A 55,888-nucleotide genomic window follows, 5' to 3' on the forward strand; every position below is an offset into this window, starting at 1 on the left:
GGGATGTGCCCGCCGCGGATACCAGCTACAGGTACGACCAGCACCGATATGCCGGATTTGACATCTATACGGCAAACCTATCCTGGCAAAAAGAACAACGCGACATCGACAGCTACGTCATTGCGCAGATCACCATCAATGCATCCACGATCAAAACGGCCAGAGGCGTCACGATCGGGGACACACAGAATGCGCTGATCAACGCCTATGGCCAAGGCACTCCGGATGACAGCGATGGCCAGCACTGGCGCTATTATCAGGCCAGGAACAAGCGCCTCTCTTTTCAGCTCGAACATGGAAGAATCATCCACATCATGATGACCCTCGACACGGACAGCTGAAGACAGCGCTAGGCAAAGCGCCACCAACGCCATTTCGGGCGTCAGGCGGCCGCCTCCGGTGCTCGCTGGAACAGAAACGCAGCCAAACGCGCTTATTGCCGAGGAACACTGGTCTACCCGGCCTTTCTTGTTGGCAGATCCAGACTCGGCGGCGGGCCGATGCGCGCCGAGCCTGTCAGGCTGCTTGGCTACGCCTTGCGAGCACGGTGCAGAAAGTATCCCGCTCCAAGCAAGGCGATCAGTCCGATCAGGGCACCAACCTGGCCATTGTTGCGCCGCGCCTGGAGCGCCTGCTCAGGCGTAAGGACCACGTCATCGCCCAAGCGCAGACCCCAGATGGATCGCTTGCCGTCCGCATCGTCGAAAGTGACGTGAACCGGCGACCTCACCTTGAGACGCCCCCACACCGCATCGATGCCAGGCAGCACACTGGAGTACTCGAATGCATCGCCGGCGGGCGCAAGCGTGAAGTTCACGCTTTGAAGCCGTCCCTTTCTCTGCGTTGCGTCGACCTTTTCGACGGTCCCATCGGCTTCAGCCAAATGGGTCGGCACCGCCGAAGGCCTGCTGAAAAACGTGACGGCGCTGGCGACCGTGACGCCAAGGCAAAGCAACGCGATGATGATGAAGCGGATCTTGTGTGACTGCATCTCGATACCAGAGCAAGAAGGAAACGTCGCGATCCAGCGACGGCGCACATTCTTTCGTGACAAGGCATGGGAATCAATCGATGGATCGCCATTCTCCCCTGCGCCTCAATGACATCCTGGGCTTCCGGCCTGCATGCTCAAGCGCTTCGACCCAATGAGGCGTCGCGTCAACCGTTGCTGAGCGAAGTCTGCAACCGCGGCACGCGACGGGCGGAAGATGAGCAGCGCCAATGCGTCGCGGGGAAACGACATGAAGCAGCAGTGCAATCCACACGTGGCCACCGTCATCGCGCGTGTCCAGACGAACTCGGAAAGCAAACGCAGTAGCGCGACCTGACTCACGACCATCATCGACACGGGCACACCGCGGAGAGACGGTCGATCGATACCGGCAGGATGGGCTGCGCTTCAGGGCGCGCTGGCTGCGCTGCCTGAACAGGATTTGGCTCTGCGCGATTGATGACATTGCGTGGCAGCGATCGCCCTCGCCTTCATCTTCCACGGTCCACGGCAAATACCCACGGGAAAGCTTGAACGCAGCGACAGGCCCCGAGCTTCGTCATATAACACGTCAAGGGCGCTGTGCTCGTCACCGGCTCCTTGAGCACAGACATGCGCGATACCGTCTGCTCGAACTCCTGCAAGGCACGTCAGCGCTCACGTGCCACCATGCTGACGCGCAGAGGCGAGCATGACGCTGCAGCAGCACGGCGCATCACACGTCACTTCAGTGCTGCATTGAAGACCGTGCGTTCGAACTGTGCCTAACAGGTCAGCAGGAACGCGCAAACGAACGTCGTAGTGGCCGGTCTCGCCGCGCGTGAGGGAGTGCGCTACTCGCATGGAAGTGTCCAAGCGAGTGTCCAAGCTCGGGAAAAAGAAAAACGCCCACAAATCGTTGATTTGCGGGCGTTTCTTTGACACTGGCGGAGTGAGAGGGACACAATTCAGAGTCCTCTAACCCATTGATGCCAATCGTCTTTTCCCACCTGGACACCCGCAAATAGTGCCCAAGGGATGGTCCTGCCCTGGGGATCGTAGCCGAGGCAGCACGCAATGTGGATCCCCTGCGGCCCATTCCGCTCGCTGTGCGACGACCGATGCGCGGCCGCCCACGGAGCGAGATGAGGAGCGCACTCTCAGCAGCAGGACGCCTGGCGATTGCTGATCGTTGGCTGTCCATTGACTCCTTCTAGGTGTCTTCAGACATGAGAAAGCCAACTTTGCAGCGCCTATTTATATTTGTGAAATAGCTCTGAAATTTGCACTTGCGGGTTTGCAACTTGGTGTTTGGATGAAAGCTCCTTCCACAGGCTCCAAGGAGCATCCATGCAGTCCGAACTCACGCTTCAAATCGCCAGCCGTCTCGTCAGCGGCCTTCTTTGCCAAGAGCGGCACTGCCGCTTGCCGGATCGTGTCGACGACATCCGGCACGCCCTGGAGGTGGCCACGGAAATGCTGCGCCAATACCGCGGCGGCTCCTCTGCGCCGCCGGCGCAGGACTACGTCCCACCCACGCCGGCCCCGACGCTGCCACCACCAGCGTCCTCCTCCCCACCTCAAGCGCCGCGCCAGCAAGAGATCCGCACCCGGGAGGCGGTCGTGGTGCGCGATATCCCGTCCGTCGAAGAGTGGCGCAAGAACCGCCGACGCAAAGCGGCTCCCGACCCGGTGGCAAACAGGAAGAAGCCGACGCTCCACTGATCCGCCATCGCCGCCCCAACAACAAAGTGCCCCGCAAGCGGGGCACCGTTGTTTCAGTGGAGGCGGGGGCGCGGTGGTCGGGGGCCACTCGGTTCAAGGTCCAGGGTCGGCAGGTCGTCGAGCGCAGCCGGTTGAGCCTCCTGGACGCCAAAGACCAGCGGTCGGTCGAGCTCGAGCGGATAGCGCCCGAGCATCTCCTGGCTCCAGGCCTCCAGGAGGCGGCCACTCTCTGCCGCCTCCTTTTCGCAAAAGGCCTGTTGCTCCGGGGTGACCCGGGCCCGCGCTTCCGCCAGCTCGGCCGTCCGCTTTTCCAGCGTGCTCAAGCGCCACGCCCGCCGCTGCTTCCAATCCTGCTCCGTCCATGACGTGCCAGGCTGCGGATTGTTGACGGTGAAGTCCTCCCAAGACCGCTCCGCCAGATGGCGGAGCCTGGAGGCGCGTTGCTCCGCCTGCAGGCGTCGGCCGAACCTGGTCAAGTCGGCCTTGAAACGGCGTAACCGCCGTGACAACTCCAGCAGGTCTGAGCGGAACCGGGCGTGCTCGGCGAACGCCGCGGCGCGCTCGGCCGCCCAGGCCAAGAGCTGGCGGGTGGCGTGGAGCGCACGCGCCACTGCCTCGTGGCGCAGTGCTCCCCACTCCTGGCTCAGCTCCGCGACGAGCGTCGGGATGGATACCGGCTCCGGGCGTGGCGTCCCGGGAGCGGTCTCCTCCAGCAACCCCAGGCGTTGGGCGATGGCTCCCATGTTGCGAGAGACCTCGATGTGCCCTGCCCCGCGGCCCAGCGACAGAGGCAGCATGGCCGGAGGACGGCGGAGTTCACGTTGGGCCTGTTCGTGGCTGTGGCCATCGGGCACTTCCACCGCTCGCCCCTCGTTTTCGAAGACGGCGATGAGCTTCTGGAAGGTCTCCTCATTCGCCTCTTCGATTCGGCAGTTCGCTTCCACGCGCTCGGACGCTTGGCCCCGTCGGGCCATGGCGGTCGCGTTCTTTCCGACATGCTTGGTCGGCTCCCGCGAGAGCACGGCAGCGGCGACCAGGTCGCCGCGGGCCATGGCCTCACCGGCCTGCGCCTCAAGGCTTCGGTGATCCACCTGGATTCCTAGGTCAGCCGCCTTGAGGTAGGCATTGACGGTCGTGGCGATCAGTTCGCGGACCCAATGCACCTCCGCCCGGCCAGAAGGCCCACCGTCCAGCTCCTTGGTCTTGTCCGTGAAACCGTCCGGCCCCATGCGCCGCGTCGTGGCCAGAACATGGACGTGCCAGTTCAAGCCGTCTTTGCTGCCTGGGCTGTGGATGCTGGCTTGGGCCGCGAACCCGTAGCGACTGACCAGCGCACGGGTGACCTCCATGGCCAACGCGGATCGCTGTGCCTCGTCGAGTTCGTGCGGCAACGCGAATTCGAACTCCCTGGCGATCGTGGCGTCCTTGCGCCGCTCGGCCGCCTCCACCGCCGGCCAGAGCTCGGCGGGGACCAGGGCCCAGTCGGGCGCGTCCTCCGGGGCGACGCAGCGGGTTTCGACCACGCCGTCCCGGCGGCGGTAGTCGTGGCGCTGCCCGGTCTTCTCGTCCTCGAGAAGCAGACCAGCGCGGTAGGCGGCCGCCGCGATGGACGAATGTCCTTTGGCGCGGCTGAATGTTTTTACGTTGGCGTGGTAGATGGCCATGAGGTGTTGCTCCGAAGCAGTGGGGTTGCTTCGTTTATGCCTTGGCTTTTGATTTGCGCAAGCGCCGCCGGCGCTTGGGGTTCAAGGGGCGAAGCCCTTTGCGCACGTGTCACGCAGTGACACCTAGGTGCGCTCTTGCTTCTTTCTTTTAAGCCTTGCTTTTCAGATCTCTTCGATCTTGAGGCAGGCCAAATTTCCAAGCTTGCCAGAACTTGACGCGAGCCATTTCTTTGATTGACTCGTAAGCATCTACAGGAGAAAAGGCATGACCGAGCCAACCCACTACCATCGAAGAATCCAGAGAGCCACTGAACGGCTGGCTCAGTTTCAAGCGCGAGAACTTTTGGCGGCCCAGCGCCGTGAATCAAAGGCCAAGGAAGCAGCGAAGCGGGAAGAAGTGCAGAGGCGCGAGCGCTTAGCTGACTTGGTTTTCTTAGCAGGAGCAGATGCGCTAGAAGATGCCGAACTGGTCGGCCCACTTCTCCTCTATCAGAAAAAGCGGCAGGATTCATCTGTCATTGCAAGTGCGAATAGCCTCGGACTCGCATACTTGGAACGTCACCAGTCAGCCCAACGCTCCCAACGCTCCCAACGCACGTCGTCGTCATCATCGCCGAGCACCATCGTATAGATAGAATCAAGCTTAACCTCAAGGAGCTATGCATGATCACGAGAGAGTCAGCACTCCATCAGCTGCAAGCTTATGTTGCACGTGCCGAATTTGAGCGAAACTTCCACAACCAGAGTGCTACTGAAAAATGCTTACTCTTAGGAGAGGAAGTTGGCGAACTATTCAAAGCGGTGCGAAGAACTTCGGGCCTCGCAGTGGACCCCGCATCGGACAAGAAAGAGGTCGGCAGTGAATTAGCCGACATCCTCAACTACTTATTAGCGATCGCAAATCGTTATCAGATCGATCTCGGCGAGGCTTTCGTGTTAAAGGAAGAAGTCAATCAACGAAGGCAGTGGAAACCCAACCAATAATTGTAATAGCAAGTCTATCCACTTCCGTAGACAAATAAGCCGGGAATTTTGCGACCCGCCTTCAAAGCAGAGGCTCCTTTGGAAAGCGCCATTTAAGGTCATGCCCTCTTGAAAAGACAGCCGAGCTATGCGCATCATCCAGTCAGGGGCTTGATTACCTTATAGCTATAGGCGGCAGGAAGCGCAGGGGGCGCGGAACGCATGGAAACGCTACGCATTGTCTTACTCAGCGGCCCTTTCAAAGTCGGCAAGTCCACGCTAACAGCGGAACTGGTAAAGGAATTTTCTTTTCGCAAGGTCAGTTCAAGCGGCTACCTTCGAACATTGATTCCTGACGTCGACCAGTTGGGCGAGGCGGAGGCCCGCTTGCAACTGCAAGAGAAGGGAGATCAACTCGATGCAGACACCGACTACATGTGGGTAATCGATCCTGTTACCACGTCAGTCATTGAGCAAAACCCTGGCACCCTGAATTGGTTGGTGGACGCCGTCCGGAAGAAGCGGCAGGTTGAGCATTTTCGTGAGCGTTTTGGTTCTGTGGTCACTCACGTTCACCTTACAGCTCCCGAAGCAATCCTCAAGGTGCGGAGCGGTCTCACAAACGAGGCTTACGAGCGAGCCATCAGCCATCCCAACGAGGTCAATGCCAGGACTCTCGGAAAAGTCGCGGACCAGGTTTTCGACACGTCACGGCATACGCCACAGCAGATCGCCGCCCAGGTTGCCAAGGAGGCTCGCCACGATGCATAAACATTACGTAGTCATCATCAGCGGCAAAACCTGCACAGGGAAAACGGGGTTGGCCAACGCATTAGGGGAACGATATGGCTTCAAGGTAGTTCCTACCCGAACTATCCTCAATGGCCAACTTGATCTCTCTAGTCAGGACCATCGACTCTCACTGATAGAGGAAGCACGCTCCTTAGACGAAAAGAGCAACTCTCGATGGATCGTGGATGGCGTGCGACCTCTGTTCCATCAGCTTGGCGAAGATGATCCAGGCATCGTCGTTGATCACGTAAGCACTGCCGAACAAGTCCGTCAGTTCCGAGAGTGCTTCGGCACGAACTTGGTCCATGTGCACCTTTATTCCACTCAAGAAACCCTGCTCAAACGTTATGCGAGCATCGAAACATCGTCCGACGCTCCACCTTATTCTGCTATCGACCACCTATCGGCCGAATCAGTGGACCACCTAAAAAGCGACGCGGACGTGCGCATCTTCACAGACCGCACTGATAGCGAAGACACTCTGGTGCGAGTGGCAGCACACCTACATCTTTTGACGCCTCCCGATCTTCGGTGCGTCGATGTTCTGGTCGGTGGGCAATACGGCAGTGAAGGCAAAGGAAACATCGTTGCCTACCTCGCCAATGAATACGATGTCCTGGTGCGCGTTGGTGGACCAAACGCTGGCCACACCGTTGCAAGCACAGATGGCAAGATTGTCCATCATCAGCTGCCATCTGGCACTCGCTTCTCCAACGCAAAAATTCTTCTGGGACCGGGCATCACTTTGAACGTCGAGGGGCTTCTGGCCGAGATCGCCAAGTCCGGCATCGGCCCGGAACGCCTGTTCATAGACCCGCAGGCAACGATTATCGAACCGGTAGACATCGCCAACGAAGAAGGGGGAGTTAAAGGGACAATCGCCTCGACGGGTAGCGGAAGCGGCGAAGCCAAAGCACGCCGCATTCGCAACCGGGGTAAGACAGGCGAACCCGTTCGTTTGGCTAAAGACATAGAGGATTTGCACCCTTATCTAGGCTCGACCGAAGAGCATCTGGAGTTAGCGTATCGCCAGGGCCACTCTGTGCTTCTGGAGGGCACCCAAGGAAGCGCGCTAAGCCTATATCACGGCGAATACCCTTACGTGACATCGCGTGACACCAACGTCGCCGGATGTCTGGCCGAAGCAGGCATTTCTCCTAGCCGCGTGCGCAAAATTTTGATGGTGGTGCGCACCACTCCCATTCGAGTGGCTGATCCGGACGGCGACAACGGCAACACCTCTGGACACCTTAAGGTCGAAACCACGTTCCGCCACATTGCTGAACGTGCAGGCCTAAATCCAGATGATGTCGAAGCAGCAGAGAAGACATCCACCACCCATCGCAAGCGGCGTGTCGGCTGGTTCGAGTGGAGCCAGTTCCGGCGCGCCTGCAATCTCAATGCGCCCACTGATGTGGTGCTAACCTTTGTAGACTATCTCAGTATAAGCAATCAAAAGGCTCGTCGATTCGAGCAGCTAACTCCCGATACGATCAAGTTCATCGAGGAGTTGGAACGCGTCGCCCAAGCCCCGGTTTCCTTGATAAACACACGCTTCCCGCAGAAGGAAGGTGATTTCAAAGACCTTCGCTCTATCATCGATCGCCGTAATTGGACGGCGCGCTCCCGCTTTAGGTGAAACCGTGCTTTTAGAAAAACTGATTGAGCTATATCCCTACCTCTACCACATGGCAGAAGCTGGCACCTGGCCCAGCATTCAGCAACGTGGGCTGCTCTCCACGACCGCAGCGTTGGATGCCCTCGGTGTAAGTGGAGCGCGGCGCCAGGCCCTGGAGGGCGCGCACCGTCCTACGATGCTTGCTTTGAAGCCGGGCGCTCCAGACGACATTGTGTTGCGCGATCAGCGCCCCATGCCTCCAAGTCGACTGGCCCAGGCTTTGCCTGCGGGCCTTACGACGGAACAATGGTATCGGCTGATCAACAGCAAGGTCTTTTTCTGGGTAAGGGAAGAACGCCTAGGACGGCTGCTTCGCTCCTATGGCGCCGATGAGCATGATGTGCTGCGCGTAGATACGGCCAGCTTGCTCTCGGCCCACTTCGCTCGCACTTGGCTATGCCACATGAACTCGGGCAACACTCTGCCCATCCCGCACTGGCGCGATGAGAGCACATTCAAGCGCATCCCGGACTACCCCGTGAACGGTGTGGGCAGACCAGTGAAGGATGTGGTCGAGTTGGTGGTGGACTACTCAGTGCCCGACATCGCCAGCCATGTGGTGGACGTGACCCGCGTCAAAGGGGATACCCACCTCGGCGTGATATGGCGGGCTGACCGCCACGCCTAAGATCCGCTTGACCATAGTTGACAGCTAGCTCATCAACACCAAGAGATGTGCCAAGCCGCCAGCTTTTCGTGAAGCCCTCAACGCTACATGGCTTAGGTCAGCCTTAAAGCAAGAGTGTGCGTTGGAAAAACAGTAGCTTGGCGGAAGGTCGCTCCGTTCCTTGCCACTTCCAGCGAGTGACTGGCACCTGGACCCACCCCATAGGTGAAGGCGGCAGCCCGACTGACCTCTCAGCACCACTACAACAAAACTGACAGCTACCCCAGAACCACACGAGCTAATCTGGCATAATTCCAAAGCTAACAACCAACTTCCTGAACAAACCAAGTTCAGTTCATCAAATCAATGATGCGTCGAGGTTGCGTTCGCCTGTAATTGTGCTTCCATGAAGCACTCTATCCGCGCGCTTCCAACTCACCATCCGAACAAGATATGCAATCTGTCCCTGCCAACCTTCAGCGTGCCATCTTAGCTGTTCTAGCTGAGGCGAAGGCGTCAAACATCCGCCTCAACCGCACTGCTTTGTTCAAATTTGTTTATTTGCTGGACTGCCTGCACGCGGAAGGCCACAACGGCGATACTGCAAGCGAAGCTCACTGGTATTTTCACAACTATGGCCCATTTTCAGTTGATCTCGCTGAAAGCCTAGATACACTGACCAAAACGGGGCTGATTCAATCCAGTGATGGAAGCCTAAAGGGCAAAGACTTCACGCACTATTGGCTAGGTGAGTATCCCGTTGGCCCAACTTTATCTGATGTTGGACTCGGCGGCAGCCTGGGAACGCGCTTCTCTCAATGGCTCCGAACATTTGCGGGAGACATGAGCAAGCTACTTGATCATGTCTACTTCAACACGTTACCTATGGCGAACGCCACGCCAGGCTCACACCTAGATTTCAGCAACTTAGCCCAAGACGGACCCTCCACACGTCGGCTAGTAACGCACATAAAAGATCAAGGCAAGATCCTCAAGCTTGCTCAGCTCCAAGAAAAAATCAAACAGAGCTTTCTTGGTCGTCATAAACGAGATTTAGTTGAGACGATTCATCGCCCTATCTATGACGAGACGTATCGTGAGGCAATGGCTCTTCTAGGTGACGGCGAGACAATCGACGAACCTATAGCTTTCAAAGCCGCTCTTTAACGGGGATTATAAGCATGGGATGGGGGAACGGAACCGATATCCACGATTTACTTCCAACTTATGATAAAGAGTATCGACCGTCCAAAGATGGCCCTGCGGAAGTAGGCCAGATTGTATGCACGGTCGTTCCGGAGTTTGGGCATCCATTGTCATTGTTCGATGCACGGCGCTCTGATCAAGTCTCACACAACTCAGTTTCAGGTGTTATTCGCACGGTTGACCATAGGGTTGACTACCGCCCTAAGCCAGAACGCCTCCCAGTGTTCAAGATTTCACTAGGGGAATCTGAAGAACTCCTTGCTATCCGCTCAAAAATGCGCCCATGTGTTGTGCTAGCTATTGCCGAAGGAATTCCGGACAAACATTTACCGGCCTCTGAAGCAAATCGCGCGAGGGCAGCGTTTCAATGGAAGTCTTATCTAGTAGCCCCCGCATATTCGGTATCTAGCCAACGAGAGCCTCGCTCAGTAGTCCCGACAATAGCCGCACGCGCCGAATGCTTGATGTATCCGAACCTCATGCTTTTGCCTACTAGCGGCGGATATATTAAGCAGGAGAGTGTCGTCCGATTGGATCGTGCTTTTTGGACAACGCTCTCACCACCGACAGAATTCTGCCAACTTTCTTTAAGTGTCGAGCGAAGAGCTATCCTAGCAAACCAATGGCTTGTAATGCGTGGCGAGGCCCCTGATGAGGCTTATATCGACATGGTAGAAATCCTCCGCGAGGAACTCGCAGAAGCGCATCGCCTGCCATTGTAATGCTCAAAGCAGTGAAATTCCGAATTAGGACTTCAAAATTCCACATCCGCATGTAGCACTACATAACGAACAGGGGATTTGCATGGTTCGTTCTGCCCTAAATTGGCTTCATTGTCTGTCAAGGCTAGCACGATGCCCTTCCCCACCTTTGTCGAGCAGGTGGCTAACTACTCATTGCACCGCTGCCCCCAAATATCCAGCTCTGTTGCTTCCAGGGATTCTGATATTCCATGCCACCTCCATCAATGCTGCAGCAAGCGTCACAAAAAACGGAAGCATGTTTGGCGGAGATATTGGCAATCCTGCGCACTTTCATACCACGCCGGGAAATGCTTACTATCAAGCCGATCAGGAAAAACGCGAATGCATGCTCGCCTTTTCATGGAATGGACCTCAGCAAACTATTCAAAGCACACCATCGCCTAATCCCGGCATCCTTTTTAACGTAATCTCCGGCCCAGGAGGGGGACTGTGGGAATGCAGGCTTTATCCTGGCACCACATCTGGGCTTAGCCTTTTCCACTTCCGAATTGGAAATTCAGGCTACTACCTCTTGAAACCGCTCAACATCGAAATTGTCGCTCCACCATGCTAGAAAGCTAGCAAACGATATCGCAAGTAACAGTGGCGTATGTATGCCTGACGCAGATGCTATTGCTCATGGGCACTCATATCCCCCGTGTCGGCGCTGCCTGCTCCTGAGCTTGCTTCTGACTCATCTCCACCTGCTGTTGCCGCACTTGATCCTGTTTGATGACCTCCGCCTGCTGCAGGCTCTGTTCCGCCGGCTGCTGCGCCGCCTCGCGTCCATCCACCCGGGCATGAAAAAACGGCGACTTGTCGCCAAACGGCGCGTAGACCGCCAGCACGTTCTCGGCCCCGTCCTTGCCTAGCGCACCGGTCACCCGATCCACCCGCTTCACCAGCGGGTCCTCGGCCTGCTGCTTGTAAAGCGCCGCGGCAACGTTCCGGCTCTCCTCCGCGTTCCAGTTCCCCGTTCCACTGACCCAAGAATGGATCGCCTGGTAGGTGGAGTGGTCCGGGTGCGCAGGGTTGTCAGCCAGCAGCGGAACCTGCGCCCCCTTCTCCTGGGCCGGTTCGGCCTCCGGCTCCTTGCTGCGCCCAGGCGCGGTCACCGAGACCGTCGCCAGCGTCGGCACGTGCGCCACCGCCGGCTGGCCCAGTTCGGCCTTGGCCTGGCGCAGCTCCTCGGAAGTGGTCACCGCTACCTGGTGGGCCACGCCGTCCTGGCCGACCTGGTAGTGAACGATCTGGCTGTCGTAGCCGTATTGCCCCTGCTCGTTCGGCTTCAGCTGCTGCATCGTCGGACCGGTGAGTCCTTCGGCCTCCTTGGTCCGCTGGGTGGCGAGCTCCACGGCCTGCAGGTTGTTCTCCTGGGCGTTGAGGTCGACGCCAGCAGCCCGGTAGCGGTGTAAGAGCTCGTTGTGCTCCATCTGCGCCGCCGTGGGCGCCGGGCGAGCCTCAATGGCCGCCAGGGTCTCCTGGGCGCGTTCCAGCGAGGGCTGGCGCATCTGGTTCGTCAGCTCCAGCTCCGCCGCCAGGTTGCCGGTCGCCACCCCATCCTTGCCGAGCCACTGCCCGGCCTCGTTGCGCTGGTAGGTATGGCCATCGTGGCCTTGCACCCGGTCCTGCTGGGCACGGGCACTTTCCACGGCGGCAGGAACCGCTACCCCGTAGTCCTGCCCACGCTGGGCGGCATGGCTCTCCAGGTAGGCCTGGGCGATGGCCTCGCGGCCGTTGGCGATGTTGCCCTCGATCCGCGCCAAGGCTTCTTGGTTCAGGCGCTGGGTCTGCTCTGCGTTCGCAATCTGGGGCTCATAGACGCCCCGGTCGTTGGCGCCGTCCACCCCGGTCTTGACCTGGCGCTCCCACTTCTCCGTGTCTGGATTGCGGTGCCAATTTTGGTTGTCCAGCCCAATCCGATCGCCGGGCTGGGCCGGCAGGTTGAAGGGATCCTGCGGCGGCGGGGCTTTGCCCAGCGCGAACTCGGCGGCCTTGGCATTCGCCATGGCACCCAATTCCTGAGACTTTACGTAGCTGGCGCCGACAGATATTTGGACAGGGGCTTCGCGCGCATCAGCGGCGCGCTCGAACGCGCCCTGGCGCTCCCAATCCCGCCCATTGAACTGCCACTCCACCCCGGCTTTGTCGGTCTGGTGGAAGATGTCGCGGTTCTCTTTGAGGTCGACGGCCTTGTCGAAGGCCTTGCTCATCAAGACAGCATCGCCCACCACCAGGGCCGCAGGCACAAAGCCGCCGCTGCTGCCCAGCGCGGCCGCGGTGGACGCGCCGCCGGCCCAGCCGCCCACGTTGCGCGCAACAGCGTGATTGACCTCCGACTGCGCGGCGGTGAGGTTGCCCTGCTCCATCAGCGTTGCAGCCGTGCGAGCGGTCATCACTGCATCCGCGCCGGTGGCCAGGAGTCCGCCGGCACGCGTAAGGCCGCGGGCGGACGCCTCGCCCATCAACAGCTCCATGGCGACTTCGCCACGCTGTCCGCGCGGCACGCGGAGACTATTTGCGGCCTCTTCTCCCAGTGTATTTTCGACCACAGCCACCCCACCTGGCGACATGGTCAAGCGGCCGTCGTGGTAAGCGTCGGCTATAGCCTGGGATAGGCTATTGCGTTGAAAGTCTAGATCGCCGCCCCTTAGCAGCGACCTTCCAGAACTCTGAAAGTGCTGCAAGGTCGAGACAATGCGACCTTCATTATGCGTCACCGGGCTCCATTGGCGCACATTGGCACTTGCCTTGCCATGTGCGTCTAACTGCGTTTGGTTCTGAAAAGCATAACCGTTTGGGTCACGATAGAACGCTTGCGTGATAGCTCGCGTTTGGTCCATCGTTTCCCCTAGCGCATTGTTGGTCCGCAAGTCGCCATTGATGAGCGCCACCTGCACGGTGTCGCTCAATCGCTGCACCTTAAGGGCTACTCGATCTAGGGCATCCGGATCCCCAAGCAATGCTGCCTGCCCATCTTTCGTGGCAGCCATGCGCTGAAGAACATAGTTCACACCTAAATTATATTCCTTGATGGGACCGCCGGAGTGCGGCGTAACACCGATGGCGTGAGCAAGCGCCTTGTCGTTGGGCAAATTGATCAGATTCGTGGGCCAATCCTTATGGAATCGGCCATTGTCCACAAGCACCTTCAACAAAGGATCGCTCTCAAACGACTTCTGGTCGAGGCCATGGTGCTTTTGGAAGAGGGCGGCCATGATCTAGGATTCGTCCTTGTCAATCGTCGGATCAGAGATCCGACGCGTCAATGAAAGAGATGCCGCTGACTTCTGCGTCTTCAGATATGCCAGCGTTGTGAAGTGCCTCTTTGAACTGTCGATCGCAGAATACCGACGGATTGAACGGCAATCGGAACACGTGCGAATCCCCTAGAACTTCATGCCGGAATGCAAGACTGGCTCCCCCGCCGAAGTAATAGAACTTCCCGCGCACAAACTCCTCATCGACCTCGATCTTCAGTCGCGACGATGCTTCATCCAAGGCATCCAGTTCTCGAACAACGTCGCATAAGAAGCGACGCGCCCCCTTGATACCATTGGCTAGGCGGTAATCCACCTCAACGAAGGCGAAGGCGTTTGGATCGACCGAGCGCATGACATTGTGAAGTCGTTCGGAGACCAACCAATAGCCACCAAACCCTGGCTCCAGATCGCGAGGCTCGGGACCCGCGCTGGGGTCATAAGTCATCTGCGGTTGTTCAAGCAGTGAAGGAAAACCACCTTCTTGCGGACGCAGGATCACGCGGGGCGGCAAATGAAGCCGGCGGAGGTTGTCGAACCTAACCCCACAAGGCGGCCTATTACTCTCCATGTCGGATATGAACATGTAGAAGGCACCTGGCTGGGGCTGATTGGTCATCGTTGTTTCCATGCGTTGCATCCCGTCCACTTGGGTATGGCCTCCCCCTCATCAGGGCCAGAGTCTACCGCCCTGATCGCCAACGTGCGCGGGCAAGTGGGCGAGCGCTCCGCCCCTCTCACCGACGCCTGACGCGCCAAAGGCATCAGCGCTTTGCCGGCTGCCAGCCTGCCCGTGCGGCCTCCTCCGAGCTGCAGAATATGCGCTCGCCATGGCTCAGGTCGATGCTGGTCCGCTCGTAATCCCGCTGCCCAGGAACGTGGTAGATCTTCTTGCCTTGGCGAGAGATGTTGCCCTTGATGCGGCATCCACTGGACACGGGCGGCGTGGCCACTGGAGCCTGGCGGGCCGACTGGTCACGCTTGCTACGCCGATAGTCCGCGGGCATCTGGAAGGACCCTTGCCAGAGGTTCCGCTGGTGCTGGCGCGCGTCGGCTTCGTCCGCGATGAACGCCGTGGCGTATTGGCGATATGCGACCGCCCAACCGGAGCTCACCATCCAGCGGTTAACAGACTGCCCCTGGACGAAGCACTCCGCGACCACCCGGCCATAGCGGTCGGTGTCCTTGGGTTGGCAGCGAACGGTTTTGTCCAGCACGTATCCGTCCAGCGCGGCGGCGGACCGCCGACCACAGGGCCAGGAGCGTCCGTCCCTGGTGGTGCATTGCTGGGTGCTTTCCGGAGCATCGATGCCCCACAGGCGGATGCGCTGCTTCGCCACTGTGAGGGTGTCCCCGTCCGTGACCGTCGCGCGGCCGACCAACTCTGCTGCCACGCCAGGAACCGAAGCAAAAACCAAAAACAGAACCACCAGACCCTTCAACGCCATCAACAACGACTTCCTCTAAGCGCACGCTCGGGTGGCGAGCGCCAGTTCAAACAGGGTCCGACACTTTAGCGGAAGTGGCAAAGGGGCGCCGAGCAACTCGCCAATCCTTCAATCCCGACTTGCGTTCCTGGTGTGGTCGCCGGCGCTTTCTTCAACGACAACGAAGTCGCTCACCAGCCAACCGTATGCGTCGCTCAAGGCATCGGCGATACCTTCTTCGCTCTCGCATTCGACCGTGGCTTCATCCGGCAATGCGGGACGCTTGCCGTCGGTCTCCCAGACAATCCCTCGCACGTGAAACGCCTTCATTCCTGCTCCATGGATGTGCATCTGCCTTGGCAGTCTAGCCTCGGCAGACCGCATAGGTGAAGGGGCGGGCTATGCCCACCCCCTGCTCGCGAGGCTGACGTGTTGGCGGCCACCGATGACCAGGTGGTCGAGGACCCGGATGTCAAGAAGCGCCAGTGCCTGCTTCAGGCGCTCGGTGACTTGGCGGTCGGCTTGGCTGGGCTCCGGGTTGCCGCTCGGGTGGTTGTGGAAGAGGATGACGGCGACGGCGTTGAGCTCCAAGGCGCGCTTGGCGACCACCCGGTTGTGGACTTCGCAGGCGTCGGTCGTGCCAGTGAACAGATGCTCGGTAGCCAGGATATGGTGCTTGGTGTCGAGGAAGACGACACCGAAAACTTCGTGCGGCAGGTGGGCGCAGCGGGCGACCAGGTAGCTGCCGGCCTGCGCGGGGCTGTGGATGTGGCCAAACCGCTGGAGGCGTTGCTCCAGGATGGTGGCTGCTGCGAGCAAGACGCCCTCCTCGTCCATCTGGAGTTGGTATTGGGCCTTCCGGTTTTGGGTGCGCTTCATCGGTTCTTCTCCACCAGCGCGTTGTGCGCCTCGTGGGAACCGGGAGGCGGAGCGTCAGGCCCGACCGCACCCGGGAGTGAGCACCGCTGGCGGCGCGCAGCGGAGGGCCGCAAAAAAGCGCCAGCGTCGAGGAGGAGGCCTGTCCTTGCGGTCGGGACAGCGAAGCTAAGATTTCCCTTCAAGAGGCCCAGCGCTGGTGAGCAGAGCCGATGCACTCACTACAGCTAAGACGTCCGATACTCGCCTACCGCGGGAGGGAGGGAGGGAGGGAACACAGTGGCGTCCTCCTTTGGTTTTGCAAAAATCGCATATCACCAGCACCAAACTGCCTTAATTCTGGCATGCTCCGATGCCATCTAGTGAGAGCACGAGGTAGGGATGTTTTCGAAGATCGCGCCGCGTTCCGTCCGCTATATCAAACTTGGGGAGGGCGGCTCTTGGGAGAAAGATTGCATTGCTCGCGGCCTATTGCGGTTCGGATTTCAGAGTGGGCATCCCGAGACCTTGGCTTGGGCCCATGAGGGGCGCTGGGAGGACCTGAAGGCATCTTGGCGTGAGGGAAGGTCAGCTGGAACTGCAACACGCTTTACAAATGAAACCCGGCGCTTCTTTGAAGCCGGCCCACACGATCTTTGGATTACGTTTGTTGGCGAACGCCTGTATTGGGGCTTCTTAGAAGACGACGCTCCGATACCCGTGGGAACTGACCAAAGCACGGTGCGGCGCGTGCGTGACGGCTGGCAATGCATTGATCGGGATGGAAAGGATCTTCTAAAATCAAACCTTCCCGGCGGCATCACCAACCTCGCGGCTTATCGTGGGACATCTTGCTCGGTAAAGGCGGAAGCTCACGTTGTTCGTCGCATCAATGCCGAGATAAGCGATGAAGTGAAACTGGCAGAGTCGACACGCTCCGCCTTAATCGAAGCACTCGTGCCGCTCATTCGTCGCCTTGGCCCTAAGGACTTTGAGGTGCTAGTCGAACTGATTTTCGGAGCGAGTGGCTGGCGCCGAATTGCAGCCACGGGCGGGACTCGCGAGCTTCTAGATCTCGACCTAGAGTTGCCGTCCACCGGGGAGCGCGCGTTTGTGCAAGTGAAGGCGCAAACCAACCAAGCCGAGTTCGATTCGTATGCTGATAAGCGAGAGGATGGTGTGTTCAGCCGCATGTTTTACGTATTCCATTCCGGCACTATCATCAACGACGACCCAGCTATTACGGTGATAGATGCGGTCAAACTGGCACGCATGACGCTTGATGCTGGACTGACAGACTGGGTTATACGTAAAGCCGAGTAGCACGCGCCAACGGGGCTACCCCCTTCAAGAGGGTCCTACAGGACATCCGCCCCATATCCGTGCCGTCTACATCATATACTTGGCACTGGATCCCACATCCTTTTTATACGTAACTGGACCTCAGGCTCTCGGCTAAAGATCCCCGCGACATTGCCGATATGCCGGTAACAGTGAACAAGTCAGCATCCCGGGGGAATGCCAACTTTTCCTCGCCATGACAACTGTTCGTAGAGCAAGCTATATTTTATTCGAAAACCGTTTTACCTATAACTCCGCTCGCAAGAGCAAGTTGATTTCTCCTACGTCGCAAAAGGACTAGCCCGTGGCAAAAGAGCTCACTGAAAGCAAGATCATGCAAGTCCTCGACTTTGCCTATGATAAGGCAATGACCGGATTGCCAGGCTTCGATTCCGCCATCGAGATGGCTGACAGTTACATGAAGGAAGCAGGCTCGCTCGAGGATAAGGCCAACTCATTGATTCGATGGCAGAACACCAAGGCGGCAACCTCGGGCTTCCTCACCGGCGTTGGAGGACTATTGGTTATGCCGGTGACAATCCCTGCCAATCTTGCCAGCGTCTACTTAATCCAAATTCGCATGATTGTCGCCCTCGCTTATATGGCCGGATACGACGTCCGCGACGATAAAGTAAAGGCTTTGGTGTATACATGCCTCACGGGCAATGCTGCCAAAGAAGTTTTGAAGGATGCCGGGATCCAATTTGGCAAAAAGTTGGCTCAAGCGAGCATCAACCGCATCACTGGCGCCACGCTCACCCGAATCAACCAAGCTATTGGCTTCAGACTCCTCACCAAAGCAGGCACGACCGGCGTGGTCAATTTCAGCAAGATGGTGCCAATCTTGGGCGGCGTGATTGGGGGCGCAGTAGACTTGGCTGCCACCAATATTGTGGGTAACACTGCAGTGAAGATATTCATAGCAAAGCAATAGCCCGCGCACCGATAAATACAACTACAGCACGACACTCACAGGAAGCAATATAAATGAATTTTGATGTTGCAGGCCCATTTGAAATCGCCCGGCACGGAAGTAAAAAGATCATTACCAAGGAGTCAGCCAAGTTACTCAAGCCGCAGCTTGAGGAATGGGAAGAAGGCCTATCGACAGCTTGCGGGTGCTATGTCTTCGGAAAGCGCGCCGGAGGTGGGATCACACCATGGTATGTTGGCCAAGCATGCAAAACGTCGCTTTTAGCCGAGGCTCTCAACCCAACCAACATCACTAACTATAATCACATCTTGGGGGAAGAAGGCGCAGGAATTCCAGTTCTCCTTCTCATTCCCGCACGAACTCCGACAAAAAAGTTCCGCAAAAGGCCTTCCAGCAAACTGAAATCACTATCATTTCTAGAGCGTTGGCTTATCGCGGCTGCTATCCAGAAAAACCCAGAATTGATCAATACCAAGGAGACGCGCTTTCTTCGCGATCTTCACGTCACAGGGGTCTTCAACGCTCAGCAGGGCGAATCGACGAAATCATCAACCGCGCTCAACAAGGCACTTGGTCTCAGGTAGGATTAAGCGAATCGTCACCTCTCGCCTACATTCAGGTTTCCCGACCTCCGAGAACGCAGAAGCCCAGGGAAAGAACCCGGGCAAACTATGCTTCTATAGACTCGCGCGAGCATGACCACCGCCATGGAACTTATACGTCCCGTCCGAACCCTGGTGCTTGCCTCGCTTGTGGCCATCTCGCTTGCGGGATGTGCAGCAGGTCGTCCCGCCGCCAGCCAGCCCATCGAAGGCCCCGTGGGGTTGGGAGAGATTGCGGCGGTCGATGGGCCCAAGGTGCGCCCCGACCGCGTCATCGAAGACAGCCGTTGCCCTGCCGACGTTCAATGCATCCAGGCCGGCCGGCTGGTCGTCAGGGCAACCGTGCTTGGCGGCGGCTGGTCTAAGGAGGTGGACCTCACGCTGGGCGTCCCAGTTCCTGTTGCTGATGGCATGTTGACGCTAGTCGACGCTACGCCCCTGCCCATCAGTGGGGACACCGCCCCGTCCGCCGCTCGCCTCACCTTCAAGTTTCAGGGCGGCCGTTAGGCCCAGGAGATGCCTGGCTCCTTATTGCGCGGCAGTGTCTTGGTAAGCGCCTCGATCCCAAGAGCGATAGCGCCAAGGCACCACATCTTCTAGAAACGTGATGCGGGGACTTGGGAGGTTGCCGAACCCTGCCAGGCTGGCACGCAGCCGCTCGGCTTGAGCTTCAGGGACAAAGAGCCAGGGCCTGACTATCCAGTCCAGCGGCACGCCGCTATCGCGAGCCAGCGCCGCCCTAACTCCAGGCCAATGTTCGTTCCACGATTTCAACCGAGCCAAGAGCGAAGGTGCCCGGGCTGCGTAGGTGATCTCGCAGAGATAGCCAGCCTGCTCCTTGAAGCTCACGGCCACCGCGTCGCAATACCAATGTGGGCCACTGGTGTCCGGGTTGGCCCCCTCGTTGAGCTGGATGCAGCACTGGCTGTTGACGAACAGCGCTCGGTCCGCTCGGAGGTAGTCGAGCACCACGCCTTCGAAGTGATCCACTGTCGCAACTCCCTGCCCTGTTATTGAATGACGAATAACGTCATCGTAAGCCCAATAAAGCTAACTAAAAGTGATATCACAACGCGACTAGTTAGCTTAAAAAATAAATCAAGCTAACAAATATCAGCCAACATTTAACTGGCATTCATTTTAAAACGGCCCTATTTTAGTTTTTAGCTAACCAATTAATTTTAAACACTACAGTAAAGTCTCAGCAAAGAGCCACCCTCGCCCGCCTGAAACCCTTGCCAGATAAGGAGCATAAGTAATTTAAAGCGCCAAGCTGAGCGATAAATTATGACTTAATTCCAACCTGGCCTGGCGACACCTGAGGTGTTGATTAGCGGCGCAGAAAAATTCCGATTTTGGATTGACGAATTTTGAGGCCGACGTATCAAGCTTCCATCTACCGATGGAAGCACAGCAATGGCAAACGACCTCACCAATGAACTACAGAAATACAAGGACCACCCCTTCGGCGAATTGACGTTTGGCAGCGTCCGGGTCGGCCGCGTCACGTTCAACAACGTGCGCCTTCGAGGACGCGAGGCCCTCATCGGGCTGGAAGAGCTTCTCCAAGCCGCCTGTGAGAAAACGCAGCGTATCCGAGTGCGGAAGGACGGCACCCGGTATCCAGAACCTCTGCCCATAGCCACGCCCGGCCGGCAGCTGTCGGAAGAGATCGCCGACTACCTGCGCGACATGACCCGCCGCAACCTGCGGCCGCGCACCATCGAAGCCACCGCCCGCACGCTGGGCCTTCTGCAACGCGTCTGCGGCGACATTCGGATCTCTCGCATCGACCACAAGCACATTTACCGCCTGTGGGATCTCATTCGCTGGGCTCCCCCAGGCGCGGCTTCGGATGCAGAGCTCAAGTCCTTGTCTGTCGAAGACCTGATCATGCGAGGCCAGGCCATCAAGGTCGAGCCGCCCGCGCCCGCGACGCTGGAACTGCACCGCCGCTTCCTCGTCGCGTTCTTCGGCACGCTGGTCAAAGCCCAGGCCATTCCCGTCTCACCGATGGAGCCCTTCCGCGAAATAAAGAAGGACTTGCTCCAGGACAGCAGCAAGCCCGACCGCCTCTTCAGCGACGAGGAACTGCAGCGCATCTTCGACCCAAGCAACTTCATTCCCTGGGCCAAGAAATGGCCGCATCGTTGGTGGGGCCCTATCTTGGGGCTCTACACCGGTGCCCGAGTCGGCGAGGTTGCCCAGCTCAAAGTGGCGGACATCATTCAGGAGCGCGAGATGTGGTGCATTTCCATCCGCAAGACGATCGACGAGGACTTGGCTGGCAAGGTTGGCACGCGGAGCCGCCAGAGCCTCAAGGGCGACTCCGCAGTGCGGGTCATTCCCCTGGCCCAACCGGTTCTGGATGCGGGCTTCCTCGACTTCCTGGAAGACATGAAGGCGTGCGGCCATCCCCGACTATTCCCCCACCTGTCCGCCGGCGTGAACAAGAAGACGGGGGAGACGAACGCGCGCTACAGCCAAGGGCTGCTCAACCAATTCAGCAGCTACTTGAAGGATCTCGGCTTCCCGAAAGGGGTCGGCTTCCATGCGTTTCGCCACACGATCGCCACTGAGCTCTACCACCGCGACGTGCCCCAGGAAGAAGTTGCCCTCATCACCGGCCACTCGCTGAGCAAAAAGGTGCCGGTCTTGCAGGACTACTACCTCCACAAGCGGCCAGACCGGATTCGCGTGAAGCAGGCACGGGCCTTGGAGTTGTATCGGCCGGCGGTCGAGCTGCCGAAGTATCAGGCGGGACAGTTCAAGGAGCGGTTGCGGGACAAGCAAAAGTTCTATCCATGACTTTGCCTACACCCATCTCTATAGGATGGGCCACTTCAAAAAATCTCTGGATAAAGCTATCCCGGTGCCGTGCGCCTGCCTTTTCGCACTCCCAATCAATCGTCTCATTCAGCACCGTGATTGTCGAACCACTCCGCATAGGGAGTGTTGCGGACCAGGTGGCGATTGAAGTCTTTGGAGCCATCGGTCCACCAAACCGGCCCCCGTTCGCCAAGCCCCACCTTGGCGGCGTTCACAGCTCGTCGAGCCTTGGCGAGGTCGTCCGAGTCTCCGGTGGCCTTCGCCGCCTTGACGGCCCGTCGCGCATCCATCAGTTCGTGGACCAGGCGCTCTCGTTCCTGAACGCTCAGGGCCGGGTTGGCGGTGCGCCAGAGGCGTCCACGAACAATGAGGTAGCGGCCATCTGGGGTCGTCAATACATCCATGTGAAGCGAACCAAAGCTATGGCTTCTTGAAATCCTCAGCGGTCAACGGCTTAAGGTCCAAGTGGCCGCGACGAGCCACAGTCTTCTTGGCATCCGCTCTTTCCGCATTGACGCAATCGGGCGTGTTTCTTAGCTCACCAGGATTGTCACGACACCGAGAGAGGGCGACTTTCCGTTCTTCGTCGTGCTCCGAATAATAAGCAACCGTCTTCGGAGTCACAGCCAGAGCCTGACCGGTCAGCGTAAGGCCACACGCCAGGACAACCATCCATGCTTGGATTCGCATCATTGCCGCTCCCCGATTGTTCGGAACACCTAACCTATCTCGGTGAGGAGACAAGGGCAACGGCCTGCAGGGCAACCGGCCATTGACCAAGAGCGTTTAACGCTCCCCTGCTTGCTTCACAGACAACTCTTTGAGGCGTTCCAGCGCTTCCTTCTGCTTCGCCACCGGTAGGCGCGACACGAGAAGGATGATGTCCGCCAACAGATCAGAGGTGGCATGGAAGTAAGCCACCGGCAACTTCAACGCCTTCGCCAAAGCCTCCGCGGTCGCAGGATCGGGATCGTGCTGCCCCGTCTCGTAACGGCTCACACGCGTCGCTCCTGAGACGCTGTCCACCATCCCAATGCGCTCGGCGAGTTCTGCCTGGGTCCAGCCCATGGCCATCCGCGCACTCCGCAGGCGCGTGCCATAGACCGTGGCCGGTGTCTTGGGTTTGGGCATCGAGAAGATTGCACGAAAGCTGAATTCCCTCAGTGTGCCGCTTGGATGCCGGCTTCTCATCTGCGATTATCGTAAATGCCGCCAGGCCGGCGGTCTACAGGGGCTTTTCCTATGAAGCACGCAGGACAAGGAGCGTTCGTTGCGCTCCTGGCATTGATGCTGGTCGCTCCCGGCTCCGCCCACGCTCAGGACGGCTCCGACCCCAAGCTCGGCTTCTTCCGCCAACTGGGCGGCAGCCTCAAGGACGCGGGCAAGCAAATCGTGGGCATCAAGCCGAACGCAGACGGCAAGTCCACCGCCCGGACCAGCAGCACCGGCCCCCTCTACACGCCCCTCAGCGGCGCCGGGAAGCTGCCCGGGCTCTTCAAGGGCGACAACCACCAGGCTGCCCAGGCAAGCCGCTTGGACTGGCCTCGGGTCGCGCTGACGTTCAACGAATGGGGCGTCTCGCTTCCCTGTTGGACTGTCGAAGCAAAGATCTGGACCAGCCCTACCGCGTCGAGCGTCGAAACCTTCCGGGCCTGCGCCGACGCCCCTCTGACCGAGACCGACGACTTGGGCGAGGCGGCCGAGCTCAACAAGTCGGCTCTCTGGAAAGGCCGCGACACGCTGACCGGTATCCGGGTGCCGGCCAGCAAGCCGAACACCGGCGCTCAGCGCTACACCGGCCCCAACCCGCCCGCGCAACCGTTCGCCGTCAACGTGAGCCGCCCCGGCGTCGCCGATCGCGCCGTCGACGTGTCGCTGCGCGTGGCGTGGGTCTCGGGGTTCCTCCAGACCGCAGATCTGCATCCGGGGGCTAGCGGCCTGCTGACGCCCTTCAAGGACAGCCGGCTCTGGATCGCGGGCTTCAAGCCCGACGGCAACCGCGACAAGCCGTAGCCCCTGATCTCGCCCGCCTCCCCCATCACCATCCCTCAGCAAAAGGAACGACATGAAAAACGCATGGATCGGCCTGGTCGTGTTGACCACGGCCTTGGGCCTGACCGCCTGCAGCGGCAAGCCCTCGAACGACAACGCCAAGCAGGCCTTGGTGACCCTGCTTGAGCAGAGCGGCGCCGGCCGAGTGAGCGACATTCGGGACTTCGAGCTGACCGGCTGCACCAAGGCCGAGGACGCCGACGGCTACCGCTGCGACACGCGCGGCCAGGTCGTCCTCGAGATTGCCGGTCGGCAGGTCCCCGTCCCCGTCAACAAGAACCTGCGCTATGCCAAGGCCGACGGCACGTGGAGGGCCTACGCCAAATGACTACCCATCTTGATCCGATCGCCCCCGCGTCGATGGGCGTGGTCCACCCGCTTCCCGGCACCGGAGCGCCGCGTGCTGCGCCCAAGAAAGTGCTGACGCCCCACAACCGCTTCTTCTGGTGGTTCTCGCTGAGCCTGCTCTTCCTGGGCCCGCTGGGCTTCATCGTCGGGCCTTTGATGGCCCGGCGGGGTCTGCGCAAAGCAGAGCGACTCTGCCCGGGCGCCGCCTACGCAGCTCGGCAGCGCGACAAGGGGTTCACTGCTGGGCAGTGGTGGGTCATGACGCCGCTGGCTCTGATGGGAGCCCTCTGGATCTTTTCGCTGCTGAGCGGGCTGCCGATGGTGTTGCTGGTGCTGTGGGTGCAGCTGACCAGTTGATTCCGATAGAGCATCCGCATCAAAAAGCCCGGCAATCCGGGCTTTACTTTTTGCTCCATACCCTGCCCCACCTTAGCCGATAGCTGTAGCGCTCAAGGCGGGGCAATCACTCGCGAAGGAAGAGCGTATCGAGCTTCTGTGCAAGAAGTCCTTTTTCAACTAGGGCCTCACAACGATCCAGAATGAGCCGCCGCAACTGGGGACTCGTGCTCTTGTAGCCGAACTTGCGAGACGCGTAGTGAACCAGCTCTTCAGGTTTGGCGCCTAAGTTCTCCTTAACGATTCCGATCAAGGCAATGTCCACTTCGCCCGGCGGCAAAAGCTCCGGACGGCGCAATGACAAAGAAGACACTCGGCTCCGATCGCGGACTTTTACCTCCCTGCCCTGGACAACCAGGAAGGCACCATCGACAAGCCCGATGGTTCCTTGGCTCGCTGCTAAAGCGATGCCTTCGTCAACGGCCTGCTGGATACGAGACCCCGCACGCTGCAAGCCCCACAGCGTGCGTAGACGAGTCACCACTTCGCTTTTGTGGATGGGCCCCTCCACATCGACAATCTGAGCGACCAACTGCGCCATCTTTCCGGCCGGGCACATGTGAAGCTCAAACTGGGTGCTCGGGACGGTAAACTCGGCCTCAATGTATGCATCAGCCGCAGGCAGCGACTCTACGCCAACGAGCCCGATTTCTACGAACTCCCCTCTTTCCACCGACTCAAACTCCACGGGAACCGCACGGCGCACCGGGCTGGCTTCGTTTTCGAACGAGTCAGGCTCTGCCTTGGCCGCTTCAATTGCGGCAATGAGCCGCTCCAGCTCTGCTTCAGGGCGATGGAACCAATCCGAACTCCAAATCCGGTAGACCTGCCACCCCTTGTCCTTAAGAACACTCTCCCTCAGTCGGTCGCGGTCCCGCGCACTCTTTGCATCCCGGTAAGACTGACCGTCGCACTCGATACCTAGGACGTAGCGGCCAGGGCGCTGAGGATCAGACACAGCGATGTCAACGAAGAATCCCGCGATGCCCACATCTGTGTGCAGGTCATACCCGCGCGACCTCAGCGCTGCTGTTACTTCCTGTTCGAACACGCTGTGCTTCACGTCACGCGCTTCCACGGCGGTGTGTAGGCGACCTGTGCGGGCATAGTGGAGAAACAGCTTTAGGGCCAACGTGCCCTTCCCCTTGCCACGTTCCGGATCGATGTCCTCGTCAGAGATGGACGAGAACACTTCGCAACGGGACTTCGCCCGGCTGATGAGCACGTTCAAGCGCCGCTCGCCGCCGTCCTTGCTGACCGGGCCAAAGTTCATGGTGACCTGGCCGACGCTGTCGCGGCCATAGCCGATGGAGATGAAGATGACATCGCGTTCGTCGCCTTGGATGTTCTCAAGGCTTTTGACAAAGAACGGCTCGGAGGGATGACCAGCAAAGAATCCTTCCGTCTCAGGATGCTGCCTGCGCAGGACCTCTAGCTCGTCGAAGATGGCTCGGCGTTGCTGTGTCGAGAACGTCGCGATACCGAGCGACAACTGAGGCGTCGTCTGAGCATGCAACAACGCCGCTTGAGCCACCGCTTTGGCCTCCTTCGGATTGGTGCGTGTATTTCCACGATCATAGACAGCTTCCAATAGATGGTGGAAGCGCAGCCCCACCCCAGCCTCGCTGTTGAAAGGGCTCGGCACAATGAACAAACGATTGTTATAGAACTGGCTGTTTGACACCGCAATCAACGATTGGTGGCGACTGCGGTAGTGCCAACGCAACATGCGCTCTGGGAGGCCTCTTGCTCTACAAAGGCCAAGAATGCTCTCAACGTCCGCGGCCTGCGCACCGTCTTCATCTTTTTCTGACTCTGTCCCATCGCCCATCGCCTTCGCGAAGAACCGGGTGGGCGGCAGCTGGCGCTCATCACCGACGATGACGAGCTGCTTGGCGCGAGCAATCGCACCGAGTGCGTCGATCGGCTGGACCTGGCTCGCCTCATCGATTACCAGCATGTCGAAATCCAAGGCTCCCGGAGGCAAGAACTGAGCAACAGAGAGTGGACTCATCATGAAAACGGGCTTGAGCGCCTGGATTGCTGGCGCACACTGCTGCATAAGTTGGCGAATGGGCTTATGGCCCTTCTTCCTGGCCATCTCGCCCATCAGCACCGCCGTTGGACCGGTGGCGCCCCCTTGGCGTGGAATCTGCGAGTGATGGGTCTTAACCACCTGCCAGCGGGCCAGGTTCATGCGCTCGAGGTCCAGTTGCGCAAAGTTAGCGACTACCTGTGAATGTCGCTGTCCGTCGAAATTTGCAAGCGAGCGGTCTCTTTGCACCATGGCTTGAAGCACAGCCTCGTAGTAGGCGAGCTCAAATGTGCCCTTTGCGTCGCTGGGATCCATGGCGCCTTGACTGAGCTCTTCGACAATAGAGCCAAGCCCCTTCTTCCGAGCATCGTTCGCAATCGCAAGATAGGCGCCCCAGGCTCGTAGCCCTTCTGGGTCAGCCCGCCAGCGTGCAAGCTGGATTGCCAGAGCCGAGAGTGGCGCCTGATTTGGATCACGGCCAACGTCGGCACTCCCCTCGAACTGAAGGCTTACGAGAAGATCTAAGAGATCGCTCGACAGGCGGCTTCCCGACTCAATGGACACCTCTCCCGCTTGGAGCAATGCTTCCGGCTCGGCGGTCCTCGCAGCCAAGGCGCGCAAGTCGGTATTGGCCAGCATCCAGCCCGCAATCCCCCGCAGTTCCTCCACGTTGGACGCCAGTCCCTGCCAAAGCAGCCCAAACGCTTGCTCGCCCTCATTGGCAATAGCCTCGAAAGCTGCACGAGCAACCTGAGCCTCCTGGATGCGATCGATGGTCGAAAGTGCTTTCTCAACCGTCATCTCCGACGAACCCTGGAGCAGGAGCGACTGCGAGTATGCGTCATGCCATAGCGTCGTTTTCTCTGCCAGCAGGGCCAACGGCACACGCCTGACCACGACCTCTCCATCCCAGGGATCCCGGTTGGCTGTCAGAAATTGCTCGTGTATGGGCGACAGCTCACGAGAGATTTCTTCCAGCACTGGCTTAACCCGCTTGGCAATTTCTGTGGCGAGCACCTTGTCCCCGATGTCCGCCAAGCGCTCTCGGACGCCGCTCCCCAGCGGGCGCAGGGTGCGCATCCAGGCGACCACTCCCCTCAGGAAAGACGCCTCGGACCGTTCGCGTTGCCAGTTGGTGCCGAAAGCTTCAAGCCCCTGTGCGTCGCGCTCTGCAATCTTCCGTTGAGCCGATTTAGCGTCTAAAAGCACATCCAGCGCGCTGAGCATTTCCTCGGCCGGGAGCTTGGGTGACGAGAGCAAGGAGCGAATCAACTGATTCGAGCGCCGCCAATCCCCGCTGAAGAACCGAAAGATGCTGGAACCACGTGTCGCCAAGTGGCCTCGTGCTGTTTCGAGTTCAGCACTATCTTTGCCCCAAGCCGACTCTCGGAACGTTGAAGCCAGCGTAGCCTTGGCCTGCTGGACGGATTCAACGGCTACGACGGTTTCTTCAACAACGTCGACGCCCCGATCCCATATGTGGGCCACCAGCGCGTCTCGATCAAGTTCCGGGACGCTGGTTGCTCGCTCAGCGATGGCTACCAGCCGCATCGCTAGTTCTAACGTGAGCGGCTCTTTTTCTGACAGAAGCTGACTCAAACGCCCCAGGTCTGGCGTGATGCCTTCTAGCTTGGCTCTTATTGCTGCGAGGACTGCTACTTCCTGACCAAGAACGAATGAGGGCAACAAACTTTGCAGGCGCTCACGGGTTGGCTCCCAAGCGACCTCCAGCGCCCGCGTGTCAGACAACGAGGTGGCCTCCGCCAGAGAGCGTTGCGCGGCTTCCAATGCGTCACACTGAGCGGCAATGCGCTCCGGGTCCTCCCATAACGCTGAAGTCAGGGCGCTGGCACCAATGCGAGGCGCCTCCACTAGCGCTCTCGCTCGGCTCACGGCGCTACGGACATCATCGAAGCGTTCCGGCGGCGACAGGTCAAGCGCTTGGTGGAGGCTGCTTGAAGCGTCCCGCCATTGTTCCAAGCGAACAGCCAAGGCGGTGACCAGCTCAATCAAGCGATCCCGCTCGTTGGGGAGCAGCGCATCGTTCCCTACCCCGCTCCAGGCATGCTCGGCCGGCACGCCAATCTCTCCAATGCGCTGCACCAACTCCTGAAGCACAACGTCTCTCGCTTCCTTGTCGTGCGGGGACCACTCCACAGGTCCCTCTAAAACAAAGCGCTGAGTCGTGAGTCCTTGCCGGCGCAGTCCGATCAGATGGCCAAACACTTGATACGGCGTCAGCTCGGACGGAAGGAGCGGCAAGTGCATGCGATGAGCATGAGCGTTAAGCGCATCACGCCGCTCAGTGAGCTGCTCAATGATGGGTTTAGTGTTCTCCCGCTTGGGATCGCCAAGGCTGAGCGTTTGACGGAGTTCTTCCAGCAATGTTCGCTTGTTAGCCTTGTTGCTGTGCAGCTCAAGGCACGCCACGCCGACACCCACGTAGTCCAAGCGCCGTTTCACGACTTCCAACGCAGCCATCTTCTCCGCAACGAAGAGCACCTTCTTCTTCTCAGAGATGGCGGCAGAGATGATGTTTGCGATCGTTTGTGACTTGCCCGTTCCTGGCGGCCCTTGCACCAAGATGCTGTTGCCCTGCAGAACGTCATGGACAACGAGCGCCTGTGACGAGTCGCAATCGACAACGTGAAGCATCTTCTCGATGGAGATGATTTCATCGACGTTTGCGTCTTCGCTAGTGATTTCTGCGCCCGGGAACCCATCGGTCACCACGCCACGAAGAGACGCAATCGACTGCATGCCGCCAAAGCTCTCCCACACGGCTGGATCCAGGTCGCGATACATCATGAACTTCGCGAAAGAGAACAAGCCGAGAACAGCATCGTTGGGGCAGACATCCCATCCGATGCGTCCTTCCGTCATCTCCTTCACAGACCCGATATATGCATCGATATCTAGGGTTTCGAATTCCTCGATGTTCGGCAGACGCAAGCCAAACTCGCGGTGCAAGAACAACTGAAGGGAGAGATTCGCTTGGATGTCGTCCCCGGACCACTTTAGGTGGAACTTTTCGCCCGCTGTGCTGCGTTCGAGTTGAACAGGGATTAGAACCAATGGCGCATAGCGATCGGTCTGCGGCGTAGAAGTAGCACGCCACTTCAGATAGCCAACCGCTAGATAGAGAACATTGACGCCCTGCTCTTCTTGGAGCGTTCTTGAATCCGTGTAGAGATCCAGCAAGCGCTTTTGCAGCCCAGATGAGGTCAGCCTCGTCGACAGGTTCGCATCCCAGTGACTCAGGACGCGCCCTTCTTCGTCCAACTCAAAGTCAGGCTGCTCAACCAAGGTTGGATCTTCCAACTCCTCGTCAAGATAGGTAATGGACTCAGATGGCATCTCGCTCAGATCCAAGCCTTCACCCTGCTCCTGCTGGGAAGGGTCTTGCTTGCCTGGAATGAAGGTGAAACGCTTGCCGTCCACGACCAAAGTTTGATACATGGCCTTGGCGAGCTCGTTTACGACCTCAATGGTGCGAGCACGACCGCCACGCGGCGTATGAAGAAGCCGATTGCGCGTAGACAAATCCAAGAGTTCGAGCCTGGCCCTCTCGACCTTGTCCTTCAGCGTTCCGCTTCCCCGTAGGGAAGAAGTCTCTTCCGTGCTTTGCCCTGACACCTGATCCATCGCAATCCCTTCTGTGGAAAGGGGCGGAGGTGCCAACCAAATGCAGCGGTCGAAGTGCGCCGCCCCGAACGGCCCAGCCCTATAATGCGCGCAACGCCCCGCGCAATCCATACCGGGGCAAGCTGCCGGCGGGGGCGTATGGGCGAGCTTCGGAGCACCGAAATCCACTGGGTCGTATCCAGCTACATCGGCGTGGAGGGCGGTTACTTGGGTGACTTCACCTACCGGACCCACAAGGAGTTTTACAGCGCCTACTGTGACCTGGATCTTGACCCAGAAGCTTTCCCTGGCAATACGACCCGCGAGCGCTTCATCGCAGTCTTAAAGACGTCACCCGCGCTCACGCAAGCAGCAATCTTGCGAGGGATAGCACGGAAGTATCCACCGGGAACCGAACATCAGCGCACCGCCGCCGCTTATCAAAAGCTTCTTGCGCTGGCAAAGCAATGCGCCGACGGCCTATCTGTAGAGACAGTCAGCCCCCAAATCAGCAGCGATCTGTTGCAGCGCGCCTTAGCTGATGCGGCCACGCTGATGGGCACAAGCGGCCCCACGCATGCGGTAGACCGTGTGCATACCGCGATGCACGCCTACCTCAAAGCGGCCTGCCGAGCTCAGGACATCGAGATCCCGCCCGGCGCAACGATCACGAGTCTGTTCAAGTTGCTGCGGCAACAACACCATGGCCTCACGAATCTTGGCCCACAGCCCGACACCATGATCAAGGTGCTCTCATCCCTCAGCAATGTCATGGATTGCCTCAATCCAGCTCGAAACAATGCGAGCTTGGCTCACGCGAACGATGAGCTGCTCGAGCGCGATGAGGCGTGTCTGGTCATCAACTCCGCACGCACGATTTTTCAATACCTGGACGCAAAGCTTCGCTAACGGCCAAGTAGAACTTTCTAGCAGGCTGCCGTCCTCGCACGACGCTTTGATAGAGACAGGAGCCGCGGCAGCTGTAGAAGCAGAATGGCCGGGGCATTTGCTTCACCGATGTTACGACTTCAACGCATTTATCTAGCAATCTCCAGCACATGGAGCTTGGTCACAACTTGGCCAATCCGCGGTTGACCCGCTCAGCTCGCTGTTAGATACATGTCGCAACCGCGTGCCACTCCGTGGCAAAGGGGCGCGGTTGTCGTCTCTCCCACCACACCGGCTCGAGCCGGTCTCGGCTGTCTGCTCCACCTCTGTCAACTCGCGCGTCTCTCAACAGGCACGGCCCTTGTCCGTGCGTGCTGGGTTCGTGCGGCCTGCCTAAACATATGGAGAAGTGCACTATGCGATTCCGGATCTTCCTCGCCGTCTTCCTGTTCACCACCGCCAGCGCTGCAGCGCAGGCCCAGGTCGTCACGCTCAACAAGGGCGGCTTTATCCTGACCTACGACTGCACCGAGCACACCGCCACGCGCTACGAATACTCGCTCAACGCGGACACCGGTTCCGCGGCTCGTCCGTCCGACTTCAAGCTCGATACCACCCTGCCGAGCGGCTGTGGCGGCCAGACCTCGACCAAGTCCTACGCCAGCGTGCGCTCGGGCTATGACCGTGGTCACCTGGTCACGTCCAACCACATGGATTACAACTCGACCTACATCGTCCGCGCGAACCTGATGTCCAACATCGTGCCGCAGGTGTCGGGCTTCAATCAGGGCATCTGGGTGAGCGCGGAAAATGTCGCCGAGTGCTACCGCGATATCCGACCGGTGAAGGTTTACGGCGGTGTCGTGTTCGGCGACACATCCAATGATTACTTCCTCTCGAGCCACGGCATCCGCACGCCGGAATACTTCTGGAAGACGATCATCACCACGGACCCGAGCACCGGCGCTGAGAAGGCCATCAGCTGGATCATTCCGAACCAAACCGGTCTGGGCAGCCTGGACGACTACATCGTGTCGATCGCTGACTTGGAAGAGCTCATCGGCGCCAACAACGTTGGCATCACGGCGTCGTCCGCGGTGAAAAACATGCTGCCGGCGACGACGTGGAAGCTGCCGAGCAACTGCGACCTGAGCTGAGCACGCACCGGCGTCGCAACGCGTTTCCTCGAAAGCCCTAGGTCACCACCTGGGGCTTTCTCTTTGCGGGCAAGGGATAGCTACGAGTGAGTCCCGCTCAATCGGGAGCATCCGCTCAACTGGTCGCGTCGCCCTTGAGCACGAGCAACGGCTGGCCCGCGGCGGAGCCGATCGGCAGGCGGGATTCGGCACCAGGCGTGACCACGACGATGGTGATGACCTCATCCTGCAATGAGTTGATCTGAACGAACTTGAGGCCGGCCTTCTCGAACACGTAGGCTTTGAAGAGCGGCGACAGGCTGACGTTTTCTTTGCCAGGAGGAATGCGCTCTCCCATGCCCTCGATGACGTCGGCCGGGTTCAATGCCGGCTGCTCCGCTGCCCTGGCGAGCGGGGACAACCCGGCGGCCATCATGGCCCCCCCAATCACTATCGCTGAGAAGGATTTCATCGGTCGATCCTTGAGGTATGCGGCCTGGTTGACGCTACTGCTGGGCCGAAGGGGTCGCAAGCGCCGGCCGGAGGTTGAGAAAAACCGTCTACGGGATTGGACAAATGTGTCCGTGAAGTCGAGCCGTGGCCCCTCCCGCCTAGCCGGTCTCCCCAGCCCAGCCGGGCGAAAAGCAAAGGCCCCGCGTGCGGGGCCTTTGATCGTCGGCGCTCAGCTGAAGGTTCTGACCTCCTTTCCACAGCCATGATGGAGGGCAACGCAAGGCAACCGGCTGGCCTGAAGCGTGAGAAGCTACTGGACGGAAACGCTATTACCCGCCAAGTTAATTAACCGGTCCAATCGGATAATCAACACCAGGCACGATTTCGGGTTCGGTAAAATCGCAGGCATTGGCAGCCAACTGGCACGCCTCCTGTTTGCTGAAGGGCGGATTTCCCGAAAGGGAGACCTGAATACTGTAATCCGGCGGTAGCTCCTGACAGCCGCCTTTTCCGTTGCAAACCACGCTGATGTCCCCACAGCCACCCGTGATGCTGAGCTGAATGGCGGAACTAATATCCCCACCCTGCCAATGCTTGTTGTTGCAAAAGTAAGCGTTCTGTCCGATCACCTTTCCTGAAGCGTCGAAATAGATCCGATTAATTGATTTTTGCCGCGCAGCGTCAGCATTAAATGCGAGTGCCAAGCCACCAACGATGATAAAACACGTAATGAATCGCATAACCATCTCCTTGTTCGCGATTGGATTTCACTCCTAATGGATTATCCATTAGTGGACGAATGACCTATCCGCCGCCGCTGGTGTAGCACGCCCACTCAGCGTCAGGCACAAGTTAAAACAGTCCTTAGAGAATTTTTTCTCTTTATGGGATAGATATCTAAGTTAGAACAATAGCGTTACCAGCAGATAAGGAACGCCTGTGGCTCGGAGGGGCGCCGTCCACGGGGGTGGACGAATGCATCCGCAAAGTGGCGAGCCGCGGCCCTACCCGCTTGGCCGATCTCAGGCCCCCAGCCCAGCCGGGCGAAAAGCAAAGGCCCCGCGTGCGGGGCCTTTGATCGTCGGCGCTTAGGTGGAGGTTCTGGCCTCCGTCCCCCAGCCATGGTGGGTGAAGTGGCCTGGACGATGGAGACAGCTTGCCATGGGAGATGCGGACTCGTGATCAGTTGAACACGGACCTTGGCATCAGAAAAATCCTACGCAAACCTCACAGCCTTCAAAGCCCTAGTCCTTCACTTTTTGCTTCACCGCATTCCGCCGCTCAAGCCTCTCCTCAAGCGCCGCAACTTTTGCCTCTTGGCGCTGCACATACTTGGCTCCCTTCTTCAGCCGAATGATGATGCCGATCGCGTAGACGACACAGGTATAGATGCCCAATCCAAGGATGGCCAAGATTGGCCCAATCAGCTTTGCTCCACCGTCCATGAAAGCCATCGGCGCATAGGCCATTCCAATCCCCAGGATTCCGAAGCAGCAGAGCAATTGGGTGAGAAGAAATTCCGCAACTTTTCCTGGGTTCTGCTGAAGACTCAATACCTTGTTCAACTCAGCCCGAAGGATCTTGAGGCTAATCCTGTCGTTCATCAGGCCTAGCCGCATCCTTGCCCATCCCAGTGCCCAACCACCTCCTCCAAGCAGCAGAGCAACGACGATTCCGTTGAAAATTCCGTTCGCGTCAAAGTGCAGGTCACCCATGATTTCTCTCTCTATCGCTGGTTGATTTTTCAGCCCGTGCGGCTAGCACCCCACATCCGATGCATGCCACGGCAGGAGTAGACAGAAGATGTGTCGCACAGAGCGAGACAGTGCTTGCGAATTTTTCCGGTTTCCCAAAGCAAGAAGCCCTGGCGATCCAGGGCTTCTTTTCAACGAACGTCCGAGACGGGCTACCCCGGATACTTCGGAAACTTCTCGTCCGGGTGGCTGGCCTTCCACTGCTTGTAGGCCGCCGTGCCCTCCCACGCCTTGAACGCCAAGGGGGTGCGTCCGCGGCCCGACCAGGTTTCCTGAGTGTGCGGAAGCCAGTATTTGGGAGCGACTTCCTTCTTGGCCTGAGCGGGAGCAGCCTTGCGGCCACGGCCCGGGCTGCTGGCCCCGATGGCCACCGCCAGTTCGGCCTTCTGCTTCGGGGTGAAGTGCTCACCGTATTGGGACAGCAGGCCGATGATTTCGGTTACAGCCGAGGCGGCCTGTTCTTGGCGGAGGGTTGCTTCTTGCTCTTCGAGCTTGCGGAGCTCTTCTTCCAGCTTGGATTTAGCAGTGGCGATGGTGGCTAGAGACGACTGAGTCATTGGCAATTGACAAATTAAAAATTCGATCTATAGATCCTACCTACTTCACGAAACTACTGCAATGACAAGGAACAGCCTATAGCTGGACACTCCTAAATTCGTTCCAACAGCCACAATTCACTGAGCCGATTTCCCGACCAGGCACAGACCCAGGAATGTTCGCCCTAAACAAGAATCACCCAAATGAAAAAAAGTCCAAATCTATATCCAAAAATTGGAGTGTCATTAGCGTGGCTAGCCGCCGCCACTGCCATTTTTGCAAAGATTATTTCCAACTAGAACCAGCTTTCAGGAATAATTGCAATCAGGGTGCCGGCTAAAGCCATAAGAGTCCCGAAAAAAGCATGAGTAAAGGCTGACTGAAGTGCTTTTGCGACGTCCTTAGGTGAGAGGTCCAACCTTTCCCCAGACTTAGACTTTTGTTTATTCTTTCGCGATTCATAACGCGAAATGATTGAATCAAACCTCCTATCCCACTCCGCCTGAGTAAGCCCAGGACCACACTCCTTTAATCGCTTTACAATTCTGATTATTTCCCTGGTGAGCATAACATCTCTAACCAATACGGTAGGACGCGCCTCTTCTTGTTCGATAAAATCAGAGATAAAATCCCTTTGCGACCGCGTCAAGTAAACGCCAAGAAAAATCTGAAATCCCCCGCCCGCCAAAAGAACAACCTGAGCGATCACAGAAAGAATTTTAATATCCGCAAGAATTCCAATAATCACAAGCAAAAAAGCCAACCCACCCGTGATCACCCATAAATACTTTCCACGAGAAACTACAAAGTTCTCCAGCCAACCCCATAAGTCATAACTCCTTGCTGAATCAATCTTTGCACCATGACCATCCATGTCATTAGTTTCCGTATCAGGCTCCATAACAACTCCTTGAGATCTAAATTCGACAAAATTGAAAAAATTAAAGTGACTTGACAGTTATTCTCCATGCCAATGCCTTATGGCATGCCTCAGCCAATATGCTCGGACTGAACTCTGTCTCATACGCATGGGCATGCTCCTGCCGGTCCGACAACTCATGCCCCGTGTATTCCTCCCGCATCTCCCGGTGGACCCCAGCGGCCTTCAGCGCGCCGATGACCGTGTCTCGGAAGCTGTGGTGCCCCACCCTGCCGCCGCCGCGCGCCTTGATGCCCAGCTTGACCAGATAGCGTGAGAACGCGTGCTGGGTCCGGCCGGCGGGACCGTTCTTGGCGTCGAAGCTGAGCTCCGGGAAGAGCTTCGTCTCGCCGGCGGCCTTCAGCCGCGCCACGCGCTCCCACAAGCCCAGCTTGATGAGGTCCGGATGCACGGGGGTCTTCCGATCACTGGCATCGGTCTTGAGGCTCTTGTCCTCGCCCATCCAGGTGAAGTGGAAGATGGGGATGCCGTCTTCCTCTCGGCAATCTTCCAGCTCCAACCGGGCCACCTCGTTGGAGCGCGCGCCGGTGTAAAGCAGGATGAGCGGGAGCCACCGCGCCGCATCGCCCTTCAACTGCTCGAAGTTCTCCGGGTCGAAGATGCGCTTGACCTGGTCGGGGGTGAACGCCTGCGAGCCATGGCTCTTCGCCCGCTGCTTCTTCAGCTGCTTGGGCACGGAGGCGTGCCCCGAAGCCGGGTTGTCGCCTTGCGGGTAGTGGCCAGCCGTCTGCGCCCACTTGATGAAATCCGCGCAGGCAGAGAAACGGTTGGTGATGTAGGTGATGACCCGCTTCTGCGCAGTCTCGTGCAAGAACCACTCTGAGAAGTCGGTCCGCGTCAGTTCCTTCAGCATCACCGACTGCTTGCCCTTGCCCTTCCGCTGGCTCACCACGAACGCTTCCAGGTCTTTCAACGCACGGGTCTTCTGGACGATGGTCTTTGCGGTGTTCTTGCCCTGGATGCTGACCAAATACTTGTCTCGCGCAGCCGCGAGGGTCAGCCCCACCGGACGCGGTTCGCTGATGGGCTTGACGACTCGGCGCGGAGGAAACGGTGTCGACGACGGCGCAGGCATCGCGTGCTGCGCCGCGAGCTTCTGGAACAACGACAAGTCGTTCTGGTCGTTGATCTCCACCTGTCCGAACGAAGCGCCGCCCGGCAGCTTCACGTCCTTGAGGATCAGCTCAAGCGACGACTTGCCCTCCAGGCTCTTCAAGAGCTCTTCCAGCTCCTTCCCCATGCTGCCGTTCCTGATGGCTGCGAAGGCTTGAGCATAGCGTTGCTGCAACAGCAACGCGTAGCCAAGCGCGGCGCGATCGCACGTCGTGCCGGCACTGCGCTTGATGACCTTGCGCCCGAAGCGTGCCTGCAGGTCAGCAGGAACGCGCAAACGAACGTAGTAGCGGCCGGTCTCGCCGCGCGTGAGGTAGTGCGCTACTCGCATGGAAGTGTCCAAGCGAGTGTCCAAGGTGGCGAAAAAGAAAAACGCCCACAAATCGTTGATTTGCGGGCGTTTCCTTGACACTGGCGGAGTGAGAGGGATTCGAACCCTCGATAGAGCTTTTGACCCTATACTCCCTTAGCAGGGGAGCCCCTTCAGCCACTCGGGCATCACTCCGGATTTCTGCGCTGCGGATATTCCGCGACCGGGCGCGAAGAATACCGGGTTGTGGGGTCCCAGGTAAACCCTTTCGACGCATCAATCGGCAGATTGATCGCCGTGACCGCCGCCGTGGGAGTTCGGCTCGTCGCCGCGCTGGATGCGCTGGTAGATCTCTTCGCGATGCACCGCAACGTCCTTCGGCGCGGTGATGCCGATACGCACTTGATTGCCCTTGACCCCAAGCACCGTCACGGTGACCGAATCGCCGATCATCAAGGTTTCGCCTACCCGGCGAGTCAGGATCAACATTTTTAAAATTCTCCAGGGAGCCGGTGGGTCTCACCGGCACGGCGCCCGCACTGCGGGACGCCCAAATGAAAGGTGAAAAGAGGGGTGATGTTACGGGAAGCCGCGCCTTGCCAGCAAGGCGCGCGGCTCGGGTGTTCAGGGGAGATGTTGCTTGACCCAGGCTGGGACGCCGGCGAGTGCAGGGGCAAGGGCGGGCCCGTCCTCGCCACCACCCTGGGCGAGGTCCGGGCGGCCGCCGCCCTTGCCCGAGATCTGACCGGCGATGTGGCTCAACAGTTCCCCGGCCTTGACCCGTCCCATTGGGCTGCCGTTCACGCCGGCGACCAGGGCGACCTTGCCTTCGCTGGCGCCTGCCAGCACGATCACGCTGTCGCCCAGTTGCTGCTTCAGGCGGTCCATCGCCTCGCGCAGGGCCTTGGCATCGAAGCCTTCCAGCCGCACGGCGAGCACCTTCACACCGGACACGTCGACCGCCGACCCGGCCAGATCGGCGGTGGCGCCGGAGGCCAGTTTGGCCTTCAGCGCCTCCAGCTCCCGCTCCATGCGCTTGTAGCGGTCGCCGAGCTGGCGGATCTTGTCGACCACGTCATGGCTGTTGCCGCCCACCAGGTCGGCCGCCTCACGCAGCCGGGCCTCCTCGGACGCCACGTAGTCCAGCGCGCCCTGCCCGGTCACCGCCTCGATGCGGCGCACGCCGGCGGAGACGCCGCCTTCGCTGGTGATCTTGAACAAACCAATGTCGCCGGTACGGCCGACATGGGTGCCGCCACACAGTTCGGTGGAGTAGTCGCCCATCTTCAGCACGCGCACGCGCTCGCCGTACTTCTCGCCGAACAGGGCCATCGCACCGAAATCCAGCGCTTCCTGCATGCCCATCTGGTGCACTTCGGCAGCGTTGTTGGCGCGCACCTGCTGGTTGACCTTGCGCTCGATCAGCGCCAGTTCCTCGGCCGCGATCGGCTGGAAGTGCGAGAAGTCGAAGCGCAGGCGGTCAGGCGCCACCAGCGAGCCCTTCTGCTGGACGTGGGTGCCCAGCACCTCGCGCAGCGCCGCATGCAGCAGGTGCGTCGCCGAGTGGTTGAGGATGGTGGCGCCGCGGCGCTCGGCATCGACCTGACCGGCCAGCAGGTCGCCGACCTTCAGGCTGCCTTCTTCCAGCGTGCCGACGTGGCCATGGAACTGGCCCGCGAACTTCTGCGTGTCGGTGACCGTCAGCCGGGTGCCGGCGGCGGTCAATGTGCCGAGATCGCCGACCTGGCCACCGGATTCGGCATAAAACGGGGTCTTGTCGGTCAGCACGATCACCGCGTCGCCGGCCTGGGCGGACTGCACCGGGCGACCGTCCTTGAGCAGGGCGACCACGCGCAGGCCGTCGGCCTGCAGGCTGTCGTAGCCCAGGAACACGGTCGGGGCGAGGGTCGCCACCAGGTCCGCCGGCAGCTGCACGCCGCCGCCGAACTTGCCGGCTTCGCGCGCGCGCCGGCGCTGCTCGTCCATCGCCGTCTCGAAGCCCTGCTCGTCCACGCGCAGGTCGCGCTCGCGGGCGATGTCCTGGGTCAGGTCCAGCGGGAAGCCGTAGGTGTCGTACAGGCGGAAGGCGTCCTCGCCGGCGATCACTCCGCCATGCGCCTTGGCGGCGACGTCCTCGAAGATCTTCATGCCGGCATCGAGGGTTTCGGCGAAGCGCTCCTCCTCGGCCTGCAGGGCACGCAGCACCGTGTCCTGGGCCGCGGTCAGTTCCGGATAGGCCTCGCCCATCAGCTCCACCAGGGTCGGCACCAGCTTGCTGAAGAACGGCTGGCGCACGCCGAGCATCCAGCCATGGCGCAGGGCGCGGCGAATGATCCGGCGCAGCACGTAGCCGCGTCCTTCGTTGGACGGCAGCACGCCGTCGACGATCAGGAACGCGCAGGCACGGATGTGGTCGGCGATCACGCGCAGCGACTTGTTCTCCAGGTCGGCGGTGCCGGTCAGCTCGGAGGCCTTGCGGATCAGCGTCTGGAACAGGTCGATTTCGTAGTTGGTGTGCACGTGCTGCAGGATCGCCGCCAGGCGCTCCAGGCCCATGCCGGTGTCCACGCAGGGCGCCGGCAGCGGCACCAGAGTGCCGTCGGGCTGGCGATCGAACTGCATGAACACCAGATTCCAGATCTCGATGAAGCGGTCGCCATCCTCGTCGGGCGAGCCCGGCGGACCGCCAGCGATATGTGCGCCATGGTCGTAGAAGATCTCGGTGCACGGGCCGCAGGGGCCGGTGTCGGCCATCTGCCAGAAGTTGTCCGAGGCGTAGGGCGCGCCCTTGTTGTCGCCGATGCGCACGATGCGCTCGGCAGGCACGCCGATCATGTCGCGCCACAGGCCGTAGGCCTCGTCGTCGGTGTGGTAGACGGTGACCAGCAGGCGCTCGGCCGGTAGCTTCCAGACCTGGGTCAGCAGCTCCCAGGCCCAGGCGATGGCGTCCTTCTTGAAGTAGTCGCCGAAGGACCAGTTGCCGAGCATTTCGAAGAAGGTGTGATGGCGCGCGGTATAGCCCACCGAATCGAGGTCGTTGTGCTTGCCGCCGGCGCGCAGGCAGCGCTGCACGTCCGCCGCGCGCACGTAGCTGCGCTTCTCGGCGCCCAGGAACACGTCCTTGAACTGCACCATGCCGGAATTGGTGAACAGCAGCGTCGGATCGTTGCCGGGCACCAGCGGCGCGGACGGCACGATGGTGTGGCCCTTCCCCTTGAAGAAGTCGAGGAAGTCGCTGCGAATCTGGGAGGTGGAGAATTTGGCGGGTGCGTTCATGGGCTGGCTATAGACGAGCGGACGGGCTTCCTGGAACTCCCCCGTAGATGAGGGCGCCACGGAAACCGGACAAGACAACTCGCCAAGGGTAGCAGGCCCGGCCCGCTCAGTCCTCCGCAGCGTCGCGCACCGCGGCGCGGATGCTGTCGCCATCGAAACCGCGCCGCGCCAGAAGATCGGCGGCCTTGCGTTGTTGCGGCAGGTCCATCGCCCCGGCGGCGCCGAAGCGGCGTCGGACCAGATCGCGGGCATTTTCGGTCCAGTCGCCTTCGAAGGCGCCCATCGCGATGGCGATGGCCTCGCTGTCCAGGCCATGGGTGCCGAGTTCGGCACGGATGTGCAGCGGTCCGTAGCCTGCCCCGGCACGGCTGCGCACCAGCAGTTCGGCGAAGCGGCCATCGTCCTGCCAGCCCTCGCCGCTCAGGCGTTCGACCGCCTCGGCGGCAGCTTCGGCTTCCACCCCCCGGGCACGCAGCTTGCGGGTCAACTCCTTGTGCGAATGCTCGCGCCGCACCAGCAGGCCCAGCGCCTTCTGCAGCGGCGTCTGCTCTGGTTGCCGGCGACGCCGACGTGGTGCTTCCTGTGCCTGTTCGTCGCTCATGGGCGATGCCACCCCGATTCAAAATGCGCCGTCCCTGGCGCGCGCCCTCCTGGCTTGCTCAAGACTGCCGAGGGAGACGAGCGGCACTGACTCCACCGCTCCCCCGGCAGAAAACCATTACGCGTCGTCGTCTTCCGCCTCGGCCTCGCTCGGGGCGATTTCCGTGGGCTGGAACTTCTCGCGCAGCTCGCTTTCCAGCTTGGCCGCGACCTGCGGGTTGTCGCGCAGGTAACCGCGGGCGTTGTCCTTGCCCTGGCCGATGCGCTCGCTGCCGTAGCTGTACCAGGCACCAGCCTTTTCGACCAGCTTGGCTTCCACGCCCATGTCGATCAGTTCGCCTTCGCGGCTGATGCCTTCGCCGTAGAGGATTTCGGTGACGACCTGCTTGAACGGCGGCGCCAGCTTGTTCTTGACGACCTTGATCTTGGTCTGGTTGCCGATGATCTCGTCGCCCTTCTTGATCGCGCCGATGCGGCGGATGTCCAGGCGCACAGAGGCATAGAACTTCAGCGCGTTGCCACCGGTGGTGGTTTCCGGACTCTGACCCGGCATCATCACGCCGATCTTCATGCGCAACTGGTTGATGAACACCACCAGGGTGTTGGAGCGCTTGATGTTGCCGGTGAGCTTGCGCAGCGCCTGGCTCATCAGACGGGCCTGCAGGCCCGGCAACTGATCGCCCATCTCGCCTTCGATTTCGGCCTTGGGGGTCAGCGCGGCGACCGAGTCGACCACCACGATGTCCACCGAACCCGAGCGGACCAGCATGTCGGCGATTTCCAGCGCCTGCTCGCCGGTGTCCGGCTGCGACAGCAGCAGTTCGTCGACGTTGACGCCCAGCTTGGCGGCGTAGATCGGGTCCAGCGCGTGCTCGGCGTCGATGAACGCGGCGGTGCCGCCGTTCTTCTGGCACTGCGCGATGGCCTGCAGGGTCAGGGTGGTCTTGCCCGAGGATTCCGGACCGTAGATCTCGACCACGCGACCCTTCGGCAGGCCGCCGATGCCCAGCGCGATGTCCAGCATCAGCGAGCCGGTCGGAATCACTTCCACCGCTTCGATGACGCGATCGCCCATCCGCATCACCGAGCCCTTGCCGAACTGCTTCTCGATCTGGCTCAGGGCGGCAGCAAGCGCGCGCTTCTTGTTCTCGTCCATTGTGGTGTCCTTGGAAGGTGAGGAGGATTTGCGGAGTGAGGTCAATGTAAGGGCCTGGTATCGCACGGACTGAGACAGTGCGTGGCGAGATGAAAATAATTCGTCCGGACCGGGCGACGGCAGCGGCGAATGGCGATATCCGGGGTCGGAAAAGTCCGGCCGGCACTGTAGTGCATGCCCTGCTCCACGCGCGGCATCAGCGGTTGGGGCGCAGCAGGCCGCAGTACAGGCCTTCGATGGCGAACTCCTGATCCGGCAGCACCTCGATCGGCGCGTAGTCCGGGTTGCGCGGCAGCAGACGGATGCGGTCCTTGCCGATCTTCAGCAGCTTGACCGTGATCTCCTCGTCGATGCGCGCCACCACGATCTGCCCGGAACGGGCATCGCGGGTGCGGTGCACGCCGATCAGATCGCCGTCGAAGATGCCTTCGTCGCGCATGGAATCGCCCTGCACCTTCAGCAGGTAGTCCGGGGCCGGCGAGAAGAACACCCGGTCCAGTACCACGAAGTCGTCGGAACCAATGTCCGCGCCGATCGGCAGGCCGGCCGCGACGCGCCCGAGCACCGGCAGGCGCAACACGTCGGCGCTGTCCACCTGCGGCGCAGGGGCCGGCGCGGCGGCCCCACCGAGCAGGCGGATGCCGCGCGCCTGCCCGGGCACGCGGCGGATCGCACCGGCCTGCTCCAGCGCTTCCAGGTGGTACTGGGCCGCGCGCACGCCTTTGAAGCCGAAGGCGCGGGCAATCTCGGTCTGCGACGGCGGCACGCCATCGTGTTCGATGCGCTCGGCGATCAGGTCGAGGATCGCCTGCTGGGTTTCGGTCAGGTCCATGGTTAGTAGTAATACTACTAAATTGGCTGGCGAGCAACTGGCGAGCGGATTTGGGTAGCGGCGGGCAGCATCGCCGGCCGCTGAGGCTGGGCCGAGTGACAGTCTGCGATGGCTACCATCGTTGGCAGGCGGGTCGCGGCCTGTCGCGTTCTTCCAGGTCGTTACAGAGCGTCAGAGCGATGTGTGCCGAATGGTTTGGGTACCTCGCGTCGGGGCTGAAGCCCCTCCCACAAGGGAGTAAGTGCGCCGGCGCTCCCGTGGAAATGGCACGATGCCAGGCCAGCTGCCTCGAGGCCTGGCGGCGGACCATGCCCGAAGGCGCGCGCCGCACTCAGCGCCCGCTGCGCCAGATCGAGAACAGGATCCACACCCCCGACAGTGCCGCGCCGACGAAGCCGCAGACGCCGATCGCCAGCAGCCAGCGGCTGGAGATGCCGCCGACGCTGTTCATCACGATCGACGAGCCGATGATCAGCGCGGCGGTGACGATGCCCATGGTCAGGCGGTTGGCGGCGCGGTTGACCTGGTCGCCGAAGCCCTTCAGCGAGCCGGTCTCCACGTTCAACTGCAGGCGCCCGCGCCGCGCCGCCTGCAGCAGCCGGCGCGTGTCGCGCGGCAGGTCGCCAAGCAGTTCCAGCGCGCCCAGCACGGTGCGGCGGCCGCGCCTGGCCATCGCCCGCGGCGCGAACCGCTGCAGCATCACCCGCTCCAGGTACGGGGCGGCGGCGCCGGCCATGTCGAAGTCCGGATCGAGCTGGCGCCCGACGCCTTCCAGGGTCAGGAAGGTCTTGATCATCAGCGCCAGGTCGGCCGGCAGCGCCAGTGCGTGCTGGCGCAGCAGCGCGGTGACGTCGCCGAGCATGGCGCCGACCCGCAGGTCCTTCAGCGGCACGCCGCGGTACTGGTCGACGAAGGCGGCGATTTCCAGGTGCAGGCGCGCCTCGTCGACCTCGACCTCGCCGTCGGTCCACTCCAGCAGGATGTCGGCGACCGCTTCGGCGTCCTGCGTGACCAGCCCGTGCAGCAGTTGCACCACCTGGTAGCGGCGCTGCTCGGAAATGCGCCCGACCATGCCGAAGTCGATCACCGCGATGCGCTCGCCGGGCAGGTAGAAGATGTTGCCCGGATGCGGATCGGCGTGGAAGCAGCCGTCCTCCAGCACCATCTTCAGCACGATGTCGGCACCGGTGCGCGCCAGTTGGCGTCGGTCCAGGCCGGCGGCGTCGACCGCCGCCAGGTCGCGGCCGCCAATGCCGTCGACGAAGTCCTGCACGTTCAAGGTCTCGCAGGTCCACTGCCAGTGCACCCGCGGGATCACGATCTCGTCGTGTCCCTGGAAGTTGGCCGCGATGCGCTCGGCATTGCGGCATTCGCCGGCGAAATCCAGCTCGCGGCGCAGCGACAGGGTGAATTGCTGCACCACGGCGGCCGGGTGATAGCGCTTGAGGTCCGGCGCGCGCGCCTCGACGATCTCGGCCAGCCGCGCCAGCAGCCGCAGGTCGGCCTCGATCACCTCGCGGATGCCGGGGCGGCGCACCTTGATCACCACCGCGGTGCCGTCGCGCAGCCAGGCGCGGTGGGTCTGCGCCAGCGAGGCGGCGGCGAGGGGGGTTTCCTCGAGCCTGGCGAAGATCGCCGTCGGCTCCTCGCCGAGCGCCTCGATCAGTTGCGGCAGGATCTGCGGGTAGTCCAGCGCCGGCGCGGCGTTCTGCAGTTCGCCCAGTTCGTCGATCCACTCCGGCGGCAGCAGGTCCACGCGCGTGGCCAGCACCTGGCCGAGCTTGACGAAGGTCGGGCCGAGGTCCTGCAGGGCGCGCCGCACCCGCTGCGGCGCCGACATCCGCAGCAGTTCCTCGGCGTTGTGCCAGTGCAACAGGCGCCCGGCGCGTTCCAGCACGTCGGCCATGCCGATGCGCCGGACCACGTCGCCGAACCCGTAGCGGATCAGCACCGAGGCGATTTCCTGCAGGCGTCCCAGGTCGCGGACGGTGCTCAGCGCCTCCCACATCGCGCTCATCCTCGACGCAGGCGCGCGGCCACGCTCACAACAGCGCGTCCAGGCCGCGCAGGGCCGCCGCCACGGTCTGCCGGCGCACGGCATCGCGGTCGCCCGGGAACTGGAACAACTGCGCGCTGGCGTAGCCGCCGCGACGCTTCCAGCCCAGCCAGACGCTGCCGACCGGCTTGTCCGCCGAGCCGCCGCCGGGGCCAGCGATGCCGGTCACCGCGACCGCGACGCTGGCGCCGGAATTGACCAGCGCGCCGGAGACCATTTCGATCACCGTCTCGCGGCTGACCGCGCCGTGATGCTCGAGCGTCTGCGGGCGCACGCCCAGCAGCGCCTGCTTGGCCTCGTAGCTGTAGGCGACGATGCCGCAGTCGAACCAGGCCGAGGATCCGGCGACGTCGGTCATCACCTTGGCGATCCAGCCGCCGCTGCAGCTTTCGGCGGTGACCAGGCGCTCGCGCGCGGTGCGCAAGCGATCGCTGAGCGCGGTGGCCTGTTGCAACAACTCCGAATCGGTGGGAAGCGTCATGGCACAGCTCGGGAAACCAGTGCGCTTTGTAGCCCAATTCGCCGTGGCTGTCGCGCCTGCGCGTGCCGACGGATGGCCGGCCGTCAGCCAACGCGGCGCTTGTCCCGCCGCCACGCCGATCCGCCAATCGGCATCGACCGCACGACGTCGACGCGCCACTCAGCGCTGTTGCCACTCCTCCTGCTCGCGCGGCGGCAGCAGCGCCCGGATCGGCGCGCCATCGGCGGTGGCAGCCAGGCGCTCGGCCTCGGTGATCGGGATGTCCACCTGCAGCAGCCAGCCGTCCTCGTCGGCCTGCTCGCTGCGGATCACCTGCAACTGGTGCAGTTGCGAGCGCAGGCGTCCGGCGCTCGGCGGCAGGCGCAGGCTGCCCTGCACGTGGCGCAGGCCCAGCCGCTGGCCGAGCACGTGCTGCAGCAGGTCCAGGCCGCGGCCGTCGCGGGCGGAGATCCACACCCGCTCGCGCCGCGCCGTGTCCGGCACGCCGTCCTGCGCATCGTGACGCACCTCGGCGCCCTCGATGCGGTCGATCTTGTTGAACACCAGCAACTGCGGCAGTTCGCCGGCGCCGACCGCGTGCAGCACCTCGTCAACCTGGGCGATGCGTTCCTCGCGCAGCGGATCGGCGGCGTCGACCACGTGCAGCAGCAGATCCGCCTCGCGCGCTTCGGACAGGGTCGAGCGGAACGCCGCGACCAGTTCGTGCGGCAGGTTGCGCACGAAGCCGACGGTATCGGCCAGCATGGCGTTGCCGCCGGGCAGCGCGATGCGCCGCACGGTCGGGTCCAGGGTCGCGAACAGCTGGTCGGCGGCGTAGGCCTCGGCGCCGGTCAGGGCGTTGAACAGGGTCGACTTGCCGGCATTGGTGTAGCCCACCACTGCGATCCGCGGCAGCTCGCTGCGCACCCGCGCGCGGCGCATCTGGGTGTGCTGCACCTCGACCTTCTCCAGCCGCTTCTGCAACTGCTCCACGCGCTTCTGCAGCAGGCGGCGGTCGGTTTCCAGCTGGGTTTCGCCGGGGCCGCGCAGGCCAATCGAACCGCCGCGCTGGCGCTCCAGGTGGGTCCAGCCGCGCACCAGCCGCGTGGCCATGTGCCGCAACTGGGCCAGCTCGACCTGCAGCTTGCCTTCGTGGCTGCGCGCGCGCTGGGCGAAGATGTCCAGGATCAACCCGGTGCGGTCGATCACGCGCCGCTCCAGGTATTTCTCCAGGTTGCGCTCCTGGCCGGGGCTGAGCGCGTGGTTGACCAGGACCAGATCGGCGCCGCTGGCATCGGCGGCGGCCTTGACCTCCTCCAGCTTGCCGCTGCCGATCAACGTCGCCGGACTCGGCTTGTCGATGCGCGCCGTCACGGTGGCGGCGATGCTGGCGCCGGCCGAGCGCGCCAGGTCGGCGAACTCCTCCAGCACATCGTCTTCCAACGGACCGCCCGCGTAGGGCTGGATCAGCAGTGCGTGTTCGCCGCGGCGGGACCGATCAAACACCCGCGGCTCCGCTCTTCACCACCGAACTACTCGACTTCGTCATCACCCGCACTGCCACCTTCGTTCTGCTGCACATAACCGCCGCCCGGCCCCACGCGTACGTTGCGCGCCGGTACCACGGTGGAAATGGCGTGTTTGTAGACCATCTGGCTGACGGTATTGCGCAGCAGGACCACGAACTGATCGAACGACTCGATCGTGCCCTGCAGCTTGATGCCGTTGACCAGATACACCGAGACAGGGACCCGTTCGCGACGCAACGCGTTGAGGAAAGGATCCTGCAAGGATTGCCCCTTGGACATGCTTGACTCCCAGATTATTGTTTTTATTGTCCGGGACGGCACTGCAGCTCCCCTGCCGTGGTCCGGAACGTCGATGTTACACAACCGCGGGCGCCAGCACAGCGCGGCCGGCCGCCGGATCAGCCGAGGAAGGCGTCCAGGGCCGCCTGCAGGCGCCCGGCGTCATTCGCGGGGTCGAACCAGCGGGCATCCTGCTCGCCGCGCAGCCAGGTGAACTGGCGCTTGGCCAGTTGCCGGGTGGCGACGATGGCGCGGGCGCGGAAGTCCGCCGCATCGCCGATGCCGTCCAGGTACTCCCAGGCCTGGCGGTAGCCGACCGCGCGCACCGCCGGCAGCGCCAGCGGCTGCGCCACCGCCTGCATCTGCGGCAACGCGCGCAAGGCGCGCACTTCGTCGAGGAAGCCCTGCCCCAGCATCATGTCGAAGCGGGCCTCGATGCGCCCGTGCAGCACGGCGCGCTCGGCCGGCGCCAGCACCAGCTTGAGCACCCGCAGCGGCAGCCGCGGCGGCCCCGGATCCGCCTGCCAGGCACTGATCGGCCGACCGCTGAGTCGGTACACCTCCAGCGCACGCTGGATGCGCTGCGCGTCGCCGGGGCGGATCCGCTGCGCCGCCAGCGGATCGATCCGCTGCAGTTCCGCGTGCAGCGCCGCCCAGCCCTCGGCCTGCGCTTGCGCGGCCAGCGCCGCGCGCAATTGCGGGTCGGCCGCCGGCATCGGCGCCAGTCCCTCCAGCAACGCCTGGAAGTACAGGCCGGTACCGCCGGCCAGGATCGGCAGGCGGCCGCGGGCGACGATCGCCTCCAGCGCCGCGCGGGCATCGGCGGCGAACTCGGCCGCCGAATACGTCTGCCAGGGATCGCGCAGGTCCAGCAGGTGGTGCGGCACGCGCGCGCGCTCGGCCGCATCGGGCTTGGCCGCACCGATGTCCAGGCCGCGGTAGACCAGCGCCGAATCGACGCTGACGATCTCGCCGCCGCAGCGTTCGGCCAGGGCGATCGCCGCGGCGGTCTTGCCCGAGGCGGTCGGGCCCATCAGCGCGATCGCGCGCGGGCGCCGGTCGGCCGCCATCAGTCCTCGTCCGGCCAGCGCAGCGTCGCCGCGGCGGATGCGTTGGCGGCGCGCGGCAACGGCACCGCCTGCAGGGCCTGCCAGACCTTCAGCGCGTCGACGGTGGCGGCGACGTCGTGCACGCGCAGCAGCATTGCGCCACGTTGCGCGGCCAGCAGATGCGCGGCGACCGAGCCGGCCACCCGCTGTTCCGGCGCCTCGCGCCCGGTCAGCTCGCCGATGCTGCGCTTGCGCGACAGCCCGGCCAGCACCGGTACGCCCAGCTCGACCAGGCGCGTCAACTGCGCCAGCAACTGCAGGTTGTCGGCGGTGCTCTTGCCGAAGCCGAAGCCCGGATCGACCAGGATGCGCCGCTTGTCGATGCCGGCCATCTCCGCGGCGAAGATGCGCTCGGCCAGGAACCGGTGCACCTCGCCGACCACGTCGTCGTAGCCGGGTGCGCTGCCGGCGGCATAGGCGTCGGCGGGCATGTGCATCAGCACCACCGGCACCCCGAGTTCCGCGGCGGCGTCCAGCGCGCCGGGCTGGCGCAGGGCCTGCACGTCGTTGATCATGCCGGCACCGGCGGCGACCGCGGCGCGCATCACCTCCGGTTTGAAGGTGTCCACGCTCAGCGGCAGCGCCGTCTGCGCGGCCAGCCGCTCGATCACCGGGATCACCCGCCGCAGTTCCTCCTCCACCGGCACCGGGGTCGCGCCCGGACGGGTCGATTCGCCGCCGATGTCCAGCAGGTCGGCGCCCTCCGCGACCAGGCGCAGGCCGTGCGCCACCGCCGCGTCCACGCTGGCGTGCGCACCGCCGTCGGAGAACGAGTCCGGGGTGACGTTGACGATGCCCATCACCCGTGGGCGATCGAGCAGCAGCCGGTGGGCGCCGCACTGCAGGCTGGGCGAGGTGTCGAACATCGGCGGGTCTCCTGATGGTGGCCGCGACAGGCGGCGAAGCGGCTCGGCGAGCGCGGCGACGATGACGCCGGCGCGACAGCGTCGCGCCGAACGTTGCCGCGGTGCGCAGCACGCGCGCATCGGCCGGCACCTGCCGACAACGAAGCGCGCATTGTCGCCCACGCACGCCGCGGCGACGAGCCTGGTACCGCCAGACGCGTCGCCGCCGCCCACAAAAAAGCCAGGGATCGCTCCCTGGCTTTTCGGCGATCGACCCGCGCTTACAGCTGTTCGGCCGGGCCGGCGATCGGCGGCAGCGGCCGCGAATTGCCCTTGTCGTTGCTGCCGTCCTTGCCGGACTTGTTCCAGCCCATCGGCGGCGGCGGATCGCGGCCCTCCATGATCGCGTCGATCTGCGGCGCGTCGATGGTCTCGTACTGCAGCAGCAAGTGCGACATGGTGTGCAGCTTGTCGATGTTGTCGGTGAGGATCTTCTTGGCGCGGTTGTAGGCGTTGTCGAGGATCTCGCGGACTTCGTCGTCGATCTTGCGCGCGGTCTCGTCGGACACGCTCTTGTGCTGCGTGACCGAACGCCCCAGGAACACCTCGTCCTCTTCCTCGCCGTAGGCGATCGGCCCCAGCTCGTTGGACAGGCCCCACTTGGTGACCATGTTCCGCGCCATCTTGGTGGCACGCTCGATGTCGTTGGAGGCGCCGGTGGTGACCTTGTCGGAACCGAAGATCAATTCCTCGGCGACGCGGCCGCCATACAGGGTCGCCAGGCGGCTGTGCAGGCTCTCGCGGGTGGAACTGTAGCGATCGCCCTCGGGCAGGAACTGGGTGACACCCAGGGCACGGCCGCGCGGAATGATGGTGACCTTGTAGACCGGATCGTGGTCGGGCACCAGACGGCCGATGATGGCGTGCCCGGCTTCGTGATACGCGGTATTGGTCTTCTCTTCCTCGCTCATCGCCATCGAGCGGCGCTCGGCGCCCATCAGGATCTTGTCGCGGGCGCGGTCGAAGTGATCCATGCGCACTTCCTTGACCGACTCGCGCGCGGCGAACAGGGCCGCCTCGTTGCACAGGTTGGCCAGGTCCGCACCGGAGAAGCCCGGCGTGCCGCGCGCGATCACCATCGGCTCGATGTCGTCGGCCAGCGGCAGTTTGCGCATGTGCACCTTGAGGATCTGCTCACGGCCGCGCACGTCCGGCAGGCCCACCACGACCTGGCGGTCGAAGCGGCCCGGGCGCAGCAGCGCCGGATCCAGCACGTCCGGACGGTTGGTCGCAGCGATCACGATCACGCCCTCGCCGCCCTCGAAGCCGTCCATCTCCACCAGCAACTGGTTGAGGGTCTGCTCGCGCTCGTCGTGGCCGCCGCCCAAACCAGCGCCGCGGTGACGGCCCACCGCATCGATTTCGTCGATGAAGATGATGCACGGCGCGTGCTTCTTGGCCTGCTCGAACATGTCGCGCACGCGGCTGGCACCGACGCCGACGAACATTTCCACGAAGTCCGAACCGGAGATGCTGAAGAACGGCACCTTCGCCTCGCCGGCGATCGCCTTGGCCAGCAGGGTCTTGCCGGTACCCGGCGGGCCGACCATCAGCACGCCGCGCGGGATCTTGCCGCCGAGCTTGGTGAACTTGGTCGGGTCGCGCAGGAAGTCGACCAGCTCGCCGACCTCTTCCTTGGCCTCGTCGCAGCCGGCCACATCGCCAAAGGTGATCTTGATCTGGTCCTCGCCCTGCAGCTTGGCGCGCGACTTGCCGAAGGACATCGCGCCCTTGGCACCGCCGCCCCCGCCCTGCATCTGGCGCATGATGAACAGCCAGAAGCCGATGATCAGGATGACCGGCAGGAAGTTCAGCACCAGCGACCAGAAGCCCGGACCGTTGTCGGGCTTCTGCCGGGTGATGTCCACGTTCTTGCTGTACAGCACGTCGATCAGCTTGTCGTCGCTCGGGCCGTACACCGAGCCCTCGCTGCCGTCGGCGCGCTTGAAGCGAATCGCGTTGACCGAGAGATTGGTGGCGTCGGTGAAATCGACCGACTTCACCCGCCCGGCATCGACGTCCTTGAGGAACTGGGAGTAGGTCACGGTGTCGACGCCCGCACCGCCGGCCAGCCGCGGCGAGAAGCTGTTGAACACCACCATCAGCACGACGGCGACGACTACCCACAACAGCAGATTCTTGGTCAAGTCGTTCATCCTCATTGGCTCCGGTGTCCCTTCAACTCTGTCTCGATGCGTGGCATTGCGGATTCAGCCTTGCGTTCAGCTTACTTGATCTGGGCGCGCTTGCCCTGTCCGAGGGCGTAGACCTCCGGCGAGCGCTTGCGCGACGCGGCCGGCTTGCGGATGGTCACCTTCTCATAGCGGCGGCGCATGTCGCGGATGTAGTCGTCGAACCCCACGCCCTGGAACAGCTTGATCAGGAACGCGCCATTCGGCTTCAGGTGGCTGTCGGCGAACGCCATCGCCAATTCCGCCAGATGCATCATCCGCGGCTGGTCCACCGCGTCCATTCCGCTCTTATTGGGGGCCATATCCGACAGCACAAGGTCTACCGGGGTGTCGCCCAGCATGGCCTCGAACTGCGATAGCACCGTGTCTTCCCTGAAGTCACCGTGAAGGAACTCCACGCCGGCCAGCGGCGGCATCTCCAGGATGTCCAGGGCCAGCACCCGGCCGCGGTCGCCCATCGACTTGCGCACCTGCTGCGACCAGCCGCCCGGGGCGGCGCCGAGGTCGACCACCACCATGTCCGGCTTGAGCAGCCTGTCGCGCTGCAGCAGTTCCTCCAGCTTGTAGGCCGCGCGCGAGCGCATGCCTTCGGCCTGGGCCTTCTTCACGAAGGGGTCGGCGAAATGTTCGCGGAGCCAGCGTTGGCTGCTTTTGCTGCGGGTGGCCATGGACGCACGGTCGGGAGGGGCGGCCATGATACCCTGATCGCCCTTGCCAACCCTGCTCCCACCTGCATGTCCATCAGCCTGACCTCGGCCCAGAACCGCTTCCTGCGCGGCCTGGCCCACGACCTCAAACCCCTGCTGCAGATCGGCAGCAAGGGCGTCACCCCGGCCTTCCTGGCCGAACTGGACGAGGTGCTGGAGCGCCACGAACTGGTCAAGGTGAAGGTCGGCGGCGACGACCGCGAGGCCCGCGACGCCGCCATCGGCAGCCTGGTGGAGCAATCGCACAGCGTGCTGGTGCAGCGCATCGGCCATACCGCGATCCTGTATCGCCCGGCCAAGGAAGACCGGCAGATCGTGCTGCCGCGCGCTTGAGCGCGCTCCCGGTGACCTCATGCAACTGACCCAGGACCTGCCCGACTACGCCTACGCCCTGCGCATGGCCGACGGCCGCCAGGCCAAGGTGAACGACCGGCTGCTGACCCGCAGCTTCATCCTCGCCCCGGACACCCTGGTCGAGGACTGGCAGGCGCCGCTGGCCGGCGACCTGCAGCCGCAGCATCTGCAGCCGCTGCTGGACCTCAGCCCGGCCCTGGTGATCCTCGGCACCGGCGAACGCCAGGTGTTCCCCGCCGCGGCGGTGATGGCGCTGTTCCTGACCCGCGGCATCGGCGTCGAAGTGATGAACAACGCCGCCGCGGCGCGCACCTACAACGTGCTGGCCGCCGAAGGCCGGCGCGTGGCGGTCGGGTTCCTGCTCGAAGGCTGAGCCAGGCGTCTCTGCGGACCCGTTCCACGCCCTCCGCAGACATGCACTCCCGTAGGAGCGGCTTCAGCCGCGACCTGTGACATTCCCTAGAACCCCGGTCGCGGCTGAAGCCGCTCCTACGAAAGCCGGAGATGGAGACCGGCGACACGCTGCGTCAGGGCGGCACCCATTGGTCGCGCCAGCGTTACTTCGGCGGCAGATACAGCAGCGGGTCGACCGGCTTGCCGTTGTAGCGGGTGAGCCGGCGGCGCTTGCGGCCCACTGGGCCGCGCCGTCGGCGAACGCCCGGCGCGCTGCGCCGGGCCGGGGATCCGCCCACGCGACGACGCAACCGGTTACTTCGGCGGCAGATACAGCAGTGGGTCCACCGGCTTGCCGTTGTAGCGGGTGAGCCGGCGGCGCTTGCGGCCCACTGGGCCGCGCCGATGGCGAACGCCCGGCGCGCTGCGCCGGGCCGGGGATCCGCCCACGCGACGACGCAACCGGTTACTTCGGCGGCAGATACAGCAGTGGGTCCACCGGCTTGCCGTTGTAGCGGATCTCGAAGTGCAGCATGTCGCGCGCCGCGCCGCTGTGGCCCATCTCGGCGATCTGCTGGCCGGCCTTGACGTTCTGGCCTTCGTTGACCAGGCGCTTGCGGTTGTGGCCGTAGGCCGACAGCCACTGTTCGTTGTGCTTGACGATGATCAGTTCGCCATAGCCGACCAGGCCGGCGCCGGAATACACCACCACGCCATCGGCGGCGGCCCGCACCGCCTCGCCGTTGCTGCCGGCGATGTCCACGCCCTGCTTTGTGGTTTCGCCGCTGACGAAGCGGCTGACCACTACGCCATCGGCCGGCCAGCGCCAGGAGAAGCCGCTGCTGACCGGTGTCGGCGCCGGCGCGACCGGAGGCCGCGCGACAGTGCCGGCACCAGACGACGGCGGCGGCACCACAGGGCCAGCGCCGGGCCGTGCGGCGACCGTGCCGCCAGGCGGGTACAACCGCAGCGATTGCCCCGGGTAGATCGTGTACGGCGGCTGCAGGCCGTTCCAGCTCGCCAGGTCCTGCGGGGTGATGTTGTTGGCGCGGGCGATCGCGTACAGCGTGTCGCCGCGGCGCACGGTGGCGCTGACCCCGGGCTTGGGCACGGACACGCGCGGCGCCGAGGCGGCAGCGGTGCCGCGCACCGGCGCGCCGCCCGGCGTGCGCACCACCGTGGCGCTGCTGCAGGCGCCAAGCGCCACCGCCACCAGCACACCCAGGCCGCAACGCAGGCCGTTCCGCACCACCCGATCGACGCTCATCCGAACTTGGCTCTCCATATGACCCACACCACCAGCAGCGCCAGGATCGCCGAGGCGACCCAGCCGAGCGGCTCGATCCAGCGGCGCAACGCGGCTTCCGCGCGCGGCCCGCCGAGTCGGATCGCTCCGGCCACCAGGTACACGCGCTTGCCGCGTCCCACCAGCATGCTCGCCAGGAACGGTAGCAGCGGCACCCCGACGATGCCTGAGGCCCAGGTGAATATCTTCAGCGGAATCGGGGTGAAACCGGCGAGCACCAATAGCCAGAACGCGCGCCACGGCGACTCGGCGATGACCTCGCGCAGATGGCTGACCTGGGCGTCGATCTTCTGCGTCCAGCCCAGCCATTCGATCAGCGGCTGCACCGCGGCGAAGGCGAAATGCCCGAGCAGGTAGCCGATCAGCGCGCCGGCCAGGGAGCCGAGCAGGCTCAGCGTGGCGAACCACAGCGCGCGCCGCGGCTGCGCCAGCGACATCGGCGCCAGCATCACTTCCGGCGGCACCGGGAACACGATGGCCTCGGCGAAACTGAGCCCGGTCAGCAGCGCCGGCGCGCGGCGATGCCGCGACCAGCCGATGGCACGTTCGTACAACGGCCCGAAAATCTTCATCCAGCGAGGCTCCGAAAGGTCAATCCAGCATGCCCGACAGCAACGGGACGAAGGTCACCGGCGCCAGGACGTCTTGTTCGATCTGGCCGTCGGCCGCGCGGCGCAGGCGGATCAGCGATTGTGCGGACGGGCCGCCGACCGGCGCCACCAGGCAACCGCCCGGAGCCAGTTGTTCGACCAGCGCGTCGACCAGCGCCGGCGCCGCGGCGGTGACCACGATGGCATCGAAGGGGCCGTGCTCGGGCCAGCCGATGCGGCCGTCGTCGTGCTTGCTGCGCACGTTCATGCCGAGCTGGCGGAAACGCTTGCGCGCCTGCCGCAGCAGGTCGCCGATGCGTTCGACGGTATGCACCTCCAGGCCCAGCGCGGCCAGGATCGCCGCCTGGTAGCCGGAACCGGTGCCCACTTCCAGCACCTTCTTCGGCGCCGCTTCCAGCACCGTCTCGGTCATGCGCGCCACCACCCACGGTTGCGAGATGGTCTGGCCATGGCCGATCGGCAGCGCGGTGTCCTCGTAGGCGCGCGAGGCCAGCGCCTCGTCGATGAACAGATGCCGCGGCACTGTGCGCACCGCGTTGAGCACGCTCTCGTCGCGGATGCCGGCTTCGCGCAGGCGTTCGACCAGGCGGTCGCGCACGCGCTGCGAGGTCATGCCGATGCCGATCGCTTCCGGCTGCAGGCGCAACCGCGGGGTCATGCCGGGCGGTCCAGCGCGGCGGTGAGGCCGCCGACCCAGCTGGCGACCTTTTCCAACGCCTGATAGCGGGTCAGATCGACCTGGATCGGGGTGATCGAGATGAAGCCGGTGCGCACCGCATGGAAATCGGTGCCGGGGCCGGCATCCTGCTCGCGCCCGGCCGGGCCGATCCAGTACACGGTGGCGCCGCGCGGGTCGGTCTGCGGCAGGCACGGTTCGGAGCGGTGGCGGTTGCCGAGCCGGGTGACCTCGAAACCCTTGATCTCCTGCCACGGCAGGTCGG

General features: G+C 62.1%; 55 protein-coding genes and 1 tRNA gene (2 of these 56 cut by a window edge). 20 read left to right on the forward strand and 36 right to left on the reverse strand.

Features of this window, described 5'->3' with window-relative positions; genetic code table 11:
• A protein-coding gene (locus AC1PK7_RS12265; protein ID WP_481098311.1) for a hypothetical protein crosses the window boundary here: on the forward strand, positions 1–341 show its 3' portion. Its footprint begins 319 nt before the window's first position; the window shows 341 of its 660 coding nt (coding positions 320–660); the start codon falls outside the window, past its left edge; its stop codon occupies positions 339–341.
• 188 nt (positions 342–529) lie between these two features.
• On the opposite strand, the gene AC1PK7_RS12270 is transcribed toward AC1PK7_RS12265, so the two are convergent.
• Entirely contained in the window at positions 530–991 is a 462-nt protein-coding gene (locus AC1PK7_RS12270; RefSeq protein WP_481098312.1) for a hypothetical protein, read from the reverse strand.
• A 1,329-nt stretch (positions 992–2,320) separates the two neighbouring features.
• Here AC1PK7_RS12270 and AC1PK7_RS12275 point away from each other — a divergent pair.
• A complete protein-coding gene (locus AC1PK7_RS12275; protein WP_481098313.1) occupies positions 2,321–2,695 on the forward strand; it encodes a hypothetical protein in 375 nt (124 codons plus the stop codon).
• Between the two features lie 53 nt (positions 2,696–2,748).
• Here the strand turns inward: AC1PK7_RS12275 and AC1PK7_RS12280 are convergent, their stop codons facing one another.
• Positions 2,749–4,359 carry a MobA/MobL family protein gene (locus AC1PK7_RS12280; protein ID WP_481098314.1) on the reverse strand — a complete coding sequence of 537 codons (1,611 nt, stop codon included), beginning with the start codon at positions 4,357–4,359 and terminating at the stop codon, positions 2,749–2,751.
• A 265-nt stretch (positions 4,360–4,624) separates the two neighbouring features.
• Between AC1PK7_RS12280 and AC1PK7_RS12285 the strand changes: the two genes are divergently transcribed.
• The 6 genes from AC1PK7_RS12285 to AC1PK7_RS12310 all read left to right on the forward strand — a co-directional run bounded on the left by AC1PK7_RS12285 (position 4,625) and on the right by AC1PK7_RS12310 (position 9,566).
• A complete protein-coding gene (locus AC1PK7_RS12285; protein ID WP_481098315.1) occupies positions 4,625–4,990 on the forward strand; it encodes a hypothetical protein in 366 nt (121 codons plus the stop codon).
• A gap of 32 nt (positions 4,991–5,022) precedes the next feature.
• Complete coding sequence (locus AC1PK7_RS12290) at positions 5,023–5,343, forward strand: MazG nucleotide pyrophosphohydrolase domain-containing protein (RefSeq protein WP_481098316.1); 321 nt, start codon at positions 5,023–5,025, stop codon at positions 5,341–5,343.
• Between the two features lie 201 nt (positions 5,344–5,544).
• The gene (locus tag AC1PK7_RS12295) at positions 5,545–6,093 is read left to right on the forward strand and encodes a DEAD/DEAH box helicase family protein (protein ID WP_481098317.1); all 549 of its coding nucleotides are present in this window, start codon (positions 5,545–5,547) and stop codon (positions 6,091–6,093) included.
• Positions 6,086–7,753 (forward strand): adenylosuccinate synthetase, encoded by a 1,668-nt coding sequence (locus tag AC1PK7_RS12300; protein ID WP_481098318.1) that lies wholly within the window; start codon positions 6,086–6,088, stop codon positions 7,751–7,753. The genes AC1PK7_RS12295 and AC1PK7_RS12300 overlap by 8 nt, the downstream gene beginning before the upstream one ends.
• Before the next feature lie 4 nt (positions 7,754–7,757).
• Positions 7,758–8,420 (forward strand): DUF7002 family protein, encoded by a 663-nt coding sequence (locus AC1PK7_RS12305; RefSeq protein ID WP_481098319.1) that lies wholly within the window; start codon positions 7,758–7,760, stop codon positions 8,418–8,420.
• A 432-nt stretch (positions 8,421–8,852) separates the two neighbouring features.
• The gene (locus AC1PK7_RS12310; RefSeq protein ID WP_481098320.1) at positions 8,853–9,566 is read left to right on the forward strand and encodes a hypothetical protein; all 714 of its coding nucleotides are present in this window, start codon (positions 8,853–8,855) and stop codon (positions 9,564–9,566) included.
• Positions 9,567–10,995: 1,429 nt separating this feature from the next.
• Here AC1PK7_RS12310 and AC1PK7_RS12315 read toward each other — a convergent pair.
• The 5 genes from AC1PK7_RS12315 to AC1PK7_RS12335 all read right to left on the reverse strand — a co-directional run bounded on the left by AC1PK7_RS12315 (position 10,996) and on the right by AC1PK7_RS12335 (position 15,914).
• Complete coding sequence (locus AC1PK7_RS12315) at positions 10,996–13,566, reverse strand: XVIPCD domain-containing protein (RefSeq protein WP_481098321.1); 2,571 nt, start codon at positions 13,564–13,566, stop codon at positions 10,996–10,998.
• 31 nt (positions 13,567–13,597) lie between these two features.
• Positions 13,598–14,239, reverse strand: coding sequence for a DUF1629 domain-containing protein (locus tag AC1PK7_RS12320; protein WP_267109086.1), 642 nt, complete (start codon positions 14,237–14,239; stop codon positions 13,598–13,600).
• A gap of 133 nt (positions 14,240–14,372) precedes the next feature.
• The gene (locus tag AC1PK7_RS12325) at positions 14,373–15,056 is read right to left on the reverse strand and encodes a thermonuclease family protein (RefSeq protein ID WP_481098322.1); all 684 of its coding nucleotides are present in this window, start codon (positions 15,054–15,056) and stop codon (positions 14,373–14,375) included.
• 108 nt (positions 15,057–15,164) lie between these two features.
• On the reverse strand, positions 15,165–15,365 hold the full coding sequence (locus AC1PK7_RS12330) for a hypothetical protein (RefSeq protein ID WP_481098323.1): 201 nt from the start codon (positions 15,363–15,365) through the stop codon (positions 15,165–15,167).
• Between the two features lie 69 nt (positions 15,366–15,434).
• On the reverse strand, positions 15,435–15,914 hold the full coding sequence (locus AC1PK7_RS12335; protein ID WP_481098324.1) for a JAB domain-containing protein: 480 nt from the start codon (positions 15,912–15,914) through the stop codon (positions 15,435–15,437).
• Positions 15,915–16,292: 378 nt separating this feature from the next.
• Here AC1PK7_RS12335 and AC1PK7_RS12340 point away from each other — a divergent pair, with 378 nt between their 5' ends.
• From AC1PK7_RS12340 to AC1PK7_RS12355, 4 genes are all read left to right on the forward strand, one after another.
• A complete protein-coding gene (locus tag AC1PK7_RS12340; RefSeq protein ID WP_152180827.1) occupies positions 16,293–17,213 on the forward strand; it encodes a hypothetical protein in 921 nt (306 codons plus the stop codon).
• A gap of 322 nt (positions 17,214–17,535) precedes the next feature.
• Positions 17,536–18,165, forward strand: coding sequence for an EcsC family protein (locus AC1PK7_RS12345; protein ID WP_152180826.1), 630 nt, complete (start codon positions 17,536–17,538; stop codon positions 18,163–18,165).
• 53 nt (positions 18,166–18,218) lie between these two features.
• Complete coding sequence (locus AC1PK7_RS12350) at positions 18,219–18,749, forward strand: hypothetical protein (protein WP_152180825.1); 531 nt, start codon at positions 18,219–18,221, stop codon at positions 18,747–18,749.
• Between the two features lie 111 nt (positions 18,750–18,860).
• Positions 18,861–19,274, forward strand: coding sequence for a hypothetical protein (locus tag AC1PK7_RS12355; RefSeq protein ID WP_481098325.1), 414 nt, complete (start codon positions 18,861–18,863; stop codon positions 19,272–19,274).
• 21 nt (positions 19,275–19,295) lie between these two features.
• Here AC1PK7_RS12355 and AC1PK7_RS12360 read toward each other — a convergent pair whose 3' ends face one another.
• Positions 19,296–19,757, reverse strand: coding sequence for a hypothetical protein (locus AC1PK7_RS12360; RefSeq protein WP_193314684.1), 462 nt, complete (start codon positions 19,755–19,757; stop codon positions 19,296–19,298).
• Between the two features lie 426 nt (positions 19,758–20,183).
• Between AC1PK7_RS12360 and AC1PK7_RS12365 the strand changes: the two genes are divergently transcribed.
• Positions 20,184–21,575 (forward strand): tyrosine-type recombinase/integrase, encoded by a 1,392-nt coding sequence (locus AC1PK7_RS12365; protein ID WP_481098326.1) that lies wholly within the window; start codon positions 20,184–20,186, stop codon positions 21,573–21,575.
• A gap of 104 nt (positions 21,576–21,679) precedes the next feature.
• Here AC1PK7_RS12365 and AC1PK7_RS12370 read toward each other — a convergent pair whose 3' ends face one another.
• The 3 genes from AC1PK7_RS12370 to AC1PK7_RS12380 all read right to left on the reverse strand — a co-directional run bounded on the left by AC1PK7_RS12370 (position 21,680) and on the right by AC1PK7_RS12380 (position 22,727).
• Complete coding sequence (locus AC1PK7_RS12370) at positions 21,680–22,000, reverse strand: hypothetical protein (RefSeq protein ID WP_481098327.1); 321 nt, start codon at positions 21,998–22,000, stop codon at positions 21,680–21,682.
• A gap of 16 nt (positions 22,001–22,016) precedes the next feature.
• Positions 22,017–22,289, reverse strand: a complete 273-nt coding sequence (locus AC1PK7_RS12375; RefSeq protein ID WP_481098328.1) for an EexN family lipoprotein — start codon at positions 22,287–22,289, stop codon at positions 22,017–22,019.
• 93 nt (positions 22,290–22,382) lie between these two features.
• Positions 22,383–22,727, reverse strand: coding sequence for a helix-turn-helix domain-containing protein (locus tag AC1PK7_RS12380; RefSeq protein WP_267084297.1), 345 nt, complete (start codon positions 22,725–22,727; stop codon positions 22,383–22,385).
• Positions 22,728–22,838: 111 nt separating this feature from the next.
• Between AC1PK7_RS12380 and AC1PK7_RS12385 the strand changes: the two genes are divergently transcribed.
• The 3 genes from AC1PK7_RS12385 to AC1PK7_RS12395 are packed head-to-tail and all read left to right on the forward strand — an operon-like array spanning position 22,839 to position 24,353.
• Positions 22,839–23,609: a hypothetical protein gene (locus AC1PK7_RS12385; protein WP_481098329.1), complete on the forward strand. Its 771-nt coding sequence runs from the start codon at positions 22,839–22,841 to the stop codon at positions 23,607–23,609.
• 52 nt (positions 23,610–23,661) lie between these two features.
• The gene (locus tag AC1PK7_RS12390; RefSeq protein WP_481098330.1) at positions 23,662–23,976 is read left to right on the forward strand and encodes a hypothetical protein; all 315 of its coding nucleotides are present in this window, start codon (positions 23,662–23,664) and stop codon (positions 23,974–23,976) included.
• 32 nt (positions 23,977–24,008) lie between these two features.
• Positions 24,009–24,353, forward strand: coding sequence for a hypothetical protein (locus tag AC1PK7_RS12395; RefSeq protein ID WP_481100891.1), 345 nt, complete (start codon positions 24,009–24,011; stop codon positions 24,351–24,353).
• 106 nt (positions 24,354–24,459) lie between these two features.
• Here AC1PK7_RS12395 and AC1PK7_RS12400 read toward each other — a convergent pair whose 3' ends face one another.
• The gene (locus AC1PK7_RS12400; protein WP_481098331.1) at positions 24,460–30,072 is read right to left on the reverse strand and encodes a DUF3320 domain-containing protein; all 5,613 of its coding nucleotides are present in this window, start codon (positions 30,070–30,072) and stop codon (positions 24,460–24,462) included.
• Between the two features lie 138 nt (positions 30,073–30,210).
• Between AC1PK7_RS12400 and AC1PK7_RS12405 the strand changes: the two genes are divergently transcribed.
• On the forward strand, positions 30,211–30,960 hold the full coding sequence (locus AC1PK7_RS12405) for an abortive infection family protein (protein WP_267102445.1): 750 nt from the start codon (positions 30,211–30,213) through the stop codon (positions 30,958–30,960).
• A gap of 395 nt (positions 30,961–31,355) precedes the next feature.
• Positions 31,356–32,096, forward strand: a complete 741-nt coding sequence (locus AC1PK7_RS12410; protein WP_295964745.1) for a DNA/RNA non-specific endonuclease — start codon at positions 31,356–31,358, stop codon at positions 32,094–32,096.
• Positions 32,097–32,211: 115 nt separating this feature from the next.
• Here AC1PK7_RS12410 and AC1PK7_RS12415 read toward each other — a convergent pair whose 3' ends face one another.
• The 20 genes from AC1PK7_RS12415 to rlmE form a co-directional block, all read right to left on the reverse strand.
• Positions 32,212–32,547, reverse strand: coding sequence for a hypothetical protein (locus AC1PK7_RS12415; RefSeq protein ID WP_481098332.1), 336 nt, complete (start codon positions 32,545–32,547; stop codon positions 32,212–32,214).
• A gap of 322 nt (positions 32,548–32,869) precedes the next feature.
• Positions 32,870–33,268 (reverse strand): hypothetical protein, encoded by a 399-nt coding sequence (locus AC1PK7_RS12420; protein ID WP_481098333.1) that lies wholly within the window; start codon positions 33,266–33,268, stop codon positions 32,870–32,872.
• Positions 33,269–33,772: 504 nt separating this feature from the next.
• Positions 33,773–34,243 carry a hypothetical protein gene (locus AC1PK7_RS12425; protein ID WP_320745258.1) on the reverse strand — a complete coding sequence of 157 codons (471 nt, stop codon included), beginning with the start codon at positions 34,241–34,243 and terminating at the stop codon, positions 33,773–33,775.
• Between the two features lie 191 nt (positions 34,244–34,434).
• Positions 34,435–34,839 carry an H-NS family nucleoid-associated regulatory protein gene (locus AC1PK7_RS12430; protein WP_481098334.1) on the reverse strand — a complete coding sequence of 135 codons (405 nt, stop codon included), beginning with the start codon at positions 34,837–34,839 and terminating at the stop codon, positions 34,435–34,437.
• Positions 34,840–35,114: 275 nt separating this feature from the next.
• Positions 35,115–35,720: a hypothetical protein gene (locus AC1PK7_RS12435; protein WP_481098335.1), complete on the reverse strand. Its 606-nt coding sequence runs from the start codon at positions 35,718–35,720 to the stop codon at positions 35,115–35,117.
• A 40-nt stretch (positions 35,721–35,760) separates the two neighbouring features.
• A complete protein-coding gene (locus AC1PK7_RS12440; RefSeq protein ID WP_481098336.1) occupies positions 35,761–37,215 on the reverse strand; it encodes a DUF6538 domain-containing protein in 1,455 nt (484 codons plus the stop codon).
• A gap of 69 nt (positions 37,216–37,284) precedes the next feature.
• Positions 37,285–37,377 (reverse strand) — tRNA-Ser (locus AC1PK7_RS12445).
• An 81-nt stretch (positions 37,378–37,458) separates the two neighbouring features.
• Positions 37,459–37,671, reverse strand: a complete 213-nt coding sequence (gene csrA / locus AC1PK7_RS12450) for a carbon storage regulator CsrA (protein ID WP_010341308.1) — start codon at positions 37,669–37,671, stop codon at positions 37,459–37,461.
• A 135-nt stretch (positions 37,672–37,806) separates the two neighbouring features.
• Entirely contained in the window at positions 37,807–40,458 is a 2,652-nt protein-coding gene (alaS, locus tag AC1PK7_RS12455; RefSeq protein ID WP_481098337.1) for an alanine--tRNA ligase, read from the reverse strand.
• A gap of 106 nt (positions 40,459–40,564) precedes the next feature.
• On the reverse strand, positions 40,565–41,059 hold the full coding sequence (recX, locus tag AC1PK7_RS12460) for a recombination regulator RecX (protein ID WP_481098338.1): 495 nt from the start codon (positions 41,057–41,059) through the stop codon (positions 40,565–40,567).
• A 117-nt stretch (positions 41,060–41,176) separates the two neighbouring features.
• Entirely contained in the window at positions 41,177–42,214 is a 1,038-nt protein-coding gene (recA, locus tag AC1PK7_RS12465) for a recombinase RecA (RefSeq protein ID WP_017910627.1), read from the reverse strand.
• Between the two features lie 196 nt (positions 42,215–42,410).
• Complete coding sequence (gene lexA, locus AC1PK7_RS12470; protein WP_017910626.1) at positions 42,411–43,046, reverse strand: transcriptional repressor LexA; 636 nt, start codon at positions 43,044–43,046, stop codon at positions 42,411–42,413.
• Positions 43,047–43,377: 331 nt separating this feature from the next.
• Positions 43,378–45,054 (reverse strand): 2-polyprenylphenol 6-hydroxylase, encoded by a 1,677-nt coding sequence (gene ubiB, locus AC1PK7_RS12475; RefSeq protein ID WP_481100892.1) that lies wholly within the window; start codon positions 45,052–45,054, stop codon positions 43,378–43,380.
• A gap of 34 nt (positions 45,055–45,088) precedes the next feature.
• Positions 45,089–45,583, reverse strand: coding sequence for a CinA family protein (locus tag AC1PK7_RS12480; protein WP_010341314.1), 495 nt, complete (start codon positions 45,581–45,583; stop codon positions 45,089–45,091).
• A gap of 159 nt (positions 45,584–45,742) precedes the next feature.
• Positions 45,743–47,068 carry a ribosome rescue GTPase HflX gene (gene hflX, locus AC1PK7_RS12485; protein ID WP_267101276.1) on the reverse strand — a complete coding sequence of 442 codons (1,326 nt, stop codon included), beginning with the start codon at positions 47,066–47,068 and terminating at the stop codon, positions 45,743–45,745.
• Between the two features lie 26 nt (positions 47,069–47,094).
• On the reverse strand, positions 47,095–47,370 hold the full coding sequence (gene hfq, locus AC1PK7_RS12490; RefSeq protein ID WP_010341316.1) for an RNA chaperone Hfq: 276 nt from the start codon (positions 47,368–47,370) through the stop codon (positions 47,095–47,097).
• 119 nt (positions 47,371–47,489) lie between these two features.
• Complete coding sequence (gene miaA / locus AC1PK7_RS12495) at positions 47,490–48,440, reverse strand: tRNA (adenosine(37)-N6)-dimethylallyltransferase MiaA (protein WP_481098339.1); 951 nt, start codon at positions 48,438–48,440, stop codon at positions 47,490–47,492.
• Positions 48,440–49,345, reverse strand: a complete 906-nt coding sequence (gene folP / locus AC1PK7_RS12500; protein WP_481098340.1) for a dihydropteroate synthase — start codon at positions 49,343–49,345, stop codon at positions 48,440–48,442. Before folP ends, miaA begins: the two co-directional genes overlap by 1 nt.
• Before the next feature lie 260 nt (positions 49,346–49,605).
• Positions 49,606–51,540 (reverse strand): ATP-dependent zinc metalloprotease FtsH, encoded by a 1,935-nt coding sequence (ftsH, locus tag AC1PK7_RS12505; protein WP_010341319.1) that lies wholly within the window; start codon positions 51,538–51,540, stop codon positions 49,606–49,608.
• A gap of 71 nt (positions 51,541–51,611) precedes the next feature.
• Positions 51,612–52,244, reverse strand: coding sequence for a 23S rRNA (uridine(2552)-2'-O)-methyltransferase RlmE (rlmE, locus tag AC1PK7_RS12510; protein ID WP_010341320.1), 633 nt, complete (start codon positions 52,242–52,244; stop codon positions 51,612–51,614).
• Positions 52,245–52,310: 66 nt separating this feature from the next.
• Here rlmE and yhbY point away from each other — a divergent pair, with 66 nt between their 5' ends.
• A complete protein-coding gene (gene yhbY, locus AC1PK7_RS12515) occupies positions 52,311–52,616 on the forward strand; it encodes a ribosome assembly RNA-binding protein YhbY (RefSeq protein ID WP_010341321.1) in 306 nt (101 codons plus the stop codon).
• Positions 52,617–52,635: 19 nt separating this feature from the next.
• Complete coding sequence (locus tag AC1PK7_RS12520) at positions 52,636–53,010, forward strand: Mth938-like domain-containing protein (RefSeq protein ID WP_481098341.1); 375 nt, start codon at positions 52,636–52,638, stop codon at positions 53,008–53,010.
• A gap of 486 nt (positions 53,011–53,496) precedes the next feature.
• On the opposite strand, the gene AC1PK7_RS12525 is transcribed toward AC1PK7_RS12520, so the two are convergent.
• The 4 genes in view from AC1PK7_RS12525 to surE are tightly spaced (at most 19 nt apart) and all read right to left on the reverse strand, a layout consistent with a single transcriptional unit that may run on beyond the window.
• Positions 53,497–54,297: a peptidoglycan DD-metalloendopeptidase family protein gene (locus tag AC1PK7_RS12525; RefSeq protein ID WP_481098342.1), complete on the reverse strand. Its 801-nt coding sequence runs from the start codon at positions 54,295–54,297 to the stop codon at positions 53,497–53,499.
• Positions 54,294–54,908: a YqaA family protein gene (locus tag AC1PK7_RS12530; protein WP_010341527.1), complete on the reverse strand. Its 615-nt coding sequence runs from the start codon at positions 54,906–54,908 to the stop codon at positions 54,294–54,296. Before AC1PK7_RS12530 ends, AC1PK7_RS12525 begins: the two co-directional genes overlap by 4 nt.
• Before the next feature lie 19 nt (positions 54,909–54,927).
• Entirely contained in the window at positions 54,928–55,605 is a 678-nt protein-coding gene (locus AC1PK7_RS12535; RefSeq protein WP_010341528.1) for a protein-L-isoaspartate(D-aspartate) O-methyltransferase, read from the reverse strand.
• Positions 55,602–55,888: the 3' portion of a 5'/3'-nucleotidase SurE gene (gene surE, locus AC1PK7_RS12540; protein WP_010341529.1), read on the reverse strand. Its footprint extends 493 nt past the window's final position; 287 of the gene's 780 nt are visible here — the last part of the coding sequence; the start codon falls outside the window, past its right edge; it ends in the stop codon at positions 55,602–55,604. The genes AC1PK7_RS12535 and surE overlap by 4 nt, the downstream gene beginning before the upstream one ends.

Source organism: Xanthomonas sp. NCPPB 3174 (assembly GCF_056725205.1).

Coding starts and splice junctions, on each gene's coding strand:
- AC1PK7_RS12270 (WP_481098312.1), bottom strand. CDS start 991: ATGCAGTCACACAAGATCCGCTTCATCATCATCGCGTTGCTTTGCCTT.
- AC1PK7_RS12275 (WP_481098313.1), top strand. CDS start 2,321: ATGCAGTCCGAACTCACGCTTCAAATCGCCAGCCGTCTCGTCAGCGGC.
- AC1PK7_RS12280 (WP_481098314.1), bottom strand. CDS start 4,359: ATGGCCATCTACCACGCCAACGTAAAAACATTCAGCCGCGCCAAAGGA.
- AC1PK7_RS12285 (WP_481098315.1), top strand. CDS start 4,625: ATGACCGAGCCAACCCACTACCATCGAAGAATCCAGAGAGCCACTGAA.
- AC1PK7_RS12290 (WP_481098316.1), top strand. CDS start 5,023: ATGATCACGAGAGAGTCAGCACTCCATCAGCTGCAAGCTTATGTTGCA.
- AC1PK7_RS12295 (WP_481098317.1), top strand. CDS start 5,545: ATGGAAACGCTACGCATTGTCTTACTCAGCGGCCCTTTCAAAGTCGGC.
- AC1PK7_RS12300 (WP_481098318.1), top strand. CDS start 6,086: ATGCATAAACATTACGTAGTCATCATCAGCGGCAAAACCTGCACAGGG.
- AC1PK7_RS12310 (WP_481098320.1), top strand. CDS start 8,853: ATGCAATCTGTCCCTGCCAACCTTCAGCGTGCCATCTTAGCTGTTCTA.
- AC1PK7_RS12315 (WP_481098321.1), bottom strand. CDS start 13,566: ATGGCCGCCCTCTTCCAAAAGCACCATGGCCTCGACCAGAAGTCGTTT.
- AC1PK7_RS12320 (WP_267109086.1), bottom strand. CDS start 14,239: ATGGAAACAACGATGACCAATCAGCCCCAGCCAGGTGCCTTCTACATG.
- AC1PK7_RS12325 (WP_481098322.1), bottom strand. CDS start 15,056: ATGGCGTTGAAGGGTCTGGTGGTTCTGTTTTTGGTTTTTGCTTCGGTT.
- AC1PK7_RS12330 (WP_481098323.1), bottom strand. CDS start 15,365: ATGAAGGCGTTTCACGTGCGAGGGATTGTCTGGGAGACCGACGGCAAG.
- AC1PK7_RS12335 (WP_481098324.1), bottom strand. CDS start 15,914: ATGAAGCGCACCCAAAACCGGAAGGCCCAATACCAACTCCAGATGGAC.
- AC1PK7_RS12340 (WP_152180827.1), top strand. CDS start 16,293: ATGTTTTCGAAGATCGCGCCGCGTTCCGTCCGCTATATCAAACTTGGG.
- AC1PK7_RS12350 (WP_152180825.1), top strand. CDS start 18,219: ATGAATTTTGATGTTGCAGGCCCATTTGAAATCGCCCGGCACGGAAGT.
- AC1PK7_RS12355 (WP_481098325.1), top strand. CDS start 18,861: ATGACCACCGCCATGGAACTTATACGTCCCGTCCGAACCCTGGTGCTT.
- AC1PK7_RS12365 (WP_481098326.1), top strand. CDS start 20,184: ATGGCAAACGACCTCACCAATGAACTACAGAAATACAAGGACCACCCC.
- AC1PK7_RS12370 (WP_481098327.1), bottom strand. CDS start 22,000: ATGGATGTATTGACGACCCCAGATGGCCGCTACCTCATTGTTCGTGGA.
- AC1PK7_RS12375 (WP_481098328.1), bottom strand. CDS start 22,289: ATGATGCGAATCCAAGCATGGATGGTTGTCCTGGCGTGTGGCCTTACG.
- AC1PK7_RS12380 (WP_267084297.1), bottom strand. CDS start 22,727: ATGCCCAAACCCAAGACACCGGCCACGGTCTATGGCACGCGCCTGCGG.
- AC1PK7_RS12385 (WP_481098329.1), top strand. CDS start 22,839: ATGAAGCACGCAGGACAAGGAGCGTTCGTTGCGCTCCTGGCATTGATG.
- AC1PK7_RS12390 (WP_481098330.1), top strand. CDS start 23,662: ATGAAAAACGCATGGATCGGCCTGGTCGTGTTGACCACGGCCTTGGGC.
- AC1PK7_RS12395 (WP_481100891.1), top strand. CDS start 24,009: ATGGGCGTGGTCCACCCGCTTCCCGGCACCGGAGCGCCGCGTGCTGCG.
- AC1PK7_RS12400 (WP_481098331.1), bottom strand. CDS start 30,072: ATGGATCAGGTGTCAGGGCAAAGCACGGAAGAGACTTCTTCCCTACGG.
- AC1PK7_RS12405 (WP_267102445.1), top strand. CDS start 30,211: ATGGGCGAGCTTCGGAGCACCGAAATCCACTGGGTCGTATCCAGCTAC.
- AC1PK7_RS12410 (WP_295964745.1), top strand. CDS start 31,356: ATGCGATTCCGGATCTTCCTCGCCGTCTTCCTGTTCACCACCGCCAGC.
- AC1PK7_RS12415 (WP_481098332.1), bottom strand. CDS start 32,547: ATGAAATCCTTCTCAGCGATAGTGATTGGGGGGGCCATGATGGCCGCC.
- AC1PK7_RS12420 (WP_481098333.1), bottom strand. CDS start 33,268: ATGCGATTCATTACGTGTTTTATCATCGTTGGTGGCTTGGCACTCGCA.
- AC1PK7_RS12425 (WP_320745258.1), bottom strand. CDS start 34,243: ATGGGTGACCTGCACTTTGACGCGAACGGAATTTTCAACGGAATCGTC.
- AC1PK7_RS12430 (WP_481098334.1), bottom strand. CDS start 34,839: ATGACTCAGTCGTCTCTAGCCACCATCGCCACTGCTAAATCCAAGCTG.
- AC1PK7_RS12435 (WP_481098335.1), bottom strand. CDS start 35,720: ATGGAGCCTGATACGGAAACTAATGACATGGATGGTCATGGTGCAAAG.
- csrA (WP_010341308.1), bottom strand. CDS start 37,671: ATGTTGATCCTGACTCGCCGGGTAGGCGAAACCTTGATGATCGGCGAT.
- alaS (WP_481098337.1), bottom strand. CDS start 40,458: ATGAACGCACCCGCCAAATTCTCCACCTCCCAGATTCGCAGCGACTTC.
- recX (WP_481098338.1), bottom strand. CDS start 41,059: ATGAGCGACGAACAGGCACAGGAAGCACCACGTCGGCGTCGCCGGCAA.
- recA (WP_017910627.1), bottom strand. CDS start 42,214: ATGGACGAGAACAAGAAGCGCGCGCTTGCTGCCGCCCTGAGCCAGATC.
- lexA (WP_017910626.1), bottom strand. CDS start 43,046: ATGGACCTGACCGAAACCCAGCAGGCGATCCTCGACCTGATCGCCGAG.
- ubiB (WP_481100892.1), bottom strand. CDS start 45,054: ATGTGGGAGGCGCTGAGCACCGTCCGCGACCTGGGACGCCTGCAGGAA.
- AC1PK7_RS12480 (WP_010341314.1), bottom strand. CDS start 45,583: ATGACGCTTCCCACCGATTCGGAGTTGTTGCAACAGGCCACCGCGCTC.
- hfq (WP_010341316.1), bottom strand. CDS start 47,370: ATGTCCAAGGGGCAATCCTTGCAGGATCCTTTCCTCAACGCGTTGCGT.
- miaA (WP_481098339.1), bottom strand. CDS start 48,440: ATGGCGGCCGACCGGCGCCCGCGCGCGATCGCGCTGATGGGCCCGACC.
- folP (WP_481098340.1), bottom strand. CDS start 49,345: ATGTTCGACACCTCGCCCAGCCTGCAGTGCGGCGCCCACCGGCTGCTG.
- ftsH (WP_010341319.1), bottom strand. CDS start 51,540: ATGAACGACTTGACCAAGAATCTGCTGTTGTGGGTAGTCGTCGCCGTC.
- rlmE (WP_010341320.1), bottom strand. CDS start 52,244: ATGGCCACCCGCAGCAAAAGCAGCCAACGCTGGCTCCGCGAACATTTC.
- yhbY (WP_010341321.1), top strand. CDS start 52,311: ATGTCCATCAGCCTGACCTCGGCCCAGAACCGCTTCCTGCGCGGCCTG.
- AC1PK7_RS12520 (WP_481098341.1), top strand. CDS start 52,636: ATGCAACTGACCCAGGACCTGCCCGACTACGCCTACGCCCTGCGCATG.
- AC1PK7_RS12525 (WP_481098342.1), bottom strand. CDS start 54,297: ATGAGCGTCGATCGGGTGGTGCGGAACGGCCTGCGTTGCGGCCTGGGT.
- AC1PK7_RS12530 (WP_010341527.1), bottom strand. CDS start 54,908: ATGAAGATTTTCGGGCCGTTGTACGAACGTGCCATCGGCTGGTCGCGG.
- AC1PK7_RS12535 (WP_010341528.1), bottom strand. CDS start 55,605: ATGACCCCGCGGTTGCGCCTGCAGCCGGAAGCGATCGGCATCGGCATG.